This window comes from Aliterella sp. E5.1 (assembly GCF_057473825.1).
Genome location: NZ_JBYCCV010000002.1, coordinates 113,909 through 164,377, shown reverse-complemented (window position 1 = coordinate 164,377; position 50,469 = coordinate 113,909). Strand labels below are relative to the sequence as shown.

50 protein-coding genes, 2 tRNA genes and 5 pseudogenes (1 of these 57 running past the window's edge) are annotated in these 50,469 nt (G+C 42.5%); 30 read left to right on the top strand and 27 right to left on the bottom strand.

The window, feature by feature from the left end:
• Positions 1 to 305: 305 nt before the first annotated feature.
• From AC2VE5_RS01775 to AC2VE5_RS01765, 3 genes are all read right to left on the bottom strand, one after another.
• Positions 306 to 833 carry a hypothetical protein gene (locus tag AC2VE5_RS01775; protein ID WP_486886058.1) on the bottom strand — a complete coding sequence of 176 codons (528 nt, stop codon included), beginning with the start codon at positions 831 to 833 and terminating at the stop codon, positions 306 to 308.
• 71 nt (positions 834 to 904) lie between these two features.
• A complete protein-coding gene (locus tag AC2VE5_RS01770; protein WP_486886057.1) occupies positions 905 to 1,330 on the bottom strand; it encodes a hypothetical protein in 426 nt (141 codons plus the stop codon).
• A gap of 135 nt (positions 1,331 to 1,465) precedes the next feature.
• Complete coding sequence (locus tag AC2VE5_RS01765; protein WP_486886056.1) at positions 1,466 to 1,648, bottom strand: CsbD family protein; 183 nt, start codon at positions 1,646 to 1,648, stop codon at positions 1,466 to 1,468.
• Positions 1,649 to 1,873: 225 nt separating this feature from the next.
• Here AC2VE5_RS01765 and uvrB point away from each other — a divergent pair, with 225 nt between their 5' ends.
• Positions 1,874 to 3,880 (top strand): excinuclease ABC subunit UvrB, encoded by a 2,007-nt coding sequence (gene uvrB / locus AC2VE5_RS01760; protein ID WP_486886055.1) that lies wholly within the window; start codon positions 1,874 to 1,876, stop codon positions 3,878 to 3,880.
• A gap of 20 nt (positions 3,881 to 3,900) precedes the next feature.
• Positions 3,901 to 4,479: pseudogene (locus tag AC2VE5_RS01755) on the top strand (Uma2 family endonuclease).
• Positions 4,480 to 4,524: 45 nt separating this feature from the next.
• On the opposite strand, the gene ppc reads toward AC2VE5_RS01755, so the two are convergent.
• Together ppc and AC2VE5_RS01745 are read right to left on the bottom strand one after the other, a co-directional pair.
• Entirely contained in the window at positions 4,525 to 7,536 is a 3,012-nt protein-coding gene (gene ppc, locus AC2VE5_RS01750) for a phosphoenolpyruvate carboxylase (protein ID WP_486886054.1), read from the bottom strand.
• 113 nt (positions 7,537 to 7,649) lie between these two features.
• Entirely contained in the window at positions 7,650 to 7,874 is a 225-nt protein-coding gene (locus AC2VE5_RS01745) for a hypothetical protein (protein ID WP_486886053.1), read from the bottom strand.
• Positions 7,875 to 8,088: 214 nt separating this feature from the next.
• On the opposite strand from AC2VE5_RS01745, the gene AC2VE5_RS01740 reads away from it, so the two are divergent.
• From AC2VE5_RS01740 to AC2VE5_RS01725, 4 genes are all read left to right on the top strand, one after another.
• A complete protein-coding gene (locus AC2VE5_RS01740) occupies positions 8,089 to 8,505 on the top strand; it encodes an STAS domain-containing protein (RefSeq protein ID WP_486886070.1) in 417 nt (138 codons plus the stop codon).
• Positions 8,506 to 8,769: 264 nt separating this feature from the next.
• Positions 8,770 to 9,195 carry a Mini-ribonuclease 3 gene (locus tag AC2VE5_RS01735; RefSeq protein ID WP_486886069.1) on the top strand — a complete coding sequence of 142 codons (426 nt, stop codon included), beginning with the start codon at positions 8,770 to 8,772 and terminating at the stop codon, positions 9,193 to 9,195.
• 205 nt (positions 9,196 to 9,400) lie between these two features.
• Entirely contained in the window at positions 9,401 to 10,468 is a 1,068-nt protein-coding gene (gene rlmB / locus AC2VE5_RS01730) for a 23S rRNA (guanosine(2251)-2'-O)-methyltransferase RlmB (RefSeq protein ID WP_486886052.1), read from the top strand.
• Positions 10,469 to 10,542: 74 nt separating this feature from the next.
• On the top strand, positions 10,543 to 10,839 hold the full coding sequence (locus AC2VE5_RS01725) for a DUF1816 domain-containing protein (RefSeq protein WP_486886051.1): 297 nt from the start codon (positions 10,543 to 10,545) through the stop codon (positions 10,837 to 10,839).
• 29 nt (positions 10,840 to 10,868) lie between these two features.
• Here AC2VE5_RS01725 and AC2VE5_RS01720 read toward each other — a convergent pair whose 3' ends face one another.
• The gene (locus AC2VE5_RS01720; RefSeq protein WP_486886050.1) at positions 10,869 to 11,699 is read right to left on the bottom strand and encodes an alpha/beta fold hydrolase; all 831 of its coding nucleotides are present in this window, start codon (positions 11,697 to 11,699) and stop codon (positions 10,869 to 10,871) included.
• Between the two features lie 29 nt (positions 11,700 to 11,728).
• On the bottom strand, positions 11,729 to 12,307 hold the full coding sequence (locus AC2VE5_RS01715) for a Uma2 family endonuclease (RefSeq protein WP_486886049.1): 579 nt from the start codon (positions 12,305 to 12,307) through the stop codon (positions 11,729 to 11,731).
• Positions 12,308 to 12,408: 101 nt separating this feature from the next.
• Between AC2VE5_RS01715 and gatA the strand changes: the two genes are divergently transcribed.
• The 3 genes from gatA (at position 12,409) to AC2VE5_RS01700 (ending at position 18,457) form a co-directional block, all read left to right on the top strand.
• On the top strand, positions 12,409 to 13,860 hold the full coding sequence (gatA, locus tag AC2VE5_RS01710; RefSeq protein WP_486886048.1) for an Asp-tRNA(Asn)/Glu-tRNA(Gln) amidotransferase subunit GatA: 1,452 nt from the start codon (positions 12,409 to 12,411) through the stop codon (positions 13,858 to 13,860).
• Positions 13,861 to 13,918: 58 nt separating this feature from the next.
• On the top strand, positions 13,919 to 14,782 hold the full coding sequence (locus tag AC2VE5_RS01705; protein WP_486886047.1) for an alpha/beta hydrolase: 864 nt from the start codon (positions 13,919 to 13,921) through the stop codon (positions 14,780 to 14,782).
• Between the two features lie 108 nt (positions 14,783 to 14,890).
• Complete coding sequence (locus AC2VE5_RS01700) at positions 14,891 to 18,457, top strand: DNA polymerase III subunit alpha (protein WP_486886046.1); 3,567 nt, start codon at positions 14,891 to 14,893, stop codon at positions 18,455 to 18,457.
• On the opposite strand, the gene AC2VE5_RS01695 is transcribed toward AC2VE5_RS01700, so the two are convergent.
• The 4 genes from AC2VE5_RS01695 to glpX all read right to left on the bottom strand — a co-directional run bounded on the left by AC2VE5_RS01695 (position 18,454) and on the right by glpX (position 21,526).
• Positions 18,454 to 18,771 carry a hypothetical protein gene (locus AC2VE5_RS01695; protein WP_486886045.1) on the bottom strand — a complete coding sequence of 106 codons (318 nt, stop codon included), beginning with the start codon at positions 18,769 to 18,771 and terminating at the stop codon, positions 18,454 to 18,456. The two genes, AC2VE5_RS01700 and AC2VE5_RS01695, sit on opposite strands and share 4 nt — an antisense overlap.
• Positions 18,772 to 18,778: 7 nt before the next feature.
• On the bottom strand, positions 18,779 to 18,985 hold the full coding sequence (locus tag AC2VE5_RS01690) for a hypothetical protein (RefSeq protein WP_486886044.1): 207 nt from the start codon (positions 18,983 to 18,985) through the stop codon (positions 18,779 to 18,781).
• A gap of 160 nt (positions 18,986 to 19,145) precedes the next feature.
• Entirely contained in the window at positions 19,146 to 20,429 is a 1,284-nt protein-coding gene (locus AC2VE5_RS01685; RefSeq protein WP_486886043.1) for a glutamyl-tRNA reductase, read from the bottom strand.
• Positions 20,430 to 20,488: 59 nt separating this feature from the next.
• On the bottom strand, positions 20,489 to 21,526 hold the full coding sequence (gene glpX / locus AC2VE5_RS01680) for a class II fructose-bisphosphatase (RefSeq protein ID WP_486886042.1): 1,038 nt from the start codon (positions 21,524 to 21,526) through the stop codon (positions 20,489 to 20,491).
• A 188-nt stretch (positions 21,527 to 21,714) separates the two neighbouring features.
• Between glpX and grxC the strand changes: the two genes are divergently transcribed.
• The 6 genes from grxC (at position 21,715) to grxD (ending at position 24,827) form a co-directional block, all read left to right on the top strand.
• A complete protein-coding gene (gene grxC, locus AC2VE5_RS01675) occupies positions 21,715 to 22,026 on the top strand; it encodes a glutaredoxin 3 (RefSeq protein WP_486886041.1) in 312 nt (103 codons plus the stop codon).
• Between the two features lie 17 nt (positions 22,027 to 22,043).
• On the top strand, positions 22,044 to 22,520 hold the full coding sequence (gene tadA / locus AC2VE5_RS01670) for a tRNA adenosine(34) deaminase TadA (RefSeq protein ID WP_486886068.1): 477 nt from the start codon (positions 22,044 to 22,046) through the stop codon (positions 22,518 to 22,520).
• A gap of 110 nt (positions 22,521 to 22,630) precedes the next feature.
• Positions 22,631 to 23,347, top strand: coding sequence for a lysophospholipid acyltransferase family protein (locus AC2VE5_RS01665; protein WP_486886040.1), 717 nt, complete (start codon positions 22,631 to 22,633; stop codon positions 23,345 to 23,347).
• Between the two features lie 157 nt (positions 23,348 to 23,504).
• Positions 23,505 to 24,173, top strand: coding sequence for a hypothetical protein (locus AC2VE5_RS01660; RefSeq protein ID WP_486886039.1), 669 nt, complete (start codon positions 23,505 to 23,507; stop codon positions 24,171 to 24,173).
• 44 nt (positions 24,174 to 24,217) lie between these two features.
• Positions 24,218 to 24,457 (top strand): BolA family protein, encoded by a 240-nt coding sequence (locus AC2VE5_RS01655; RefSeq protein ID WP_486886038.1) that lies wholly within the window; start codon positions 24,218 to 24,220, stop codon positions 24,455 to 24,457.
• Between the two features lie 46 nt (positions 24,458 to 24,503).
• Positions 24,504 to 24,827 carry a Grx4 family monothiol glutaredoxin gene (gene grxD, locus AC2VE5_RS01650; protein WP_486886037.1) on the top strand — a complete coding sequence of 108 codons (324 nt, stop codon included), beginning with the start codon at positions 24,504 to 24,506 and terminating at the stop codon, positions 24,825 to 24,827.
• Between the two features lie 100 nt (positions 24,828 to 24,927).
• Here grxD and AC2VE5_RS01645 read toward each other — a convergent pair whose 3' ends face one another.
• The gene (locus AC2VE5_RS01645; RefSeq protein WP_486886036.1) at positions 24,928 to 25,182 is read right to left on the bottom strand and encodes a DUF6761 family protein; all 255 of its coding nucleotides are present in this window, start codon (positions 25,180 to 25,182) and stop codon (positions 24,928 to 24,930) included.
• Between the two features lie 720 nt (positions 25,183 to 25,902).
• Here AC2VE5_RS01645 and AC2VE5_RS01640 point away from each other — a divergent pair.
• Together AC2VE5_RS01640 and AC2VE5_RS01635 are read left to right on the top strand one after the other, a co-directional pair.
• The gene (locus AC2VE5_RS01640; protein WP_486886035.1) at positions 25,903 to 26,682 is read left to right on the top strand and encodes a response regulator transcription factor; all 780 of its coding nucleotides are present in this window, start codon (positions 25,903 to 25,905) and stop codon (positions 26,680 to 26,682) included.
• Between the two features lie 62 nt (positions 26,683 to 26,744).
• Entirely contained in the window at positions 26,745 to 27,848 is a 1,104-nt protein-coding gene (locus AC2VE5_RS01635; RefSeq protein ID WP_486886067.1) for a Gfo/Idh/MocA family protein, read from the top strand.
• Here AC2VE5_RS01635 and AC2VE5_RS01630 read toward each other — a convergent pair.
• From AC2VE5_RS01630 to AC2VE5_RS01615, 4 genes are all read right to left on the bottom strand, one after another.
• Positions 27,838 to 28,203 (bottom strand): ferredoxin thioredoxin reductase catalytic beta subunit, encoded by a 366-nt coding sequence (locus tag AC2VE5_RS01630; protein ID WP_486886034.1) that lies wholly within the window; start codon positions 28,201 to 28,203, stop codon positions 27,838 to 27,840. The genes AC2VE5_RS01635 and AC2VE5_RS01630 overlap by 11 nt on opposite strands.
• Positions 28,204 to 28,423: 220 nt before the next feature.
• Positions 28,424 to 29,572 carry a DUF58 domain-containing protein gene (locus AC2VE5_RS01625; RefSeq protein WP_486886033.1) on the bottom strand — a complete coding sequence of 383 codons (1,149 nt, stop codon included), beginning with the start codon at positions 29,570 to 29,572 and terminating at the stop codon, positions 28,424 to 28,426.
• Between the two features lie 72 nt (positions 29,573 to 29,644).
• The gene (typA, locus tag AC2VE5_RS01620; RefSeq protein WP_486886032.1) at positions 29,645 to 31,435 is read right to left on the bottom strand and encodes a translational GTPase TypA; all 1,791 of its coding nucleotides are present in this window, start codon (positions 31,433 to 31,435) and stop codon (positions 29,645 to 29,647) included.
• Between the two features lie 199 nt (positions 31,436 to 31,634).
• On the bottom strand, positions 31,635 to 32,213 hold the full coding sequence (locus AC2VE5_RS01615; protein WP_486886031.1) for a Uma2 family endonuclease: 579 nt from the start codon (positions 32,211 to 32,213) through the stop codon (positions 31,635 to 31,637).
• Between the two features lie 179 nt (positions 32,214 to 32,392).
• On the opposite strand from AC2VE5_RS01615, the pseudogene AC2VE5_RS01610 reads away from it, so the two are divergent.
• Both AC2VE5_RS01610 and AC2VE5_RS01605 read left to right on the top strand, forming a co-directional pair.
• A pseudogene (locus AC2VE5_RS01610) lies at positions 32,393 to 32,977 on the top strand (HD domain-containing protein).
• A 19-nt stretch (positions 32,978 to 32,996) separates the two neighbouring features.
• The gene (locus tag AC2VE5_RS01605) at positions 32,997 to 34,073 is read left to right on the top strand and encodes an ABC transporter ATP-binding protein (protein WP_486886030.1); all 1,077 of its coding nucleotides are present in this window, start codon (positions 32,997 to 32,999) and stop codon (positions 34,071 to 34,073) included.
• Here the strand turns inward: AC2VE5_RS01605 and AC2VE5_RS01600 are convergent.
• Together AC2VE5_RS01600 and mtnA are read right to left on the bottom strand one after the other, a co-directional pair.
• On the bottom strand, positions 34,070 to 34,576 hold the full coding sequence (locus tag AC2VE5_RS01600) for a GNAT family N-acetyltransferase (RefSeq protein ID WP_486886029.1): 507 nt from the start codon (positions 34,574 to 34,576) through the stop codon (positions 34,070 to 34,072). The two genes, AC2VE5_RS01605 and AC2VE5_RS01600, sit on opposite strands and share 4 nt — an antisense overlap.
• A gap of 9 nt (positions 34,577 to 34,585) precedes the next feature.
• Positions 34,586 to 35,647, bottom strand: coding sequence for an S-methyl-5-thioribose-1-phosphate isomerase (mtnA, locus tag AC2VE5_RS01595; RefSeq protein WP_486886028.1), 1,062 nt, complete (start codon positions 35,645 to 35,647; stop codon positions 34,586 to 34,588).
• Positions 35,648 to 35,687: 40 nt separating this feature from the next.
• Between mtnA and AC2VE5_RS01590 the strand changes: the two are divergent.
• A pseudogene (locus AC2VE5_RS01590) lies at positions 35,688 to 36,068 on the top strand (VOC family protein).
• 38 nt (positions 36,069 to 36,106) lie between these two features.
• Here AC2VE5_RS01590 and dxs read toward each other — a convergent pair.
• On the bottom strand, positions 36,107 to 38,011 hold the full coding sequence (dxs, locus tag AC2VE5_RS01585) for a 1-deoxy-D-xylulose-5-phosphate synthase (protein ID WP_486886066.1): 1,905 nt from the start codon (positions 38,009 to 38,011) through the stop codon (positions 36,107 to 36,109).
• A 337-nt stretch (positions 38,012 to 38,348) separates the two neighbouring features.
• Here dxs and rpsP point away from each other — a divergent pair, with 337 nt between their 5' ends.
• The 8 genes and pseudogenes from rpsP to AC2VE5_RS01545 all read left to right on the top strand — a co-directional run bounded on the left by rpsP (position 38,349) and on the right by AC2VE5_RS01545 (position 43,487).
• Positions 38,349 to 38,609: a 30S ribosomal protein S16 gene (gene rpsP / locus AC2VE5_RS01580; RefSeq protein ID WP_486886027.1), complete on the top strand. Its 261-nt coding sequence runs from the start codon at positions 38,349 to 38,351 to the stop codon at positions 38,607 to 38,609.
• Positions 38,610 to 38,622: 13 nt separating this feature from the next.
• Positions 38,623 to 39,045, top strand: a complete 423-nt coding sequence (locus tag AC2VE5_RS01575) for a KH domain-containing protein (RefSeq protein WP_486886026.1) — start codon at positions 38,623 to 38,625, stop codon at positions 39,043 to 39,045.
• Between the two features lie 108 nt (positions 39,046 to 39,153).
• Positions 39,154 to 40,107 (top strand): PhoH family protein, encoded by a 954-nt coding sequence (locus AC2VE5_RS01570; protein ID WP_486886025.1) that lies wholly within the window; start codon positions 39,154 to 39,156, stop codon positions 40,105 to 40,107.
• A 3-nt stretch (positions 40,108 to 40,110) separates the two neighbouring features.
• Positions 40,111 to 40,518, top strand: coding sequence for a ChuX/HutX family heme-like substrate-binding protein (locus AC2VE5_RS01565; protein ID WP_486886024.1), 408 nt, complete (start codon positions 40,111 to 40,113; stop codon positions 40,516 to 40,518).
• Between the two features lie 16 nt (positions 40,519 to 40,534).
• Positions 40,535 to 41,247: pseudogene (locus AC2VE5_RS01560) on the top strand (DUF6816 family protein).
• Between the two features lie 132 nt (positions 41,248 to 41,379).
• The gene (locus AC2VE5_RS01555; protein WP_486886023.1) at positions 41,380 to 43,197 is read left to right on the top strand and encodes an ABC transporter ATP-binding protein; all 1,818 of its coding nucleotides are present in this window, start codon (positions 41,380 to 41,382) and stop codon (positions 43,195 to 43,197) included.
• 90 nt (positions 43,198 to 43,287) lie between these two features.
• Positions 43,288 to 43,368: transfer RNA gene (locus AC2VE5_RS01550), tRNA-Tyr, on the top strand.
• A gap of 47 nt (positions 43,369 to 43,415) precedes the next feature.
• Positions 43,416 to 43,487, top strand: a tRNA-Thr gene (locus tag AC2VE5_RS01545).
• Positions 43,488 to 43,675: 188 nt separating this feature from the next.
• On the opposite strand, the gene AC2VE5_RS01540 is transcribed toward AC2VE5_RS01545, so the two are convergent.
• From AC2VE5_RS01540 to AC2VE5_RS01525, 4 genes and pseudogenes are all read right to left on the bottom strand, one after another.
• Positions 43,676 to 43,801 carry a hypothetical protein gene (locus AC2VE5_RS01540; RefSeq protein WP_486886022.1) on the bottom strand — a complete coding sequence of 42 codons (126 nt, stop codon included), beginning with the start codon at positions 43,799 to 43,801 and terminating at the stop codon, positions 43,676 to 43,678.
• Between the two features lie 162 nt (positions 43,802 to 43,963).
• Positions 43,964 to 44,128: pseudogene (locus AC2VE5_RS01535) on the bottom strand (CHAT domain-containing protein); the annotation flags it as partial.
• Positions 44,129 to 44,132: 4 nt separating this feature from the next.
• Positions 44,133 to 44,906, bottom strand: coding sequence for a CHAT domain-containing protein (locus tag AC2VE5_RS01530; RefSeq protein WP_486886021.1), 774 nt, complete (start codon positions 44,904 to 44,906; stop codon positions 44,133 to 44,135).
• Entirely contained in the window at positions 44,812 to 45,084 is a 273-nt protein-coding gene (locus AC2VE5_RS01525; RefSeq protein WP_486886020.1) for a hypothetical protein, read from the bottom strand. Before AC2VE5_RS01525 ends, AC2VE5_RS01530 begins: the two co-directional genes overlap by 95 nt.
• On the opposite strand from AC2VE5_RS01525, the gene AC2VE5_RS01520 reads away from it, so the two are divergent.
• Positions 45,083 to 45,211 carry a hypothetical protein gene (locus AC2VE5_RS01520; RefSeq protein WP_486886019.1) on the top strand — a complete coding sequence of 43 codons (129 nt, stop codon included), beginning with the start codon at positions 45,083 to 45,085 and terminating at the stop codon, positions 45,209 to 45,211. The two genes, AC2VE5_RS01525 and AC2VE5_RS01520, sit on opposite strands and share 2 nt — an antisense overlap.
• A gap of 439 nt (positions 45,212 to 45,650) precedes the next feature.
• Here the strand turns inward: AC2VE5_RS01520 and ychF are convergent, their stop codons facing one another.
• Together ychF and AC2VE5_RS01510 are read right to left on the bottom strand one after the other, a co-directional pair.
• Complete coding sequence (gene ychF / locus AC2VE5_RS01515; RefSeq protein WP_486886018.1) at positions 45,651 to 46,742, bottom strand: redox-regulated ATPase YchF; 1,092 nt, start codon at positions 46,740 to 46,742, stop codon at positions 45,651 to 45,653.
• 107 nt (positions 46,743 to 46,849) lie between these two features.
• Positions 46,850 to 47,050, bottom strand: coding sequence for a hypothetical protein (locus AC2VE5_RS01510; RefSeq protein WP_486886017.1), 201 nt, complete (start codon positions 47,048 to 47,050; stop codon positions 46,850 to 46,852).
• 141 nt (positions 47,051 to 47,191) lie between these two features.
• Between AC2VE5_RS01510 and AC2VE5_RS01505 the strand changes: the two genes are divergently transcribed.
• Positions 47,192 to 48,649, top strand: a complete 1,458-nt coding sequence (locus AC2VE5_RS01505) for an aminotransferase class I/II-fold pyridoxal phosphate-dependent enzyme (RefSeq protein WP_486886065.1) — start codon at positions 47,192 to 47,194, stop codon at positions 48,647 to 48,649.
• Here AC2VE5_RS01505 and dusB read toward each other — a convergent pair.
• A complete protein-coding gene (dusB, locus tag AC2VE5_RS01500; RefSeq protein WP_486886016.1) occupies positions 48,635 to 49,684 on the bottom strand; it encodes a tRNA dihydrouridine synthase DusB in 1,050 nt (349 codons plus the stop codon). The two genes, AC2VE5_RS01505 and dusB, sit on opposite strands and share 15 nt — an antisense overlap.
• A gap of 52 nt (positions 49,685 to 49,736) precedes the next feature.
• Positions 49,737 to 50,469: the 3' portion of an alpha-amylase gene (locus tag AC2VE5_RS01495; protein ID WP_486886015.1), read on the bottom strand. It continues 734 nt past the right edge of the window; only the last 733 of its 1,467 coding nucleotides appear in the window; its start codon lies off the right edge, out of view; its stop codon occupies positions 49,737 to 49,739.

Below are 50,469 nucleotides of genomic sequence, written 5' to 3'. Positions count from 1 at the left end.
CATATTTGAGTGCTTTCTCCAACATTTCTTTGCTTTCAGATATCTCCACTTGGAACGGACGACTCATAACTTTTCCTTTCCCCTTACACTTATGCTAATTTAGCGCACCTTCATTCAGAATTGGTATTACTTATTCAGGATTAGCAAAGAAACTTTTGACTTGTCTTCTTAGCACTTAAAAATTCATAGCATAAGTCCGTCAAGAGCTAAGTTCTTGACGGACTTATTTATTGTTAATTTAACTTGCTAGACTTCTCAAAAAATGAGTCGGAAAACCTGGTTCAACTGATGATTTTTGGAGATGTCTATTGATGACGGCGATCGCCTAACCATTTTGCTGCCGCAATTCCTACTACCGCCGCTACTAGGGGGTTGCTCAGGAATTTAATTACTCCAGGCTTTTCTGCTAGTACCTCTTGGAAAATATCAGGATGACTATGGTAAGCAAAGGATGCCAGCTTAGTTACGTCATCTACATTCATTTTACTAGCATGATGAGTTGTAAGACCTAGCTGCTGTTGTAAGTCGCGCTCTTTTAGTCCTCTTTTTTCCAAATGCTTGAAGAATGCCCGTGCTACGTCGTCGCGCTCATTTGGCTTGATTTGAGCGATCGCTTTTTGTAGTTCTGGCTCTAATTGACCGGGGGGAATGCGATCGTGATGCAAAGATTGTCCAAATAATTGACGGCGTTCTTCATGAGACGAACGGTTGGCAAAGTCGTCAAAGTTTTCGTATTGTAGATCCGAACCCATGTCTGCATCGCTTAAACTTTCTTTATTTCCTTGCGCCAAATCATTCATAATTTGACGCTTATATTGATCGCTACTACTCATTTAATTTATTCTCCTCATTTACAATCAATAACTGCGGTTTTTTGTCCGGTTTATAATAAACCTTTGACAAATTATTTGTATTCAATCTGATTAGATTGAACATCATACTTTGCAGTCAAAATCAATTTTTTATCTGGGGCATACATCAAAACTGTCAAGTCTTGATTGGGGAAATTTTTGTGAAACCCTTGAGCTAATGATTTCGCTAAAGGCTTTACTTCTGTGGGGCTTACTTGGGGTGTAACGACAACTCCCAGTTTGTTGTTATCACGTACATAGGCATCTTTGACTAGCCCTTTACTTTTGCTGACAACCCAGTTGCCAAAGTCTTGCCCGCCTGCGCTATTTCCTCTTTCTATTTGCCCGTAATTGTTGGGACTACTAACTGAGGGTAAGGTTGGCTGCTTTGCTTGTACTGCACCGTTACAAGCTACAGTTGTTGTTAGCACCAATACTAAAGCTAATGCTGTAAAAATTCGGCGTAGTTGCTTAATCATGCGGAATTTATTTATTTTCAATTTTGACAAATTTTGAGCGGATTATTGCAGTAATATTCCGCTCTTTGACGTTTTCTTTTACTTAAAAAGCCTTAGATTTTTGTTAGAATATAGCCAAGGCTTAATAGCTATTAATTAGTCAAGCTTTTCTTTCACTTTATCTTTTGCGTCTTCTACACCGTGACGTACTTCACTTTCAGCTTGCTTTGCTTGACCTTCTGCTTTATCTGCTGGATCGCCTGTGACATTACCCCAAGCTTCTTGGGCTTTGCCTTCGACATTTTTAGCAGTAGCTTTAGCCTTATCATCTAAACCCATAATATTCTCCTTGATTAGCGATTAAATAACTTCAAAATCAAAGATTTGCTTTTGAAGTTGAGTTGTTATCTGTGTACAATCTACCTGCTTTTTGAAGTGGTAGACTTCTGCCAGAAGACATATTAGTTCTCTATGCTAAAAGAGGGAAAAGATCGATGATAGTTACAGTTATTAAGCTGAAAGTAATATTAATAAAAGTAAACTTTAAAATCAAAAAAAGTAATTATGGCAAATAATAGCTCATTTCAACTCCAAGCACCTTTTCAACCAACCGGGGATCAGCCAAAAGCGATCGCCCAGCTAATAGCAAATATTCAATCTGGAGAGCGCTATCAAACCTTATTAGGGGCAACAGGTACGGGTAAAACTTTTTCTGTAGCTTCTGTAATTGAAAAAATTGGCAAACCTACTTTAGTTCTCGCTCACAACAAAACTTTAGCCGCCCAGCTATGTAACGAGTTGCGAGAATTTTTTCCTGAAAACGCCGTAGAGTATTTTGTCAGCTATTACGACTACTATCAACCAGAAGCATACATTCCCGTTACTGACACCTACATCGAGAAAACTGCCTCAATTAACGATGAAATTGATATGCTACGCCACTCCGCAACACGGAGTCTTTTTGAGCGCCGAGATGCGATCGTTGTGGCTTCCATTAGCTGCATCTACGGTTTGGGTACGCCAAGAGAATATCTAAAAGCCGCTATTCCCTTGCAGATAGGAAAAGAAGTTAATCATAGAGAACTTTTACGCGACTTAGTAACAGTACAGTACCGCCGCAACGATTTAGAAATGAGTCGCGGACGCTTCCGGGTGCGGGGTGATGTATTAGAAATTGTCCCTGCGTATGACGATCGCATTGTGCGTGTAGAATTTTTTGGCGATGTAGTAGAGGCAATTCGCTATGTCGATCCGGTAACGGGAGAAATTCTTAAAAGTATTGAAGCAATAAATATCTACCCAGCAAGACACTTTGTCACTCCAGAAGAACGGTTAGAAGGCGCTTGCGAAGCAATCGAGCAAGAATTGAAGCAAAGGCGAAGTCAATTAGAAGCTGAGGGCAAACTATTAGAAGCCCAACGCATCGACCAGCGCACCCGCTACGACTTAGAAATGCTCAGAGAAGTTGGTTACTGCAACGGCGTAGAGAACTACTCGCGTCATTTAGCCGGACGCAGCCCTGGAGAGCCGCCGGAGTGCTTGGTTGATTACTTTCCTGATGATTGGCTGCTAGTAGTCGATGAGTCTCACGTCACCATCCCGCAAACACGCGCTATGTACAATGGCGATCGCGCCCGCAAGAATGTATTAATCGAACATGGCTTTCGTTTGCCTAGCGCCGCCGACAATCGCCCCCTCAAAGCTGATGAATTTTGGCAAAAGGTCAATCAATGTATCTTTGTATCCGCAACTCCTGGAGAATGGGAAATCGAGCTATCAGAAGATCGAGTTGTGCAACAAATAATTCGCCCAACTGGAGTTATCGATCCAGAAATTTTTGTGCGTCCAACGGAGGGACAAGTAGACGACTTACTCGGAGAAATCAAAGATCGCATCGACAAACGCGAACGAGTGCTAGTAACTACTTTGACTAAGCGCATGGCAGAAGACTTGACCGAATATCTGCAAGATCGGGGTGTGAGAGTACGGTATCTGCACTCAGAAATCAATTCAATTCAAAGGATCGAAATCTTGCAGGAATTGCGCGAAGGGGTCTTTGATGTATTGGTGGGCGTGAACTTATTGCGGGAAGGTTTGGACTTGCCAGAAGTGTCTCTTGTAGCAATTTTAGATGCGGATAAAGAAGGCTTTTTGCGCGCCACGCGATCGCTAATTCAAACTATTGGGCGAGCGGCGCGTCACGTCAACGGACAGGCAATTATGTACGCAGACAACCTCACCGATAGCATGGCAAAAGCAATTGAGGAAACGGAGCGGCGTAGAGAAATCCAAACTGCCTACAACGAACAGCATAATATTACGCCCAAGTCGATTATCAAAAGATCCGCTAACTCAATTTTGTCTTTCTTGGAAGTATCGCGGCGACTAAATGCCCAAGAATTAGCCATCGTTGACGAACAGGTAGACGATTTGCCTTTAGACGCACTACCCGACCTCATCGTGCAACTAGAAGCGCAGATGAAAGAATCTGCAAAAAACTTAGAATTTGAAGAAGCAGCAAAATTTCGCGATCGCATTAAGCGTTTGCGAGACAGATTATTAGGGCATTAGATATTAAGTGGGTAATTCCTATGCAATCGACGAATGCTATTATGCTCAATATTCCCAATTTGACAGCAAAAGAATTTATAGAGCTTTGTAAAGCCAATCGGGATTTGCGTTTAGAACTTGCTGCTAGTGGAGAGGTAATTATTTTGCCTCCAACTTTTTCTGGGACAGGAAAACAAAATTCTGGGTTAGTGGCTCAACTTTGGAATTGAAACGATCAAACGGGTAGAGGTATAGTTTTTGACTCCTCTACAGGCTTTACATTGCCCAATGGTGCAGTTATTTCTCCTGATGCCTCTTGGATAGCTAAAGAGCGATGGGACACATTAACCCAAAGTCAACAGCAAGAAGAATTTTCTCCTTTAGTGCCAGATTTTGTCATTGAACTACGATCTTTTAGCGATACGCTCAAAAAGTTACACGAAAAGATGCAGGATTATCTAGATAATGGCGTTTGTTTGGGTTGGCTGCTAGATTCTTCAACCAAGCAAGTAGAAATTTATCGCCTAGGGCAAAATGTGGAAGTAATAAACGCACCAAATACTTTAAGTGGTGAGGATGTTTTGCCGGGGTTTGTTCTAGATTTACAGAAAGTATGGTAATGCGATCGCAAGTAGAGACGTGGCGCTGCAACGTCTCTATTTGTTTCAACCTGTATTTCGCATTCCGGCAGCAATTCCATTAATCGTTAGTAACGCACCTCTAAGCAATTCTCCTTTACTGTACCGGGAATGAATTACGCCAGAAGTTGTACTACCAGATTGACGCAACCGTTTAAGCAGAGATACTTGTAAAAAGCCCAAGGGGACAATTGTGCCATTTCGCAACTGTACAGATCTTTGCAGCACCGGATCGCCATCTAGAAGTTGTTTGTGCGCTGTAATTGTCAAAACTAAGTCGCGAGTCAGGTAATATTCATTAGCAATTTGCTCAAATACCCTTTCCAAACGCGCTTTATCTTCTGGGTGTGACAACTCATCTACATAATGCTGCGCCATTTGGATATCTACTTTAGCTAGAGTCATTTCTACTTTAGAAATCACCATTTTAAAAAATGGCCATTTCATATAGAAACACCGCAGCAGCTTAATGTGATCTTCTGGCTTTTCTTGCACAAATTCTTGCAAAGCTGTACCCACGCCATACCAAGAAGGTAATAAAAAGCGAGTTTGCGTCCAGCTAAATACCCAAGGAATCGCCCTTAAACCACTTATATCTTTGTTTCCCGACTGACGACGAGCGGGGCGAGAACTAATTTGCAGTTGGCTGATTTCGCCAATGGGAGTTACTTGATGGAAAAAGTCGATAAAGTCTGGCTGTTCGTAAATCAAATTGCGATAATGAGAACGCGATCGCGCTGATAACTCCTCCAATATCTCATTCCACGGCTGAATATTATCAAACCCAGTCCGCAATAAACTTGCTTGAATTACGGCAGTAGCGACCGTTTCCAAATTATAAAGTGCCAATTGCGGCAGCGAGTATTTAGAAGCTAATACTTCCCCTTGTTCGGTAATTTTGATCCGTCCATTGATACTGTTACCCGGCTGCGCCAAAATCGCCTCATAAGCAGGTCCTCCACCCCGTCCCACAGAACCACCGCGTCCGTGAAAAATCCGCAAGTGTACTCCATACTCCTCTGCGATGGTTTGCAGGGCTTTTTGGGCTTTATGAATTTCCCAGTTGCTACTCAAAAAGCCTGAATCTTTGTTGCTATCGGAGTAACCGAGCATTACTTCTTGTAAGTCAAAACTATGTTCCCCTTTTGAGTCATAACCCCCAGCTAATAAAGCCCGATACAATGGCATCTCAAACAGGTTTTTCATTACTGAAGGAGCGCGTTGCAAGTCTTCTACGGTTTCAAATAACGGCACTACTTGCAGTGTTCCTGTCGCTGTACCAGGGTCAAATAGCCCGGCTTCTTTAGCTAGTAACAATACTTCTAGTAGGTCGCTCAATTCACGACTCATACTGATGATATAAGTTTGACAAAGATTAATGCCAAACTCCTGTTGCAAACTTCGCACTACCCGAAAGGTTTGAATCAATTCGTTCGTTGCGGGGGAAAAAGGCAACTCTGAAGGTATCAAGGGGCGACGAGTTTGTAGTTCGCCCGATAGCCAACTAACCCGCTCGGCTTCGGATAGTTCGTGGTAAGGTCGGGGTAATATTTGCAGATACTCTAAAATTTCATTGAGAGCATCAGCATGACGAGAGGATTCTTGACGAATATCTAAATGAGCAAGGGTAAAATCGTAAATTTCAACTTGAATAATTAAGTTTTCTAGTTCTCGGCAAGTAATGCCTGTTTCCTGAAGATTGCTTTGAATTAAACGCAAATCTGCTAAAAAATCTGCGGCAGATTCATAAATTCCTTTAACATCAACAGCGATTACTTTTTGACTTAAGTCTGTGCTAGACAACCTAGCATTGCGATCGCGTGTATTTTCTAACCTTTTCAGGATATAGCATAGTTTTAACCTGTAAGGTTCTTGCCGATAACGCAACGCTTGCGCCTCGTACACCTCGTTCATCTGCGATTGTTCTTGTTCTAGCGATTCCAATAAGTCGGGCAATACATCGCTTAAATGCAACGATAAGCTTAATAAATCCGTTAGGCGCTTAACAGACTTGATATATTTTTCTAGTACCATCTGCCTTTGATAACAGGCAGTTTGCCAGGTAACTTCTGGGGTTACTGAGGGGTTGCCATCGCGATCGGAACCTACCCACGAACCAAACTTACAGAAATTCTTGCTAGGCGGATTTAGGTGGGGAAAGCTTTGATTGATGGAGTGTTTGAGGCTGTGATACAGTTTCGGAATTTCGTCAAACAAAACTTCCTGAAAGTAGTGCAAGGCGTATTCTACTTCATCTAAAACTGCTGGCTTAAACTGATGTAACTCATCGGTGCGCCACCACAGCCGGATTTCTTCAGTCAACTGCTCTTTTAATTCTGCCGCTTCCCAGGAACTTGCTTCATCGACAATTGCTTTACCTTCTTCTAATTGATCGAGTTGTTGTAACAACTTAGCCATGCGGCGTTGCTTGTCGCGAATTGTATGACGGACAATCTCTGTCGGGTGCGCCGTAAACACCAGTTGAATATCAAGTTGGTCAATTAGTTGCTGAATATGCTGGGGTGGCACATTCATATCGCGCAAGTAAGGAAATAAAGTATGAAATGTACGCTGATTTTGGGGTTCGTTATGAATAGCTTGCCAATTTTTTTCTAATAAATCTGCTCCTACCCCGCCATTAACAAACTGCGGTTCTTCGGATATAGAGTCAAGTAGAACTTGTTGAGACTTTTGGGGAAAACGACTGAGGAGTTGCTGGCGCTGTTCGTAGTGCTGCTCGACAATGTTAATTAGCTGGAAGTACAAAGCAAAAGCACGCGCAGCGCGGATTGCTTCGTTAAAATCCAATTGAGCGATTAACTGACTCACCACCGAAGCCCCATCGTTGGTTGTTTGACCTTCTGGGGAACACAAGTCGCGCAGTTGTCCTAAAAGATTGACTAATTCTTGACCGCATTCTTGCCGAATTACCGACTCCCACAAGTCCTCTACTACTTGAAGGCGATCGCGCAAAAACAGATCGATGGGAGAAACAGTAATACCTAATACTTCATCAGAGGAGTGGAGGAGCGATCTCATAAGTATTTGTTCGGGTAAAGCCGGGAATGATCTAATAATTTTAGGGTTTAATTCCGATTAAAGTCGTTCACAATCAACAAAACTTTGTTCGCACTTGTGAAATTAGGTTAGTTTTATTCATTTTTTTCTGGAAAAGGGAGAATCGGCAGGCGATCGCCTCTAAAAACTTCTACACTAGCATCAGAAATCGCATTTAGAGCCGGAGTTAAAGCTTTACTTGCTACCAGCAATCCTAATACAGGCACAGTACCCAGTTGCAGCAATGTGCTAGTTGCGATCGTAAACAATCCCAAGTCTAAGCCGTCCTTGGGTGACGGTTGGTAAGGCGAATTAGACATCGTTAATTTTAGTTAATTATATTAGCAACTTATTGTGGCTCAAAAGCCCCAATAATTTTGTTTTCCTCTTAAAGTTTAGTTTAGCGTTCCTAACAGGCACAGAACTTACAAAGTTTGAATCTATCTGTTATTTGTTTAGAGGTTAGGCGTAAAGTAATCGAGTGACATCTTTTGTCTTTCTTTTAGCTGTAGACAACATCTCAGAAAAAAACTTATACTTAATCCTCAACTTTATGAACTACACCGCGAGGAGAGTATTATCGCCGAACCACTAAACCTAACCGTTAGCCTAAGAGGTACTCGTGAAGTCAAGGATAACTACCAGCTATTCCGCCTCACAGGTTTGTTAGATGCTTTTTCCGAACCAACATTTCGCAAGGTTATTGGCAAATATATAGAAGAAGGACCAATACATATCATTTTGGATCTTTCTCAAATTGATTTTGTTGATAGCTCTGGCTTAGGCGCTTTAGTGCAGCTTGCCAAACTTGCTCAAAGTGCTGAAGGAGGTACATTGCAAATTGTCACTAATGCCCGTGTCACGCAAACAGTGAAGCTGGTACGCTTAGAACAATTTTTGTCCCTACGCCCAAGCGTCGAGATAGCGCTAGAAAATACTAAGCAGTCTTAAAACTTCGACGTAGAGAACTTACTACCCGCTATCCGATTGCCAAATCTGGATAGCTTAATTTTTGTGTTTTTATTGCAAAGTTAACTGCCGAAATTGGGGGATCGAGCATAATAGTCAAGACAGCTATTATCTTCCCCACCACTTATGTGGAGTTAAGACACCAATAAATAACTAAACCTTTAGTAAAGTTACTAGACCAATTAATAAGAGGATAAATAATTTGTGACTGAGGAGAATAAGTGCTTAGTTCAAGAGTCAAAAGAATTGGCAGCCCAATCTTTACAGTTGATGAACTCGACACCAATGAACCCAGCACAAATACAACAAGTTTCACCTGCGGCTTTAGCCTATATAGGTGATGCGGTATACGAGCTTTATATCAGAACAAGCTACTTGTTACCTCCAAAGACAGCTTATGCCTATCATCAATTAGTAGTTGCCCAGGTACGTGCTGAAGCTCAGGCGTTACAACTAATCTCTCTAACTGCTTATTTGACTCCTATAGAATTAGAAATTGTCCGCCGGGGGCGTAATGCGGCTAACCGTCCCCCAAAACGAGTAGATGCCGAAATCTACGGGCGGGCTACTAGCTTGGAAACTCTAATTGGTTATCTTTATTTGACAAATTTTCCTCGTTTGAGTCAGTTATTGCAAAAGCTAAATTTACTTGAAGCAGAAGCAAGCAAATAAAAGGGATATTGAAGCTTTAAAACCTAGTTGCTCTCAGCACTTCAAGGCTATTGAAAAATGCTGCTAAGGAGGTTAAGCACATATTAAAATACATTAGTATACATTTAAAGATTCCGAAAATCAATCTTTCGATACTGAAATAACTTTTAGATTTCTATAAACTACTATCGATTCGGCTCGCCAGAATCTAATTTAACAAAAGCAAATGGCTGATAAACCTCATAAAAAGATAGTCTCTGGTAAACCATATCAAGGTAAACCAAGAAATACAACCAACAACGGTTCTAAACCCGTTTTAAAAAAATCAATAAATAATGGCTACGATCGCGAACAGTCAAGGCAGTCACTCAAAAACGTTAGAGTGAGCTTGCCCAAAGTTTCATCAGCGAACAGTAATCGCTACAATGACGATCGCTTCAAACCTGCTGCGCCGAGGAGCGATCGCGACGAAGATCGTTATAAACCTTCCCCATCTCTAGAACCTCCTAGTAGCACCGAAGACAGCGACTTGCTTTATGGTCGTCACACTGTACTAACAGCTTTAGAAAATCAACGTTCTCTCAATCGGTTGTGGATTACGTCGCGCCTGCGTTACGATCCCCGATTCCACACCTTAATTGCTCAAGCAAAGGACAATGGCACAGTTGTTGATGAAGTTGAACCCAAACGATTGGATCAAATTACCAATCGCGCTAATCATCAAGGCATAGCTGCTCAAATTGCTCCATATAGTTACAGTGAACTTAGCGAACTAATTGAAAAAGCCAAATCTAGTTCCGAGCAGCCAGTAATTATTGTTGCTGACAGCATCAACGATCCGCATAATTTAGGAGCAATTATTCGTACCGCCGAAGCAATTGGCGCGCAAGGCTTAGTTATTCCGCAAAGAAGGGCAGTAGGAATCACCTCTACAGTTATGAAAGTAGCGGCTGGAGCCTTGGAAACCTTTGGAGTTGCTAGGGTCGTAAACCTCAGCCGGGCGTTAGAAGAATTAAAAACTGCGGGCTTTTGGATTTATGGTACGGCAGCTAATGGCAGTCAGCCCCTACATACCGTGCAATTTAGCGGTGCGGTAGTATTGGTAGTCGGCTCCGAAGGAGAAGGATTGAGCTTGCTAACTCAGCGCTGTTGCGATGTCTTGGTATCAATTCCTTTGGCTGGAAATACTCCTAGCTTGAATGCCTCGGTAGCTACAGGCATGGCTCTATATGAAATCTATCGCCAAAGATGGGGAACTATACTTCACTTAGAAAACTCGAAAAGCCAAGCGTAAAGAGTTATAACAGGTTGTAAATTATGTTGACAGAGATTTAAACCACACTTTGTAAACAATAGGAGAGCAAGAAAATGAAAAGTATTTGGCACGATCTCAAAGAAATTTTGACTAACTTTTTTCAAGGGTTAGGCTGGGCATGGTGGGTTGAAATTATTACCCAAAATCCTCGTTGTACTTATTACTTTGGACCCTTTTTGAGTACAAAAGAAGCAACTACTGCCCTCAATGGGTATGTAGAAGACTTAGAACAAGAAGGAGCGATCGGCATAGAAGTGCAAGTCAAACGCTGCAAACCCCAAGCCTTAACAATTGCTGAGGATGTGGGAGAAAAAAGAGAAAACTACGTTAAGCCAGCTTTTAGTAATTAAAGTGTCTATTGTTAGGGGCATATTTGCCCCTAGTTCATCACTTCGGGATGGGTAGCAAGCCAAGCATTAATATCGCTATTTACTTGCTGGGGTATTTCCCAAGGAAATAAATGGGCGGTATCGGGGTAGCATTGCCATTGACAATTTTTGAGATATTGGGCAGTTTCTAAACTCGATGAAGCCGTAATATGTCGATCTTCCGCCCCCGCCAGCATTAAGCACGGAACTTGAATTTGCTCCAAAGCTTCTAAACGGTTATAGCCAGCTTTGAGAGCAGTATTGAGAGCGCCATTAGCCGCCGCAGAAGTTTGCAAAAAAGCCGACATGGCATCGGAGGCAAGATAGCGGTAGGTAGCAGGTGTGTGTTGTTGAACGAGGTAGCGGTAAAGGGACTTTTTGCCAAAGTTGTCAATATTCCACTGCCAACTAGGTTGAATTTGATTAATGATTGAAGCAACCCCAGTAAATAAATTATCTTGCCAGCTAACCTGTGGATGATTGGCCCTAGGACGTGCTGCTGTAGCAATTAAAATCAATCCCGTAACTCGTTCGGGTAACTTTAATGCTAGTTCCATTGCTAAGATACCACCCAAAGACCAGCCAAGGATAAGGCATTTTTCAATTTTTAAGCTGTCTAACAGCGCCTCTAGGTCAGTTAAATGGTCTTGCATGAGGAAATTGCCCTGAAAGCGACTTTTTCCATAGCCGCGCAAATCGGGCGCGATCGCCTTAAATTGTTGCGACAAGGGTTGAGTAAATACTGACATACTACTTCCCGAACCTGGATGCCCGTGCAAGCAAAGAATCGGGAACCCTTGCCCTTGGATGTAAGTATTAAGTTGATGAGGTTTAGAAGTCACAGAATTTGTAGGGTGTGCTACGTCGAAAATCAAGCCCAAATATCTTGTAAATCTAGCTCAAAACCAGGTAAAACATCTTCCCCAAATAGAGAGGTAGGCGCATTTTGAACTTCTACTGTTTGATTTGGAAGGTAAATTTCTACTTGGCGAGTTTCGGGATCGATTAACCAACCTAAGCGAGCGCCATTATCTAAGTATTCTTGCATTTTGGTTTGTACATCAATTAAGCGATCGCTCGGCGAACATAATTCCAGCACAAAATCAGGACAAATAGGCGCAAATTTACGCTTTTGAAACGCATTCAGAGCATTCCAGCGTTCTTGTTCGATCCAAGAAAGATCGGGAGAACGAATCGCGCCGTTAGGTAGCGTAAAACCTGCCGAAGAATCAAAACCCACACCAAGACGAGCTTGCTGATTCCACCGCCACAACTGACCAGCTAACCCCCAATTTTGCCTTCCTGTCTCGCTTCCGGCTGGTGACATGATAACTAATTCTCCTGTGGAAGTGCGTTCAAATCTTAAATCTCGATTGGAGTGACAAATCTGCTCAAATCGTTCATCGGTAAGTTCTATAGCAGCGTGGAGATTTAGAGTTAGGGCAGTCATAGCATTTATAGGGTTGACTTACTATTAAAGCTAACAATTTTTAAGGACGCTGGAAGAAGCGATCGCCTATACTAAATTGACTTATTGAGGAACGCGCTTATATGGCATCTATCCGCGAGTTGCACCATCAGCTAGTTAACAAAGAACGTTCGGCTGTAGAAATTACCCAAGAAGCTCTAAATCGCATTGAAGCCTTGGAACCCAAAATACATAGCTTTTTGTGTGTTACGGCGGAGCAAGCATTATCTCAGGCAAAAGCCGTTGATGCCAAAATTGCCGCCAATGAAGACATTGGCTTATTAGCCGGAATCCCCATCGGCATTAAAGACAATATGTGTACTAAAGGCATTCCCACAACTTGCGCCTCAAAGATGCTAGAGCATTTTGTCCCGCCCTACGAGTCAACAGTGACGCAACTCCTTGCTCAAGCGGGGGCGGTGATGGTTGGTAAAACTAACCTTGACGAGTTTGCAATGGGAAGTTCTACCGAAAACTCTGCTTATCAAGTTACTGCCAATCCATGGGATCTAACGCGAGTTCCTGGCGGCTCCTCTGGAGGTTCTGCCGCCGCCGTAGCCGCCGATGAATGTACCGTGTCTATTGGATCGGATACGGGGGGTTCTATTCGCCTACCTGCCTCTTTTTGTGGGGTTGTAGGGATGAAACCAACTTACGGCTTAGTTTCGCGGTTTGGATTGGTGGCTTTTGGTTCATCTTTGGATCAAATTGGACCTTTTGGACGCAGTGTAGAAGATACGGCAATATTGTTAAATGCGATCGCCGGATACGATCCCAAAGACTCCACTAGCCTTAAAGTCGAAATTCCCGACTATACCCAAGCTTTAAAAACTGACCTCAAAAACCTAAAAATCGGCATTATTACGGAAACTTTTGGCGAAGGTTTAGATCCGGTAGTTGCAGCAGCGGTAAATAAAGCTATTGAACAACTTAAACAGTTAGGTGCAGAAATAAAAGAGATTTCCTGTCCTCGCTTTCGCTACGGCTTACCTAGCTACTACATTATTGCCCCTTCGGAAGTATCGGCAAACTTGGCTCGGTACGATGGGGTTAAATACGGCTTGCGTACTTCCGATCCCGAAAACTTGCTATCAATGTACACTCGCACTCGTGCGGAGGGATTTGGTGCGGAAGTCAAACGGCGGATAATGATCGGGACTTATACCTTATCGGCGGGGTATTACGACGCTTACTATCTCAAAGCTCAAAAAGTCCGTACTTTAATTAAGCAAGACTTTGAAGAAGCTTTTGAGCAAGTGGATGTATTAGTATCGCCCACCGCGCCAACTACCGCCTTTAAAGCTGGTGAAAAAAATGCCGACCCTATTAGTATGTATTTGACTGATTTGATGACTATTCCGGTAAATTTGGCAGGTTTGCCAGGTTTAAGCTTACCTTGTGGCTTTGATGATAATGGTTTACCAATTGGCTTGCAGCTAATTAGCAACGTTTTGCGTGAAGATCAATTATTTCAAGTTGCTTACGCCTACGAGCAATCGACTGAGTGGAAAGATCGTATACCACCATTGAATTAAGGTGTGTTATCTAGGGGTGATAAGTCCAAACTTTTCATCCCTCCTCTAAAAAACAATTATGCTGAAGAAGCCTTTATTTAAGTTGCTATTAAGTACGGGGATTGTAGTTGCGATCGCTTATTTAGCTATTTGTACTTACTTATTTCGCCAGCAAGGGCGTTTTATCTTCTTTCCTTCCTCGGTCATTGAAACTACACCCAAGGCTTTTAACGTTGACTTTCAAGAAGTCTGGCTCCCTGTAAACACGGCTTCCGGTAAGGTAGAAAAAATACACGGTTGGTCGATTCCTGCCCCTAAAGCCAATGCTAAAACCTTACTATATTTGCATGGTAATGGCATAAATATCGGTGCGAATACCGCTCACGCTCATCGCTTTCACCAGATGGGTTTTGCCGTACTAATAATAGATTATCGGGGCTACGGGCGCAGCGAAGGTAGTTTTCCGAGGGAAGAAACTGTTTATCAAGATGCTGCGACGGCTTGGAATTACTTAGTCAAACAGCGACAAATTCAGCCTAGTAATATTGTTCTCTACGGGCATTCTTTAGGAGGTGCGATCGCAATTGATTTAGCCACCCAGCACCCCGAAGCCGCCGGATTAATTGTCGATAGTTCGTTTACTTCTATTGCCGAAATTGTCAATACTCGCGGTCAATTTAGATTATTTCCTGTTGATTTAATTCTCAATCAACGCTTTGAATCTATTCAGAAAGTAAAGCTTCTACAAATGCCCGTTTTATTTATTCATGGCGCAGATGACGCGGTAGTTCCTAGTAGCATGAGTAAACAATTGTATGCGGCTGCGCCTAAGCCTAAGCAGCTATTTATAGTTCCTAATGCTGGACACAATAACACTGCGGAGGTTGCAGGTTTAAAATACTTTGAAATAGTAAAAAAGTTTGTTAGGCAACTAATAAAGTAGAAAAATGCGCTCGTGTCAATTATTGCTTATAATGTATATACAGCAGCATTTATAAGCGCGAAAAATTACATAAATTAAGTCAATCAACTCTAACTATTTAATAAACCTATGTCTTTTGTTGGTTTACACATTCACAGCGATTACAGCTTGCTTGATGGTGCAAGTCAACTACCTGCACTGGTAGATCGAGCCATTGAATTAGACATGAAAGCGATCGCGCTTACCGATCACGGGGTAATGTATGGAGCGATCGAACTAATTAAAGTTTGTCGGAGTAGAAATGTTAAGCCAATAATTGGCAATGAAATGTATGTCATGAACGGCGATATTGAAAACAAAGCTCGTCGTAGAGTACCTAAATATCATCAAGTTGTTTTAGCTAAAAATACTAAAGGGTACAAAAACTTAGTCAAACTAACTACTATTTCCCACCTTAAAGGTATGCAAGGTAGCGGTATTTTTGCTCGTCCTTGTATCAATAAAGAATTACTTACCCAATATCATGAAGGGTTAATAGTCACCAGTGCTTGTTTAGGCGGCGAAATACCTCAAGCTATCCTTGCTGGAAGACTAGATGTAGCGCGAAAAGTAGCAAAAGAATATAAAGCTATATTTGCTGATGATTACTATTTAGAGATTCAAGATCATGGAATGCAAGAAGACCGAATTGTTAATGTGGAAATCATTAAAATTGCCCGCGAGTTAGATATTAAATTTATTGCTACCAATGACTCGCATTTTGTGTCTTGCTACGATGTAGAAGCTCACGACGCATTACTATGTATTCAAACTAAAAAGCTAATTAGTGAAGACAAGCGGATGCGCTATAGCGGTACAGAATATCTCAAATCCGCTCAAGAGATGAAACAATTGTTTCGAGATCATCTCCCAGAAGACGTAATAGATGAAGCGATCGCAACTACCTTAGAAGTTGCAGAAAAAGTTGAGCCTTATCATCTCATGGGTGAGTCTCGCATTCCTAATTATGAAGTGCCTGCGGGACATACGGCGGATACTTATTTAGAATACGTTACTTGGCAAGGATTACTACAAAGATTTAATCGTAAGTCTCCCAACGAAATTGAGCCAGTTTACAGAGAAAGGCTAGATTACGAACTAAAAATGATGCAGCAAATGGGTTTTGCTACTTATTTTTTAGTTGTATGGGATTACATCAAATATGCTAGAGATAATAGCATTCCTGTAGGACCAGGACGTGGATCTGCAGCAGGTTCTTTAGTTGCTTACGCGCTGCAAATTACTAATATCGATCCCGTACATCATGGCTTATTATTCGAGCGATTCTTAAACCCAGAACGTAAGTCAATGCCAGATATTGATACAGATTTTTGTATTGAAAAACGCGGCAAAGTGATTGAATATGTGACAGAAAGGTATGGTGCAGATAAAGTTGCTCAAATTATTACTTTTAACCGCTTAACGTCAAAATCTGTACTCAAAGATGTGGCAAGAGTGTTAGATATTCCTTATGGAGAATCTGACCGCATGGCGAAGCTAATTCCTGTAGTTAGAGGTAAGCCAACTAAGTTAGCTGTAATGATTTCTGCTGCTACACCAGCACCAGAATTTAAAGAAAAATACGACAACGATCCAACGGTACATCATTGGATTGATATGGCGATGCGCGTAGAAGGAACTAATAAAACCTACGGAGTTCACGCCGCCGGGGTAGTAATTTCATCGGAACCTCTAGATGAAATTGTACCTTTGCAAAAGAATAATGATGGCTCAGTGATTACTCAATACTTCATGGAAGATTTGGAATCGCTGGGGTTATTAAAAATGGACTTTTTGGGATTAAGAAACTTAACTTTAATTCAAAAAACTGTCGATTTAATTCAGCAAAATCGTCATATTACTATCGATCCTGATGCTTTACCTCTAGAAGAAAGGAGAGTACAAAAAATCCTTGCTAAAGGCGAAGTAAAAAAAATGCCTAAAGATGTAGAGAAAACCTACAAAATATTAGAAGCAGGTGAATTAGAAGGTATTTTTCAACTTGAATCTTCAGGAATGCGGCAAATAGTTAGAGATTTGCGACCTTCTTGTATAGAAGATATTTCTTCAATTCTGGCATTATATCGACCAGGACCATTAGATGCGGGTTTGATACCTGAATTTATTGATCGCAAACATGGTAGAGAAAAAATAGAATATAAAACTCCATTACAAGAGCCAATTTTAGAAGAAACCTACGGAGTTTTAGTCTATCAAGAGCAAATTATGAAACAAGCTCAAGACTTGGCTGGGTATTCTTTAGGACAAGCCGACTTACTCCGGCGAGCAATGGGTAAAAAGAAAGCATCAGAGATGCAGAAACATCGAGAAACCTTTGTAGATGGAGCCGCAAAAAATGGCGTAAGAAAACAAGTAGCTGAGTTTTTATTCGAGCAAATGGTCAAATTCGCGGAATATTGCTTTAACAAATCCCATTCTACAGCTTACGGATATGTAACTTATCAAACGGCTTACTTGAAAGCAAACTATCCCGTTGAGTATATGGCGGCGCTACTAACTTCAAATAGCGGCGATACAGACAAGGTGCAAAAATATATTGCTACTTGTTTGACGATGAATATTCCTATAGAACAAGTAGATATCAATCGTTCGGTTATAGATTTTGCTCCGCTTGAAAGTTCAATTTTGTTTGGATTTAGTGCAGTGCGAAATCTTGGACTTGGTGCAAGCGAATGTATTTTAGAAGCAAGAAATAGTGGTGGCGAATTTAAGTCTTTAGCCGATTTGTGCGATCGCGTAGATTTGCGTACAGTTAGCCGTCGCGCCTTGGAAACCTTAATCTTATGCGGTGGTTTTGACAAAATTGAGCCTAATCGCAATCAGTTAATTCACGACTTGGATATAGTTTTAGATTGGTCGCAATCTCGTCTCAAAGAACGCGCAAGCGGACAAGTAAACCTCTTTGATTGGAGTGGTTTAACAAATAACGAGCAAGCTACTAACAAGTTTGACTCGGTTCCCAAAGCTGCAAAAGTAGCTGATTTCTCGCAACAAGAAAAGCTATCCAAAGAAAAAGAACTACTTGGCTTCTACGTTTCCGATCATCCCCTAAAATCTATCCGTTCCGCCGCGCAAGTTTTAGCACCAATTAATTTAAGTGAATTAGAAGCGCAAAGCAAAAAAGCCTTACTGTGTGCGGTAGTAATGATTAGCAGCATTAAACCAATTACTACCAAAAAAGGCGATCGCATGGCGATTGTGAAACTTGAAGATTTGACAGGACAAACGGAAGCAGTGGTATTCCCTAGAGTATTCGAGCAAATTGGCTCGTTGCTAATTCCTGATGCGCGGCTAATTGTCTGGGGTAAAATCGATCGCAAAGATGACGACGGGCTTCAGTTAATTATTGAAAATGCTCAACTAATCGACAAAGTGCAGATGGTGATGGTAGAATTAACTATCGAGCAAGCCGTAGACTCTCAGCAGCAAAATCATTTAAGAAGCATTCTTCAAGAGCAATCTGGTGACAAAGAAAAAGCCAATACTCCCGTACTTGCGATCGTTACAGCCATAAATCAGCGTCAATTAGTCCGTTTTGGTCGTCAGTATTGGGTACAAAACTGCAATAGTGCGGTGGAGTCGCTTAAAGCAGCAAGATTTTTGGCTTATGCTCAACCTCTAGCCAATTTTAACTAAGCTAATCGGCATTTAAGCTGCATAATACAAAGGTAAAACGACTGAAAAGCAACTATGCCACCACCAGCCAAGAACTTTTTAAATCGCTCATTTAACGTCGAAAATAATAGTATTTTTGCTCTCAAGGGGTTAACATTTCTGCTAATTTCCGATCTAATTTTGTAGGAATCGTAAGGCTTAGTGGTTTCTTCTCGCTCAAATATTTCTTGAGGCAATAACTCCTCTTGAAACTGAGCCAAACAAGCTTGAGTTACATTTTCTTCGACAAAATATAATGTTTCTAACTGAGAAGCAAGTAGATTTGCTACTAACAAATACTTTTTAGATATACTTTTTTAAGCTGGCGAAAGTCTTTTTTTTGCTAACTAATTCTTGAGTCAAACTATGCCAGTCTGCATTGTTTATTTTTGCTTGCTCGTTTTCCCAAACTTGCTGACAAAGATAGAGTAATAGCTTTTTTAGCCGTAGAGAATCTTCGTGTTGCTCTAGCTCTTGAATAACTTGAGGTAATAAAGATAAGTTTTCCATGATATTAGGGCCTTATTTATTACCTCGATTGTATTAACGATCCCTCGATATTATATGTAGAAAGTATAAAGATTGAAGATTATATGCGATCGCACGATAAAAAATCCGTGCGGCTACTAACTGCACGGATTAAATTAGAAACTAAGATAAATTTATAGTGCTATATAGCTTCTCGGACATCTAAGTTAAACAGCATTTGTAGCGACTGCATACAACGCCGTCTAGCTTCAATATCTTGTTCCGCCCTTAGTTGCACCATCGGATCGTGAAGAATTTTATTGACAATTCCTCTCGCCAAAGCTTCAACTACTTCTTGGTGCTTCTCAGCAAACTCCGATCCTAGGCGAGACAAGGCTTTTTCCAATTCTTGTTCGCGAATAGCCTCCGCTTTATCCCACAAGCACCTAATTGTCGAAACTGTCTCTAGACTGCGCCACCAATTATCAAAAATTGCCACTTCTTCCTCTAACAACTTCTCCGCTTCCATTGCCATCTTGCGACGGCTGGCGTGATTTTGGGCGACTACAGCCTTCAAATCGTCTACGTTGAACGCTTGGACGTTTTCTAGCTTCTTTGCGTCTCCGTGGACGTTACGCGGCACAGAAATGTCAAATAACATTAACGGATGATTTGGTTCTAAAGCTGCTTCTAATTTGGCACGATCTACCAAAGGCTCGGTTGCTGCCGTACTTGTAAATACCAAGTCTGACATTGCTACCACTGCCATCATTTCGGAAATTGGTTGAATTTGTAAAGTTACTTGACTAAATTGCTTAGCTAATTCTTCCGCACGCTGACGCGATCGATTCAAAATTGTAATTTGTACCGCACCTTTTGCTAACAAATGCTGTACCAGTAGCCGCGACATTTTCCCCGCACCAATAATTGTCACTCGACAAGCTGCCAAGTTTTGGACTTTCATCTGTGCTAGTTCCACCGCCGCCGAACTGATAGAAACCGCACCCGTACCAATATTGGTTTCTGTTCGGACGCGCTTACCCGCCGTGATTGCTTGTTTAAATAGCTTATTAAGAATAGATTTGATGCCGTTGTATTGTTGCCCTAACTTATGGGTTTGCTTGATTTGAGAAAGAATTTGCCCCTCGCCCAATACCAAGCTATCCAATCCCGCCGCCACTCGCATCAAGTGCATAACTGCATCTTGATGAAGCAGAACAAATAAGTGTTGTCGCAACGCCAACATTGGCAATTTGCTGTGTTCTGATAAAAACTGATTGACTTCTCTGATGCCTTGCTCGGTTTCGTGAGTAACGATATATATCTCTAAACGATTGCAAGTGCTAAGTATTGCAACTTCCTCGATATGAGGATAACTACAAAGGTGCGCCATAACGCTTTCCATCTGTGGTTCTGGAATACTTAACTTTTCTCGAACTTCCACCGGGGCAGTCTTGTGACTTAGCCCCACAACCGCAATGTTCATGTCTCCTCCAAGTATCGGCTAGGAGAACATAGGTGTCCGTCCTCCTAGCCTTGTGCCTCTTATCGTAGTTGCAGCGACTTGACATTATCGAATAGATGAATCGTATCGACAAAGCGTGCTGTCTGGGATTGGTTGGAAATGACTAGGCTTTGAGTTCTAGCGCCGCCACCAAAAAAGCGAACGCCTTCCATCAAACTACCAGGAGTAATACCGCAAGCGGCGAACAATATAGTATTGCCCGACGCTAGTTCATTAGCGTCATATACTCTATCCGCGTCATGAATATTCATTTCCCGTAATCGAGCAAGGTTGCCTTCCCTGCTTTCACCAATCAAACCTGTTTGTACTACTTCTGGATCGTAGATCAATTGACCCTGAAAGTGTCCGCCCAAACAACGCATTGCTGCGGCAGAAATTACTCCTTCAGGGGCGGCTCCAATACCCATAAGGGCATGAATATTAGTCCCAGAGAAGGCGCAGCAGATGGCAGCAGAAACGTCACCATCGCTAATTAGCCTAACTCTAGCTCCAGCCGTGCGGATTTCTTGAATTAAATCTTTATGGCGGGGGCGATCCATCACTACCACCACTAACTCTTCTACGGCACGGTTCAAACATTCAGAAAGAATTTTGAGGTTATCAGTGGCGGATTTGTTGATATCTACATGACCTTTAGCGGCTGGAGGGGCAGCCAATTTTCGCATATAAAAATCTGGCGCGGCAAATAAGCCACCTTTTTCGGCAATAGCTAAAACTGCCATTGAACCATTTTGACCGTAGGCAACTAAATTAGTACCTTCGCAGGGATCAACGGCAATGTCAATTTCAATTAATTCATCTGGGTTGCAGTATGCTTTGGCATCTTCGCGGGTACAAATACCCACTTCCTCACCGATGTACAACATGGGAGCCTCATCGCGTTCGCCTTCACCAATAACAATGCGACCCCGCATATAAATTTTGTTCATCCGCTCGCGCATGGCTTCTACAGCCACTTGGTCGGCAATATTTTTCTCACCCTTACCCATCCATCGAGCGCTAGCGATCGCTGCTTGCTCTACTACCTCGATAATCTCTAGCCCTAATGTATTTTCCACGAAGTCTGTCCTCTAAACTGCCGATGAAGTTTGGCGATTTCAGTTCTCAAGTCTACCAAAGCGCGGATACCACTAATAAAAAGTATTAACTCAAGGAGTGTTAAGTTTTACTGCTAAATTAATTTGCTTCTAGTAAAAGGCGATCGCTTTTAAAATCTAGATATGTGTATTATTCACTAATTAAAACAATGTTAGATTTTCTTAACCCAGTCCTCAACCGCCATCCCGAACGCATCAAAGCCAATGTAGAAATCTATACTTGGCAAACTTGCCCTTACTGTATCCGAGCAAAATTGCTGCTGTGGTGGAAGGGTGTCAACTTCACTGAGTACAAAATTGATGGCGATGAGTCTGCTAGAACCTCCATGGCAGAACGTGCCAACGGCAAGCGCAGCGTCCCGCAGATATTTATTAATAACCAACACACAGGAGGCTGTGACGATCTCCATAAGCTAGACAAACAAGGTCAGTTAGATCTAATGCTTGCTCAAAGCGCTTAAAAAAAGTGGATAGTCAAATTGCCCCGCCTTACGAGCAACATAAATATTGGATGCAACGGGCGGTTTTGCTAGCACAACAGGCAGGCGATGCCGGAGAGGTCCCTGTCGGGGCGATCGTCGTCGATCGCCACAACGAGTTGATATCTGAGGCACAAAACTATCGAGAGCGCCACAATGACCCCACAGCCCACGCAGAAGTTGTTGCTTTGCGCTTGGCTGGTCAATGTTTGCAAACTTGGCATCTCAACGATTGCACGCTTTATGTCACGTTAGAGCCATGCCCAATGTGTGCGGGTGCTATTATCCAGGCACGGGTTAAATTGCTAGTCTATGGTGCTGACGATCCCAAAACTGGCGCTGTCCGTACGGTTAGCAATATTCCCGATAGCCCTTGCTCTTATCATCGACTGGCGGTGTTGGGGGGCATTTTAGAATCTAATTGTCGCCAGCAATTGCAAGCATGGTTTGCTCAAAAAAGAATAAGTAATAGGTAACAATTCTCAATTTTTCTAGGATGACGCTAGTGAAAGTGTCCTCATCGAACAAGACAATTACTATTAGAAAATTTACGTTTGGATTAATCTAGTTTAAGCCCGCAGCCATCATGATGACGCAAATGGAACCACAATCTATTGACACTCCCAACCTTAGCAATGAAGAAGTTGCTCTTTCTGCGCCAATTAGTTCCAGAGTTTCGCCTTGGCTAGCACCATTAGCGTATTTTTTGGGGTGTCGAATTGTTTTACCGTTGCATTTTGGCAAAATTGTGACTTCTGGACAAGAAAATTTGCCAATGACAGGTCCTGTTATTCTTGCGCCTACTCATCGTTCTCGCTGGGATGCGATGATGATCCCGGCGGTAACTGGTCGCACCGTAACCGGGCGAGATTTAACTTTTATGGTGTCGGAGAACGAAGCATCAGGTCTTCAAGGTTGGTTTGTCCGCCGCTTGGGTGGTTTTCCTGTCAACACTAACCGTCCATCAATTCGCACTTTGCGTCATGGCGTTGAGGTACTTCTACAACAAGAAATGCTGGTCATGTTTCCTGAAGGTAATATTTTCCGCGATGGCTCCGTTCATCCCCTCAAGCCAGGACTTGCTCGTTTAGCTTTGAGTGCAGAAACTACTCATCCTGGCTTAGGGGTGCAAATTGTCCCAATTGGAATTAAATACAGTCAAGAGTATCCTCAATGGGGTTGTGATGTGTGGATTCGCATCGGCGCTCCCCTCAAAGTGGCAAATTACGATCGCGGTTCGGTCAAGCAAAGTGCTAAACAATTAACTATTGATTTGGAAAATACACTCAAAACTTTGATTTGAGGTTATGCGCCAATCTAAAAGGAACCAATTACTCATTCATTAAGTCTACGTCTTGGAAACTTTGAACGGGGAAAGCAAATTTGGTAAAAACACCAATGAGAGTTAAGATACCCAAAGTTTTAATTAGTTCGATGTTCTCTTTGTACCCAGTTACGCCATGATATTTGCTGGAACTATTCGCTTTTTGCCTCGCTACACCTATCTAACGTTTTTATCGTCGGTATTAGTTTTGATTACTCTAGTACCAGCTAACGCTCAAAGTGCGAAACCACAGCAACCGAACAACCCTAATCAAACCCAACCAATCGATCCTGCTAGCCCAAATGTTCTTAGTCCCGATACTCAAAATAACAGCGTATTGAGCGTACAAGGAGGACAGCGTTTGATGAACGAAGCTAGTAGTGCGGTTTCTGCTCAAAATTATACTTTGGCTACCAAAAAACTCCAAGATGCTCGTCAGGTTTTCAATCAAGTATCAAATTTTTATCAAGAATTAGCTACTAGCTTTTCTGGTATTGATAATCGTCTTGCTGACAGCCAGCGCAAAAAAGCCTTAGATACTGCCCAAATGCGGGATGATGCAACCTATCAACTAGCTTTAGTGCATCGGGCGCAAAATCAGCCTGAACTCGCTGTACCTTTATTAGTTCAAATTATCCGCAGTCAAAACCCTACAAGAGACTTAGGTAAAAAAGCTTATCAACAGTTATTTGAGCTAGGGTTTGTAGATGCTCCTTTTCCCACCAGTGGCGGTGCTGGCACTCAAGGTACAAGTGGTGGTGCTAGCGGTCAAGGTAGCAGCCCTGCAAATCCACCCAAGAAGTAGTTAAATTAGAAAGTAATTGAGCAGCAATATATTAAGGAACCGTGATGATTAGCCCGCAGCAAGTTGAGGAAATGATTAAGGTAAGTCTTTCCGATGCTCAAGTACAAGTACAAGACTTGAAAGGCAGTGGCGATCACTATCAAGTTACTGTTGTTTCATCCCAATTTGTGGGTAAAGGGCTTGTGCAACAACACCAGCTAATTTATCAGGCTTTGGATCGGGCAATGTCCTCTGAAGCTATCCACGCTTTGGCAATAAAAACTTCTATCCCCCAAGCTTCATAGCTTAGAATTGAACTAATTTAGCCCTCTACAGCATAACAACAAAATTATGACTCCAGAATTGCAAACAAAAATTGATAATTTGGTCAAGCAAAACAAAATTGTAGTCTTCATGAAAGGCTCTAAATTGATGCCCCAATGTGGATTCTCCAACAATGTCGTACAAATTTTGAGTACGCTAGGAGTACCGTTTGAAACAGTTGATATTTTGGCAGATAACGAAATACGCCAGGGCATTAAAGAATACTCCAACTGGCCTACAATTCCCCAAGTTTATGTCAGTGGTGAATTTATCGGCGGCTCGGATATTTTAATTGAGATGTACCAAAAAGGTGATTTGCAGCAGATGGTAGAAGTTGCTCTAGCTTCTTAAAGGATATATCTACTGCATTTTAAAAATCCCCAAGACTATTTGAGTCTTGGGGATTTTCTGTTAGTTAAAAATTTATTATGAATTTTGCCTAAGTGACCCTTTAATAATAATCCGACTCCGCTTCAGTTTGTGGTAGAGGTGTTTCAAAATTAAATGGATCGTAAAGAAAGCGGGTAGCATCTTCTTCTAAACGATGAATTAGATAAGGTTCAATTGCTTGAGTTTGGCGCAAAGCTGCTAAATATCCGTCTAAAAATAGGCGCAAATCGTCAGAGCGATAACCTCTTTGCCATAATTCAACTAAGGCATCGGTTAATCTTTGATAAAAGCGAATAGTTTGAGTATCTTGTAACATAACTAAAAACTAAATAAGGGGATATTGATTGGTACATAAGTGGAGGTAAAAATCCGATCGTTTCTAGATTTGATTTTTCTATATTAATGGCAATTGATACTATTAATTAACCATTAAATTGGTTTATGGGTAAAGCAACCAACCAACAAAAGTAAAAACATTAATCGCAGGGATTAAACAGGAACTAGCGCGATCCCCAGCTACTTAATTACATTGTAATCAAATAAATCTACTTATAAAATATATCTATGGAGCTAGTCTTAGCTTAATTAGAAGCTACTCCTAAGAAATACAAATTTTGGAAAAAACAATTAAGACGAGTGGATCAGACAGTAGAAGCGGCGCTCGGCTACTCCTCTCAAGCCAAATATAACTGATTTGATAGCTTATACTGGTGTTCTCGTTGGGTTTTTGCTGCTAATAACAAAAAACTCTTACAAAGCATAGTCGTTATGACTGTGCTTTGCAAAACATCCTTATTTGCCCATAAATGCATAAATTATTAGCTATGTTCTCTTTTGGGTAGGTAGAAAATACCTACCTGAAAAAAATACAGTGCTTTGGTTAAGTGCGGCTTAAATTACCAAAGCTGAAATATTTTTAATAACGTTGTTAGTTATTTGCTTTTATAATCCAGCATTACCCAGAGTAGCAATGGTTACAAAACCCAGCTATTAGCTTTGTTATGTTGATTAATGAAAGCGCAAAGGAATATTAACAGTGGGTTTGGTTGCAATTGAAATTGTTGAAGGTAATCCGCATCTGCGAAGTCTTTTGAGTTGGCACTTGCAACAAGTAGGCTACCGAATGTATCAAGCGGCCAACCTCGCACAAGGTAGAGAAATATTTTTAACTCAGCAACCAACTTTAGTAATTCTTGATTCCGATCTGCCGGATGGCGACGGTGTAGAATTTTGTCGCTGGTTGCAGTTACAGCAACAACCATTAGTTTTGATGCTGTCAGCGCGAAATACTGAACCTGATATAGTTACAGGTTTGCAAGCAGGCGCTGATGACTACTTAACCAAACCTTTTGGAATGCAAGAGTTTATGGCAAGAGTGGACGCAATACTACGGCGCAAGCGTACTCCTGTCGCTCCAGCTTATCTAGATTATGGTGCTTTGCAAATCGATTTAATCCAGCGTCGCGTCCGCTTTCAAGGCGAATTTATAGATTTAACGCCTCAAGAATTTAGCTTATTGTATGTATTAGCGCAAGCTAGTGGTGAAGCCCTAAGTCGTTCAGAATTACTCCGCCGCGCTTGGCCCGATGCGATCGATAACCCGCGTACTATTGATACCCATGTTTTATCTCTACGCAAAAAGATTGAAGTTGATGCTAGAGCGCCAAGTCTAGTTCAAACTGTGCGGAATGTCGGCTATCGCTTCAATATAGAAATGATTGATAATAAAAGTCCTTCCCCCTCCGAAGTGAAATATCAACTTACAACTACTCACTTTAGAAATCTTCAACCTGCGGCGGTAAGAAATCAGCGCTAAACTTGTGTTTTTGAGGTGTCGGCAGTTCAAAATATAGATTGTCCTTATACTCACGTCAATCTATGCGATCGCCAATTAATGTAGCTGTAGTCGGTACGGGATTTGGTCAAAAAGTTCATATTCCTGGCTTGCAAGCACACCCACGCACTCAAGTTGTAGCAGTTTACAATCAAGATGGGGCTAAAGCTCGATCAATTGCCCAAACTTACAACATTCCTTATCCCTGCACCAGTTTGGATGAAATTTTTGCCCGCAAAGAAGTCCAAGCTGTTAGCATTTCTACGCCGCCATTTTTGCACTATGAAATGGCGAAAACTGTATTGCAAGCTGGAAAACATTTATTACTAGAAAAACCGACCGCATTATCTGCTTTTGAAGCACGAGAATTATATAACATCGCCTCAAAACAAAATGTTGTTGCTGCGTTAGATTTTGAATTTCGGTTTGTCCCTGCGTGGCAGTATTTAGCCGAACTTCTCGCCGCAGGTTACACCGGACAACAGCGTTTAATTAAAATAGATTGGTTAGTTCCAAGCCGCGCCGATGCTACAAAGCCTTGGAATTGGTACGCTCGTAAAGATTTGGGGGGAGGTGCGTTGGGGGCGTTGGGTTCCCATACTTTTGATTATATTAGTTGGCTATTTGGGGATGTAGAGCGATTGTGCGCCCATTTAAGCACCGCCGTGAATCTGCGCCCCGATAGCAATGGGGAAATGAAACCTGTAGATGCTGACGATAGCTGTATGCTGATGCTAGAACTAGCTAACGGCAATCCTTGCCAAGTAAATATTAGTGCCTGTACTTATCAAGGGCGGGGACATTGGGTGGAAGTATATGGCGATCGCGGTACGTTAGTATTAGGCAGCAATAATCAAAAAGATTACGTGCATGGTTTTCATGTGTGGGCAAGCTTAGCTGGAGAACCCTTAACGGAAATGGAAATTCCCCAGCGTCTAGCTTTTGAGCAAACCTATACCGATGGGCGAATTGCCCCTTTTATTCGAGTAGTAGACAACTGGGTGCAAGGAATCGATCGTGGTATTGCCCTAACGCCCTCGTTAAGAGAAGGAGTTTACAGCCAGCTATTGATGGATCTTGCTCATCAATCCCACCAGACTCGCCGTTGGGTAGACGTACCAAAATTGGCTGATTTTCTTAGCCCATAGTTTCTCTAACAGTTTTGATTTCCTCTAAGGGTATGTCTTGCTTCTCGCCCGCAAAGTCATTATCTGGAGTGAGAAATAGCATACAATGACACTCTTTGCGCTCTCTCATAGGTACACAAGGGCAATTCCAAAAGGTTGCGTGTACTTCAGCTTCTTTATCTTCATAATGACGACAAGGACATAAAGGTGCGCCCAAATCGTTTTTGTGTTTGGCAAGTCCTTCTATAACTACCGCCGTTACTGAAGGTTCGGCACAAAAATAAGTTCCTGTACGTTTGGCGTAGGTTTGGGAAAACTGCCACATTGCTTCTAAGTTTTTATCGGTAGATAGTTTTGAGTTTTCTTGAGAATCCATAGTAAAGACGCTTAGGAGATAAGATTTGCTATTTTTGCATTTTAGCTTAGAGGCTGTTTGAAAAGGTATGGTCTATAAATTGCTATACTGTACAAATCCCTCTTAGCTTCGCTAAAAAAGGGAGAGGAAGGCTTAAGCCCTTCTTCTTAAAGGGAAGCCAATTATTACCAATTAACCAAACTACTTTCTAAACATTCTTTAAGAAACAAACCCAAGCTAGTCAAATTAAGGGTTTTTGTAGCTGTAGTTGTAGCGATTGCTCTGCTTGAATTGTTAGCCCTGGCAATTGCCGATTTTCTAAGTTAGAAGTTTTAGAGCTATTTTGCCATAATACCCAGCGACTACCAGGAGGCAGCGCCTTCAATGTCTGTGGGTTTTCACTCAACCAAATTAGAGCATGGCGTGGCAAATTGTTGCCTGTAGCTTCTTCTTGGGCGTTTGTTGCGGCTAAAGTTTCTAAAACAAGGCGATCGCCTGTAATTAAGCCTGTACTCGCCGTCCACAATTTTACATTCAACTGTTGCCTGACTGCATAAAAATACAAAGAAGCCGCCGTCGTTACCGCTTGTTCAAAATTATCAATTTGCCAAGCCGCCGCACTATCTAAGCAAATAATTATTTCTTGTCCGCTCGTAATTACTTCTAATTCCCGGACTCTAAGTTCGCCATAACGGGCGCTTGTTCGCCAATGAATCAAACGAGTCGGATCGCCCATGCGGTAAGGGCGCAAACTGCGGGTAATGCCAGAAGTGGATGACTGGAAACGCTTTTGACTATCTGCTTGCAACTTGTCTTCAAGCCCAATTTCATCGATTAAGGGACAATGAGTTAGGGTAAATACCGATGGATAGACGATCGCTTTAGCTACAGAAATGCGATCGCGACGACACCAAAATAATCCCAGAGGTGCAGCAGTCCGAAGCAGCACTGTTTGCCATTGATACACACCCCGGCGCGTTGTTGGCAAGTCGTAAACCCAACGATAGGAAGTTTTAGGGGCAATTTCTTCTATGGCTATTTTGACGGGCTTTCCGAGAACAAAAGGTAAAATATCTTGGACTTGCAATAAAGTCTTTGGTTGAGATGTTTGATTATGTATTTCTAGTTCAATAGTTAAGTTATTCCCTGCACTTACAGGTTGAATAGACTGACGGCTAATATTAATGCCGTTTAGAGAGCGTTTTGGTAAGGCGATCGCTATCCCCAAAATCGCAAAACTCAAGCCACTAATTACATACAGCCACCCTGCCATAGTATTAATTGCTGCACCAAAAAAGCATATTGCTACCCCCGCCAATACCCAACCACTATAATCCGGTTTGACAGCGTGAGTTTCTAACCAGTTAGTGCAACGATTGGCAATACTCATGCGCAATTATAATTACATACTACAAAGGTGGGCGTTGACCCACCTTTTATAGACTACCAGCTTACTTAGAATTTATCTTCTAACTAGCTTTTTACTTACCTTCCGCAAACGAATAGATTTAGGGGTTACTTCCACTAATTCTTCCGGTCCAATGTACTCTAAAGCTCTTTCTAGGCTCATATCCAAGGGTGCTTGTAACTGTACCAATTCATCACTACCCGCCGCGCGATGGTTAGTTAACTGTTTAGTTTTGCAAATGTTTAGTTCTAAGTCTTGAGGACGATTGTGTTCGCCGACAATCATTCCTTTGTAGACTTTTGTACTAGGGTGAATAAAAAACATTCCTCGATCTTCAGCATTTTTCATTGCATAGAAAGTCGAAACACCTTCTTCAAAGGAAATCAACACGCCGTTGCGTCGAGCTTCAATATCGCCAGACAGGGGACGATAATCTAGAAAGCTGTGGTTCATGATTCCATCACCGCGAGTTAGGCGCATAAATTCGCCTCTAAAACCAACTAAACCACGAGCGGGAATTACAAATTCTAGCTGAGTACGTCCGTTACCACCTACTTGCATATCTTGCATTTCGCCTTTACGCTGTCCTAGGCGTTCGATGCAACTACCTACTCCGTCTTCTGGTACGTCTAATACCAAGCATTCGTAAGGTTCGCAAGGTTGTCCATTAACTTCGCGGTAAATAACTTGTGGCTGAGATACTTGAAACTCATAACCTTCACGGCGCATGGTTTCAATAAGAATGCCTAAGTGCAATTCTCCTCTACCGCAGACAAGAAACTTGTCTGGGGAATCAGTTTCTTCCACGCGCAAAGCAACGTTTGTTTCTAATTCTCTAAATAAGCGATCGCGTACTTGTCTTGAAGTGACTAACTTGCCTTCTTGTCCAGCAAAGGGCGAATCGTTGACAGAGAAGGTCATCTGTAACGTTGGCTCATCCACTTTAATTAAAGGTAAAGCTTGGGGTTCGTTGGGACAAGTAATGGTTTCGCCAATATTTGCTTCAGCAAAACCTGCTACAGCAACAATATTTCCAGCGCTGGCTTCTTCTAAATCAATACGCTTTAATCCTTCAAAGCCCATCAATTTGCTGATTTTGCCTTTAACAATTGCTCCAGATTCCACAATTAATGCTGCTTGCTGTCCAGAGCGAATTGTGCCATTGTGAATTTTGCCAATCACAATTCGTCCTAGATAGTCAGAATAATCTAGAGTTGTTACTTGCAACTGCAAAGGCTTATTTACATCGCCGACGGGTGGCGGTACGTGGCGCAAAATTGCCTCAAATAGCGGCTGCATATCCACTGATTCATGTTCTAAATCGTCTTTGGCGTAGCCTGCAAGTCCCGACGCGAATAAGTAAGGAAAATCGCATTGGTCGTCATCTGCGCCTAGTTCCAAGAATAAATCTAATACTTTATCAACAGAGCCGTGGGGGTTGGCTTGGGGTCTATCGATTTTGTTGACTACTACAATCGGGCGTAGTCCTTTCTCTAGAGCTTTTTTCAGTACAAAGCGAGTTTGAGGCATGGGACCTTCGTTGGCATCTACAATCAAGATGCAACCATCTACCATACCCAATACGCGCTCGACTTCTCCACCAAAATCAGCGTGTCCGGGGGTATCAACAATATTAACTAAAGTTTCTTTGTAGCGAACGGCGGTATTTTTAGACAAAATTGTAATGCCCCGCTCTCTTTCTAGGGCGTTGGAGTCCATGACGCAATCAGGGACTTCTTCCCCTTCTCGAAATATGCCAGACTGTCGTAGCAAAGCATCAACGAGTGTCGTTTTGCCGTGATCGACGTGAGCGATAATAGCAACGTTGCGAATGGGGAGCGTCATAAAATAAGGACTAAGAACTTAGTTTCTATAAGGGCTGGTGTTCTTTAACAGAGTTCCTACCAAAATCATCTATCTGTAAAGAATCCTTAATGATTGTAGCTTGTTTACTCGCAAAACAGCCATTTTATTTAGTGATCGCCTTCTAACCCAAGCCGCCGTCAGTAATAAACTTTCTAATTTTGCTTTAGCAGCGCTTCATTTAAAGTAAAGACTTCAACGGTAGAGTAAAGCCAGGTACAACATCTTCACCACTCAATATTGCTGTAGCTGGGTACTGAGTAATTGATAAGTCACTTTTGCGATAGACAAAGGCTTGCTGATTTTGGCGATCTATTAACCAGCCAAGTTTTACACCATTTGCAATATATTCCTGCATTTTGGCTTGAAGCTGGGACAAGCTATCAGTTTTAGAACGAATCTCAATAGCTAAATCGGGAGCTAAGTCCAAAAAGCGATCTTCTCCTTCATCCCAACCTGGCGGTAAACGATCTTTGGCAACAAAAGCTGCATCAGGCGATCGTACGGCACTATTTGCTAACCTAAAACCCGCACTAGAACTAAAAACTTCACCTAGATTGTTACTTTCTACCCAAGCTAGGAGATAAGCGCCTGCTTTTAATTCTCTATTACTAGAAATTCCACCAGTTGGGGGCATAGTTACGAGTGTACCATCAGCATTACGTTCAAATCGCAGTTCTGGATTTGCTGAACTCATCAGCATCAGTTCGTCATCGGTAATAACAGATATTGGCTGTAACTCTACCTGTGCGCTATTCATAACGATGCTTCAGTAATGATACACCTTCAATTATAAGAGCGTGTCAGTTTTATCTTACATTTTTAAATATGTCAGTTTTATCTTACATCCTAAGAGGATTAAGTGTGGTCGTAGCGGTGAGAAATCCTCAATTATAAATTGCTCTGCTATGTTGAGTTTATTTAGGACAACTGCCAACAATGCTTTCAGAACGCTTTACCGAAGCTTTAACTTATGCAACGCATCTCCACGCCAAGCAAATTCGTAAAGGTTCGGGAGTTCCTTACATTGCTCACTTATTGGGTGTTGCTAGTATTGCTTTAGAATATGGAGCTAATGAGGAGGAAGCGATCGCAGCTTTGCTTCATGATGCGATAGAAGACCAAGGGGGAGACGTTAAGCGCCAAGAAATTCGCCGCCCTTTTGGAGACACAATTACAGATATTGTTAATGGTTGTACAGATAGCAAAACTATCCCAAAACCACCTTGGAGAGAACGCAAAGAAGCTTATATTGCTCATATTTCTAGCGCTTCCCCATCTGTAATTATTAGTTTCATCCGCAGATAAGTTGTACAATGCGCGTTCAATTTTGCAAGATTACCGCGTAGTCGGCGAAGAAATTTGGCAACGATTTACAGGCGGAAAAATCGGCACTCTTTGGTACTATCGAGTGCTAGTTGAGGCATTTCGCCGAGTAAAATAACGCCATTAGTTGCAGAATTAGAACGGGTGGTTGTAGAGCTAGAACAGTTGGTAGCCGTAGCAAACCAAGTAAAATCTTGATACTTTACAATATTGCAAAATGGCAAACGTGCGACTGGAAGGGATTAAGCGCAGATTTAACAACGTTACGGCAATTGAAGACATTACGTTTACAGTTCCCGACGGGCAATTTTGGGTATTAGTTGGACCATCGGGTTGCGGTAAGTCTACAGTATTAAGGACGATCGCGGGATTAGAATCTGCTACCGAGGGAAATCTATATATTGGCGATACTTTAGTTAATAATATTCCGGCAAGAGCGCGGGATGTAGCAATGGTTTTTCAAAACTACGCTTTGTATCCGCACATGACGGTAGCCGAAAATATTGGCTTTGGTTTGCAGATGCGAAAAGCCGATCCTAAAACGATTCGCGAGCGCGTGAAGGTAGTAGCAAAAAGTCTTTCTTTAGAACACTTGCTAGAACGTAAGCCAAAACAACTTTCTGGCGGACAACAACAAAGAGTAGCATTAGGGAGAGCGATCGCACGTCAACCCCAGGTATTTTTATTAGATGAACCTTTATCTAATTTAGATGCTCAGTTAAGAGACGATACGCGGGTAGAACTGAAGCAGTTGCATCAACAGCTAGGGATTACAACTATTTATGTTACCCACGATCAAACCGAGGCGATGACATTAGGAGATCGCATTGTGGTACTAAATAACGGCAAAATTCAGCAAATTGGCGCACCACAAAGTATTTATGCAAAACCTGCAAACCGAATGGTGGCGACTTTTTTAGGCAATCCACCTATGAACATTATTCCAGCAATTTATACAAATAATAGTTTTAAAGTTGGCAGTCAATTTTTAGCTTGTCCAACGAGTATTAGAGCAACATTACACCCTGTTGAGGGACAAGGATTTGATTTGGGGATTCGTCCTGAAAGTATTAATATCAAACAATCGGCTGAAGATGGATTAATTGTAGAGGTAAAGGTAGTAGAACCTTTGGGGAGAGAGACATTAATTCGTTCTGAGATAGCAGGGGTGCAAATAAATGTCCAAGTGGGTAAAGATATGCGATCGCAACCGGGCGATCGCATATCTTTAGAATTGGACCTAGACCAATTATTTGTATTCGATCCAACTACGGGTAATTCGTTATATCCTTAAACTCCCAGAAAAGCTGGTGGATAAATAACTTTGCCTTTCTGAGTATCGTAATAGCTATTTAGTGTCTTAACCATAAAAAACTCCTCTGGTACTGGAAAGGGAGACTCGATACCGTAGCAAACCGATGGTTTAAAGCCAAAGCGGGTATAAAACTGAGGGTGTCCCAAAATGATCGCTATAAATTCTCCCATTGCATCTGCTCTTGCCAAACCTTCTCGTACTAAAGCGCTACCGATACCTTGTTTTTGAAACTGCGATCGCACTGCTAGAGGAGCTAAACCAAGAACTTTGTAAGTCACTTCATTTACTAAGTCTATATAGCTAAATAAAATGTAACCGATAATAAAGCCATCAACTTCGGCGACTAGGGAAAGATTGGGAATATAGCGATCGCTCTTACGAATTTCCTGCACTAGACGAACTTCATTATCCTGCTCAAATGCTTGCAGAATGGTTTCAGAAATCGCTGGATAGTCTGATGGCTGTTCGGAGCGGATTTTCATTGATCTTCGTTAAACCATTTGTTTTTGATGTAGCTGTGCGTGTAACTGACTGGGAGCAAAGGCTCCGTGTTCGGTAATAATGGCTGTAATTAAGTCAGCAGGAGTAACATCAAAGGCGGGATTGTAAAAGTCTGCGCCTTCGGGGGTAATAATTGTTTCTCCTATTTGATAAATTTCTACAGGATCGCGTTCTTCAATGGGGATTTCGCTTCCGGTCGCTAGTTGAAAATCAATCGTAGACAAAGGTGCAGCCACAAAAAAAGGTACGTTGTGAGCTTTAGCAATTAAAGCCAGACTGTAAGTACCGATTTTATTTGCCGTATCTCCATTAGCTGCAATGCGATCGGCTCCTACTACGACCGCATCAATCATTTTGCGCTGCATACAGTGCGCTGCCATACCATCCGTTATCACTGTGACGGGGATACCTTCAGTTACACATTCCCAAGCGGTGAGCTTTGCTCCTTGGAGACGAGGGCGGGTTTCGTCGGCGTATAATCTTGTCAAACGTCCTTCACGCCAAGCAGAACGCACTACACCTAATGCTGTACCGTAACCAGCCGTTGCCAAAGCTCCAGCATTGCAATGAGTAAGCAAATTTAATTTATCGGGGTTAGCGGGTAAAGCCTCTAAACCATAGTCGCCGATCGCATTACAAGTTTGCAAGTCTTCGGAATTTATTATCTGAGCGGTTTTGAGGAGAATTTGTTTAATTTCTTCTACAGAGCCAATGCTTTCGTAGGCTGTTCTCAGCATTCGGGAGATCGCCCAAAATAAGTTTACCGCCGTCGGACGAGTGGAACGCAATAATTGAGCAACTTCTTCTAACCGCGTCAAAAAGTAATCTCGATCTTGGGTGTTAATTTTCCTTGCTCCCAAATACATCCCATAAGCCGCCGCCACTCCAATTGCTGGCGCACCTCGGACAATCATAGTTTTAATAGCCTGCGCCATATCATCGCTGCGATGAATTTCTACTAGGGAGTATTCGTTAGGAAGGCGAGTTTGATCGATGAGCCATACCGCGTCTTCAGACCAAATAACCGGATAAACTTGTGTATTTTGAGTCATTATAAAATTATTTGTAATGTGCTGAGTAACATGAACGTTCATGCAGGTTAATAGAATTGACCATCCTGTGCTTACTGTTCGCAATATTGATACTACTTGTGATTTTTACTCGCGTGTTCTTGGGATGCAAGTAGTGACTTTTGGTAGCGATCGCAAAGCATGACAATTTGGCAATCAGAAAATCAACCTTCATCCAGTAGAAAAAGAATTTGAGCCAAAAGCTCTCAATCCTATCCCTGGTTCGGCAGACATTTGTTTTATAACAGAAATTCCGCTCTATTGAGTAATAGATTGGATTAAATTTTGTGGCATTGAATTGGTAGAAAACACCGTACAAAGAACAGGAGCCGTAGGTGTTACTAAATCTATTTCCATCCGCGATCCTGATGGTAATTTGCTCGAAATCGCTAATTATATTTAATTATAGGGCAAGCAATGCTCGCCCTACACTTTTAAGAATTAAACAACCGATGGCTGCTTGCTGAAAAAAGCATTTAGTATCTGTTCTGCCATTTGCGGAGTTGTTAAACTCAAAGCTGCTTTAGATTCGTCTGGCTCGGCATGATCGACTAATATATCAGGCACTCCCAACCGCTTGACTGGGACAACTACATCCGCATCTAGCAATGCTTCTGCCACCGCTGTACCAAAACCGCCAATTAGACAGCCTTCTTCTAACGTAACCACGCGCCCAATTTGTTTAGCTAAGGGTAGAATCAATTCGGTATCCAATGGTTTAGCAAACCTCGCATTTACTACCGTTGCTTCAATACCGTGTTCGCTCAAGATTTCAGCTACCTGCATTGCGGGGTAAACCATCGACCCAAAACCAACCAGCAAAACATCATCGCCATGCCGCAGAAGTTCGCCCTTTCCTATAGGTAATGCTTCCCAGCCTTCTTCCATCAAAGGTACGCCATAGCCGTTACCTCTGGGATAACGCATAGCAATGGGTCCCTCGGTATGCTCTATGCCTGTAACAATCATCTTCTGAAGCTCCGCTTCGTCTTTAGGAGCCATCAATACCATATTAGGCAAGCAACGCAAGTAAGCAATATCGTACATTCCTTGATGGGTAGGACCATCCGCGCCGACAATTCCGGCTCTATCTAAGCAGAAAAAGACTGGCAAGTTTTGAATGCAAACATCGTGAACAATTTGGTCGTAGCCGCGTTGCAAGAAAGTAGAATAGATCGCTACCACTGGGCGCATTCCTTCGCAAGCCAAACCCGCCGCTAAGGTGACGGCGTGTTGTTCGGCAATACCCACATCGATGTATTGATTGGGTAACTTGGCTTGTAACTTATCTAAGCCCGTACCTGTCGCCATCGCCGCAGTGATACCGATAATTTTGGGGTTATCTTCCGCTAGTTTGACTAAGGCGTGAGCAAATACTTTTGAGTAGCCGGGGGGTTTTGGTTTGCCAGACGGGTTAGCTTTGCCACTGGTAAGATTAAACGGCGACTGAGCATGGTAGCCTACTTGATCTTGCTCGGCGATCGCATATCCTTTACCTTTGACTGTAGATACATGAACAATTACAGGTCCCGTATGCTGGTGTGCTTGCTGGAATGTCGCAATTAATTCTTCTAAATTGTGACCGTCCACGGGTCCCATGTAAGTAAAGCCAAGTTCTTCAAAAACTGCGCCTACTTTGGGTACAGCTAAACGCTTCATGCCTTCTCTAAGTCGTCCTAGTTCTGGAGAGAGCGAATCGCCAACAAAAGGCAGTTGCTTGACTTGTTCTTTGATATTGTCAGAAATAAACTGCACCGGAGGGCTGAGGCGCATTTTATTGAGGTGACGAGAAATTGCCCCGACGTTGGGAGAAATTGACATTTCATTGTCATTTAACACTACAAGCAAATTAGTTTTGGGCAAGTGTCCCGCATGGTTAATTGCTTCTAATGCCATCCCGCCAGTTAGCGCGCCATCGCCAATTACAGCAACCGTTTTAAACTTTTCGCCCTTCGCGTCTCTCGCTAGTGCCATACCTAGAGCGGCAGAAATGCTTGTAGAGGCGTGTCCTGCCCCAAAATGGTCAAATTTGCTTTCACCGCGCTTGAGGTAGCCTGCAACCCCGTCTTTTTGTCGGAGCGTGTCAAAGCGATCGTAGCGCCCGGTAATTAGTTTGTGTGGATAGGCTTGATGACCAACATCCCAAATGACTTTATCGCAATCTAGATCCAATGTCTGGTAAAGCGCCAGCGTCAGTTCTACCACACCCAAACCCGGACCGAGATGTCCACCGCTTGTTGCTACAGTTTGCAAATGCTTTTCTCTAATTTCACTAGCAATTTGCTGCAATTGGCGGATGGATAAACCGTGCAACTGGTTTGGATGGGTGATGTCACTCAGGTGCATATGGGGGGTACTCTCGCTGATTTTATCTGTTGCGATCGCGCCATTGAACTTTATCCACAAAAATTTGGATAAGGTCGCCGGGGCGATTGTATTTCCACCTTTCACTCTAGACCTTTTTGAATCTGGCAAGCAACTCTCAATTACCCGAAATAACCATCTATACCGCTCTGCGATTAGTAAAATGCTTTTTACAAAATTTTATTAATATTCAGTAACGACTCTAGGTTGCCCAAGGGCGACATTTTAGAGCAGTCCAGAACAGATGTCGGATAAATCCGACAAAGTAGTGATAAAATAGGAAGTTCATTAAATAAATCCAGCAAAATTACCCCCGAACATGGTCAAACTGCGATTAAAGCGCTTTGGGAAGAAACGCGAAGCAAGCTACCGCATAGTAGCAATAAATAGCCGCGATCGCCGAGATGGTCGTCCTTTAGAAGAACTAGGCTTTTATAATCCCCGCACTGATGAAGTAAAATTAGACGTTCCGGGAATTATTCGTCGTCTCCAACAAGGCGCTCAACCATCGGAAACCGTGCGTAGTATCTTACGCAAAGCTAATGTTTTTGAACAAATCAGTGCTACAACCGCTCAATAATATTTCAACAACAATGCCCGACTATCCTGGCTTGGTGCGCTTCCTCATCGAGCCATTTTTAGAATCCGCCGACTCTTTGAGTATCGATTGCGAAACTTCAGAAACTGCTGCCAAAGTCTGGATTCGCGTCGCCTTTGAAGGAGAAGACAAGGGGCGAGTTTTTGGTCGCGGCGGACGCAATATTCAAGCAATTAAAGCTGTAGTAGCGGCGGCGGCGACTTATGCTGGGCATTCGGCGTATTTAGACGTTTATGGTAGCCAAAGCTCTAATTCTTTTGACGGAGAGCAAATAGATCGGGAAGCTCCTCCAAGAGCTAGAGAAGCACAGCGCGAACCTCGCCAGGGGGAGGATTACCTCAAGCAGACTCCGCGTGAAAATGTCCCCAAACCTGCACTTAAGCTGCGCCCCCGCTTAAATTTGGATAGCGACAGCTAAACAAAAAAGATTAGCGGTTAGCTTGAACCTTCTTCAAAATTTGGCAGCTAATCGCTAATAGCCCTTAAGCTGATTAGCAAGTAAAACTTCTTTATAATAAAAATATTTATGGCAGAAGCATCGACGATTCAACTGCCGACTAAGGAAAGTGCGATCGCCTTATCTGGAGAACGGGAAGAAAATCTGAAAGCGATCGCCCAGCAAACCGGAGCAATACTGGTACTGCACGGGCAAGAATTGTATATTTCAGGAACCGAGCAGCAAGTTGAATTGAGTCGGAAATTGGTGCGGAGTCTAGAATACTTATGGATTAAAGGTAAAAGTATCTCCCAAACAGATATATCGACAGCTAAGCAAGCTTTGGATACTGAGCGTCAAGACGAATTACAAGACTTGCAGCGCGATATTGTCGCAAAAACCCGCAAGGGTGAAGAAATCCGAGCTAAAACTTTTCGCCAAAGGCAATATATCCGCGCTCTCAACCATAACGATTTAATTTTTTGCTCTGGTCCTGCGGGTACGGGTAAAACTTTTCTAGCTGTAGTTGTTGCCGTGCAAGCACTTCTTGCCAACAAGTACGAACGAATTATTTTAACTCGTCCGGCGGTGGAGGCGGGAGAAAAACTCGGCTTTTTGCCTGGAGACTTGCAACAAAAAGTTAACCCCTATCTGCGTCCGCTTTACGATGCGATCAATGAATTCATCGACCCTGAGAAAGTCCCAAGTTTGATGGAACGGGGCGTAATTGAGGTTGCACCTTTAGCTTATATGCGCGGTCGTACTCTCAATAATGCTTTTGTAATTGTAGACGAAGCCCAAAATACTACACCCGCACAAATGAAAATGGTGCTGACTCGTTTAGGTTATCGTTCGCGGATGGTAGTGACGGGAGATATGACGCAGACAGATTTACCTTTAAATCAACAGTCAGGATTAGCAGTGTCTTTAAAAATCTTACAAAATGTCGAAGGGATTGCCTTTTGTGAATTTTCCCAAAAAGATGTTGTCCGTCATCCTTTAGTACAAAAAATCGTCGCTGCTTACGAACTATACGAGAAATAATTTATGAGTGCTACTTTAAAAGAATTTTTGGAACAGTGCGAAAGGCTCTCAACTTTGCGACTAATTGTAACTAGCAGCGCGGCGGTGTTAGAAGCTCGCGGGAAGCTTGCGAAGCTTTTTTATGCAGAATTGCCCAAGGGTAAGTATGCAAATATGCACACTGAAGGTTTTGAATTTCATTTGAATATGGACGAAATTGTGCAGGTGAAGTTTGAGACGGGTGAGGCGAAGCGGGGGAACTTTACTACTTACGCGATTCGGCTATTGGATAAAGAAGGAAAATCGGCACTCAGTCTGTTTCTGCAATGGGGCAAGCCTGGGGAGTACGAAAACGGTCAGGTAGAGGCTTGGCAGGCTCTTAGACAGAAGTATGGGGATGTGTGGGAACCCGAACCTGTAGGCGAACTATAACGAGGCGTAGAGGTAATTGAGAGGCTTTTGGTGTTTGGTTTTGGTGGTGTTTTTTTGGAGTGGAGTAGCGCAGGCGGGACAGTTAGGCGATCGCCTTGCTAGTTTTCCGCGTTGGCAAAAGCTTACAGTACAGCCGCCTTCGGGGGATCTTATTTATCCTGGATGGCGGGTACTTGGAATGTAACGAGTACGTTAGTCGATGTAGCTGCGCCTTTAGCGCCTGATGTCGTTACCCCTGGTTTTGAAAGCAATCGCCGTAGTCTAAATGTACCTATAAGCTTTACGGTGCGATTTGTCCAGGACGCTTCGCAAAAATTAGTTGCAGATAGAGCTTTTAATGGCTTGAATCTAGCACGAGCTTATTTGGGTAACTCTGTTATGGCTGTTAAAGTCGATCCAACGTTTCCAAATAAGCAAATTACGCTGCTAAAGAGCGATCGCACTCTCATTTCTCTGGTGACTGGACGCGCTACGGAATCTTCGCAGAATAACGAATTTATAACTACTGAGGTATTTCAGCAGCTATTTAAAGGTGGTTCGCGACCTTACTTTAATGAGGTCGAAAGCACTACGGCTTATCAGTATTTAGATAATTCGACTATTGAAGCCGATCAAGTTACGGCGGTTTATCTGTCTCCTCAAGATCCGGATTACTTTAAGGCAAATTCTCAACCTGTAGCTTTGTACCGCTACCGTTTAGAATTTGCGCCTATCAATGTCTCCCCATAGTAGGATGCTTATTTTGAGTACTTATTTCTAGAATCCTTCTTGTCGCATTGCTGCAAAGAGCAAAATTATATGTTACATTTGTAGTGTATCCACTACAAATGCAGCCACGCTCAAAGTGTCGGCTTAGAAACCATGGCGACGTTTAAAGATATTGTTAATTACTATAAGCCGTATCATGCGATCGCAATTTTTAGTATTACGGCAGCTAGTATCTTTGAAATTGTCGATCTAGTTGTACCTTACGCAATTGGGCAGATTTTAAACGTATTGTCGCGCCAGAGGTTGGACAAACCCGTCCAAAGTGCGATCGCGTTTTTATCACAAATTACCCAACTACCGCAAAACCAGTTACTAAGTTTAGGATTTTTATTAGGCGTAATCTTTCTAGTTACAGTAGTTAGAGCGCCAATACAAGTTTGGACTACTTTGTGGTTTCATTGGGATATTGCTTTGCGAAGTCGTCAAAATCAAGCGCTGAAAACTGTAGAGAAAATCCTAACTTTACCTTTAGAATTTTACGATGAAAATAACCCCGGACGCATCGCCGGAAGAATTGCCAGAGGCTTAGAAAATCATACTTATACTTATCCAGAAATTGCCGGACAACTAATACCCAAGCTATTTAGAGTCTTGGGTATTTTTATCATGATTTTGTTGATTGAGTGGCGAATTGCTTTATTGTTTTTCATTTCATTTATCGTTATTCTTAGCATTAGTCTAAGAGACTTGAAGCAATTGATGGAACAAGAACGGCATTTAGATAGGTATATGGAAAATACTCAAAGCCGGACTTCGGAAATTGTCACCAACATCAAAACAGTTAAAGCCTTTGCTACAGAAGCTTTGGAACTCAAACGCCAACGCCAGCGATTAGATCGGGAATTTAAAGTAGTTGACTACCGCATTCATTTGGGATACATCAAGCTATCTACTTGGCAAAAAACAATTATTCAGTTCTGCGTGTTTGCAGTCCTAGGTTTAACACTGGCGGCGACTTTCCAGGGTGAAATTTCCCTTGGGCATTTTGTAACTACTTTAACTATCTCTAGCATGGCTTATGCAGAGATGGAACCCATTAACAACTTAGCGGAAATTTTCGCCCGTCGTTATGCTTCAATGCTGCGATTTCATGAATTTATGCAGCAGCCAACGGGGGTTGATGCGGCGAGTCTAATTGTATCTTCTGCAACCGATAAGGTGTATCGCTTTACTGGCAAGTTGGAGTTAGCTAATGTTAGTTTTGGCTACGATGCGGAAAGACCTGTTTTACAAAACATCAATCTATTAATTGAACCCAATCAAACAGTAGCTTTGGTTGGGCGTTCGGGTTCGGGTAAATCTACGCTAGTAAAGCTGCTATTTCGCTATTTTGAGCCAAATAGCGGTCAAATATTGATTGATGGTCAAGATATTCGTAACTTAGATGTTGCCAATTATCGCCGCAGACTAGCAATTGTGCATCAAGAAGTAGATGTTTTTAACGGTACTTTGCTCGATAATCTTACTTATGGCGATCGCAATGCTAGTTTTGAGCAGGTACAAGAAGCTTGTAGAATTGCTAGAGTTGATGAAGTTATTGCCCAGTTACCTGAAGGCTACTACACCGTTGTGGGCGAACGCGGTGTAAGGCTGTCGGGAGGGCAAAGGCAAAGATTAGGCATTGCGCGGAGTTTATTAGTTAATCCAGATATTTTAATATTTGATGAAGCGACATCTAGTTTAGATTACGAGTCTGAGCGCTCGATTCAGTTAGCTATGCGCTCAATTTTGGGTACGCGCACTACAATTATCATTGCTCACCGTCTCAGTACCGTGCGGGAGGCAGATAAGATTGTTGTTTTAGATCGCGGTAAAATTGCTGAAGTTGGTACTCATGCTCAGTTATTGCGCCATCAAGGTATTTACCGCCGCTTGCACGCGCTGCAAGAAACGGGCGAACTTTTGACTTAATAATGAGCGGCAAGATCGTTTGCCGCTTATGTTTAAAAATACTTGTAGCATTTAAAAAAACGTGCTATGATTATAAATCGTGGATCACATGGGTCGATGTCCGAGTGGTTAATGGAGACGGACTGTAAATCCGTTGCGAAAGCTACGCTGGTTCAAATCCAGCTCGGCCCATTTAAAAAAATCTAGATTTGCGATCGCCAAATCATTAAATTTGATTTGCCCGTGTAGCTCAGTGGTAGAGCACTTCATTGGTAATGAAGAGGTCATGAGTTCAACTCTCATCATGGGCTTAGTAAAAAAAACCAGTATATAGCAAGCTTTTGAGGCTTAAGAAGCAAACCTTAAACTTGTATAATGAATCTCTTGCTCACTGCTTTTTGTTTTTTTGATGATCGTTTGATGATCAAAAACTATCCAATTTTAGGGTAGAGTAGAGCAACTAAGTTTGTTAATCAAAATATACAGCAGCTTAAAAGCTCTAAGGGAAGTGTTGTTTTAGATTCGTTACGGGGTCGGTTGCGGCTGCGGTTGCCTCGTCACTTGTTTGATGGCAAGCAAACTTACTTAAGCCATTGAATACCGGAAACCCTACCAAACCCGTCATACTTTTGTAACTATGGCACTAGAAGCCGATGTCAGCATTCCCCAAATTGCTCGATGGGTTGGTAACTCCCCTCAAGTAATTATGGATTGCTACGCAGGTAAGATTAGAAAAGTTGCAGTACCTGAGTTGTAAGTAAGTTCAACACTTATCATCGGCTTAAGGTCAATTCCAATTGCCGACTAAAGTATAAGCAGACCAAAAGTAAGGATGGGTGAGTTTAAGGTTAGTGCTACCTAAGTTCGGCGGTAATGCTACACTTTGCCCATTGGATAATAAAATGCGATCGCCTTCTAGCTTCACTAAACCTTGCAGCAAAGAAAGCTGGGCTTGTCTAAGAGCTTCGCTGCGAGTGAGAGCAGTTTTTAGTTGGGAATAAAATTCGGCCGTAGCGTTGCGCTTGAGTTAAAGATTTAAGTTTGTTGAGTGTAAATTCTTCATCTAAAAATTCCGTGCCTTGCGACCAAAGTTTTTGAGCTACTTTCGAGATTTCTACTGCTACGGCGGGTAAAGGTACTTGCCCAGAGGTACTTTTAGAAATACCCATTGCCAGCAAAGTTGTTTGGCGCAAATCGCTGTAGCTAGTATCGGTCATACCAAAACTGGGTATTAGAGCAATACTATACTTTTCAATCAAAAACTGCTTGCCATCGTGGAGAGCGGCAAGGGGAATTAAGCGCAAATGATTGTCGGCGGAGATAATTAGAGTTTGGACTTTATTTGCCTGCAATTCTGGTTCCAAAGGAGCAATCAGCAACTGGTGCAATTTTTGGGCAGACGGCAAGTAGCTAGTAGTGCCAGTTTTGCGCGGATTTGTGACTTCAGTACGAAATTCTTGGGCTAATTTTTGAATGTCCTCCGCATTGGCGCGTAAAGTGATGCGGCGCACGGGTAAAGGATCGGAGTTTTTAGTGGCATTTTTACGCGGTAGCACTAGCACTAAATCCAACTGATCTTTGAGGGTGACACAATAACTTAGAGCAGGTTTTTCTTTGGTTTTTTGGGAAATAATATTATATAACTCTTGAGAAACTTCTCTTATGGTAGGGGTTTTCGGCGGCGGTAAATCTAGTTGTTGGGCAGTAAGCTTTTGTCTGTCGTTCTTCAAATAACGTAGCAGCTTGCTCAGTAGGGGCGGTGCGAAAGGTTTTTTCAAAGGTAGAGCGATCAATTAGGGTTAGATTGCTGGTTTGATTGGGACTAGCGGCGGTTTGCCGAACTAGGATAAACGCCCCCGCAATTTGACAAATGCGATCGCCAGAGCGGTAATAAGTAGTTGTAACCATGCCTGCAAATACGCCATCCGATTGCAAAGAACCATTAAAAGTATCTGTAATTGTGCCTACTTGGTTAGCATCAGATGGGGCAGGTTCGCCAGAAGTGCGATCGCTTACAGTAAATCCTTCCCCTTGAAGCTTGCTATCTTGAATACTAAATTGCGAGACGTTTTGCCCCGTACCATCACGCAGAATACCACCATCTTGATACAGGGGACGTTGGATATCTTCAAAGGAACCATTAACTACACAGCGCCCGCCAGTGTAAGCAAAGTTAGGTCTTTTTAGTATTTAAGCAATGCCTTTGTATTTGAGAGTCTGTGCGATCGCAATTTGTGGTACAAACCCCAAAATATTAACAAGATAGCTGCACTCAACCTACCCAACTTCAGCATATAAAAACCTTGCAAGTGCGATCGCATAAATCAAAATTTCTCTCAAGAGGCTTAGCCCTGCTACATCTCTATACCACCTTCCATTTTTATGTAGCTAACAAACTTAGGGGTAACAACACTCCTTTTACAGAGTGTCGAAGACTATGAATTATTCAGTAGTTTAGGCGATAAAGGCTAATTTTAAACATTGAATCTAAATAGCAATACATCGCCTTCTTGGACAACATACTCTTTGCCTTCACTGCGAACTAAACCTTTTTCTTTTGCTGCACCCATCGATTTAGTTGCTACTAAATCTTTGTAAGCTACAGTTTCCGCCCGAATAAAACCCCGCTCAAAATCCGAGTGTATTACTCCGGCAGCTTGGGGTGCAAACATCCCCGCGTTGATAGTCCAAGCGCGAGTTTCTTTTGGTCCGGCGGTAAAATAGGTACGCAGTCCTAGAAGCTCGTAAGTTGCCCGAATTAAAGATTTTAAACCGCCTTCTTCTACACCTAATGAGTTAAGGAAATCTGTTCTGTCTTCGGCGGGTAATTCGACTAATTCTGCTTCTACTTGCGCCGAAACTATCACTACTTGAGCATTTTCTTGAGCAGCAATTTTTCTTACTTCTTCTACCCACTTATTACCCGTTGCTAGTTCTTCCTCTGATACATTAGCGGCGTATACAATCGGTTTATTAGTTAGCAATCCTAAGTCTTTAATTGCTTCTAATTCTTCCTCAGTTAAGCCGATTTGACGCGCGGGTTTGCCTTCATTTAAAGCGGCGCTCACTTTTTCTAATACTACTAATTCTGCCTGTGCATCTTTACTTGATCGCGCTTGCTTGCGAGTGCGATCACTTTTACGCTCAATTTGGTCTAAATCTGCTAAAGACAACTCTAAATTGATGATTTCAATGTCTCTGTTTGGATCTACCGAGCCTGCAACGTGAATAATATCATCGTTATCAAAACACCGCACTACATGAACGATCGCATCTACTTCGCGGATATGGGACAAAAATTTATTACCCAATCCCTCACCTTGACTTGCGCCTTTGACTAACCCTGCAATATCAACAAACTCTATCCGTGTCGGGACAATTTGCTCGGATTTGGAGATATCTGCTAAAACTTGTAATCGCTCATCTGGCACAGATACAACCCCTACATTTGGTTCGATTGTGCAGAATGGGAAGTTGGCAGCTTCCGCCTTGGCATTGGCAACCAATGCGTTAAATAAGGTAGATTTTCCGACGTTAGGTAGTCCAACAATTCCGGCTCTGAGCATAATACTTTTTCTTTGGCTTTACTATTGCCAGGATATCAAAAGTACAAGCTACTATTATTTTGCGCGATCGCACTATGCCGAAAACTAAGAAGTGCGATCGCGCAGTTTTAAACTGGTGTAGGAATTGTTTGGGGAATTGGCGCGGGTACTGGTTGCGGAATTGGCGCGGGTACGGGTTCAGGTACTGGTGAGGGCATGGGTTGCGGAACAGGACTCGGTACGGGTTCGGGAGATGGTTGGGGGATGGGTTCTGGTAGGGGTGGCTGGGGGTTTGGTTCGGGTAATGGACCAGGATTTGGATAAATCATAATTAACCTAATAAGTTATTCCACTTCAATTTAGGTTAAGTATTTAACGAAAAATTTTCATCCTTCAAAGTAGTTACAACCTGAGATAAAAATTAGACAGTGCAATGGGATAGGATTGTAGTTCATTCTTTTACTGGAATAGTGTTAGATCCAGATAAAACCCCCCTTCTAGACGCGCTTAAAAAGTACGCCAACAGCAACCATGCGGCTTTCTATACGCCAGGACATAAGCGGGGACAAGGCATTTTACCTAAACTAAATGATTGCTTTGGTTCTAGAGTCTTCAAAGCCGACTTGCCAGAATTGCCAGAAATAGGCAGTTTATTCGATTCCCAAGGTGTAATTCAATCGGCGCAAGATTTAGCCGCCGAAGCGTTTGGAGCATCGCATACTTGGTTTTTGGTCAATGGTTCTACTTGTGGGATTGTAGCGGCAATTTTAGCTACTTGCGGCACGGGCGATAAAATAATTTTGCCGCGTAATGTGCATCAATCAGCGATCGCTGGATTGATTCTTTCTGGCGCTACTCCTATATTTGTTAATCCCGAATACGATCCGACACTAGATATTGCTCACAGCATCACTGGAGAAGGGATAGAAGCGGCTTTAAAGCAACACCCTGATGTGAAAGCGGTGATGATGGTTTACCCCACTTATTTCGGCGTTTGTGGAGACATAAAAAAAATCGCTCATCTCACCCATAAGTACAATATTCCGCTACTGGTAGACGAAGCCCACGCCTCACATTTTGCTTTTCACCCTGACTTCCCTATCCCGGCTTTAAAAGCAGGTGCAGACTTAAGTATCCAGTCAATTCACAAAACTCTGGGAGCGCTGACTCAAGCCTCTATGCTGCACGTCCAAGGTGACAGAATTAATATTAATAGATTAGCTAAATCCTTAGAATTAGTTCAATCTAGCAGCCCTAGTAATTTACTTTTAGCTTCTTTAGATGCCGCACGTCAGCAAATGGCTGTGGAGGGAAAACAACTAATGTCTCGCACTTTACAACTAGCCAAAAGTGCAAGAACTCAAGTTAGTCAAATTCCCGGTTTATCGGTTTTGGAACTAACACATCCTAAACCTGGATTTATGGCGTTAGACAAAACTCGCTTGACTGTGAACGTTTCCGGTTTGGGAATAACAGGATTTGCCGCCGATGAAATATTAGTTGCTTATGGTGTAATTGCTGAATTGCCTTCTTTGCAAAATCTGACGTTTATTATTAGTTTGGGCAATACCGCAGCAGATATAGAGAAATTAGTGCAAGCCTTGAAAACACTTGCTACTACTCATAAACAGAGATGTGAGACAGACAAAAGACTTCGCACGTACAATTTAGAATCAAAATTAGCACTCACGCCACGTCAGGCATTTTATGCAAGTGCAGAAACTTTACCTATAGAACAAATAAGCGATCACATTTGTGCGGAATTAGTTTGTCCTTATCCTCCAGGAATCCCGGTTTTAATCCCTGGAGAAATAGTTACGACCGAAGCAATTGCTTACTTGCAAAAAATTCAACTTTTGGGTGGATATATTAGTGGGTGTGACGATCCTAGCCTCCAAACCCTCAAAGTAATCTTAGGCAAAAGCTAACAGATCTTCGTCAATTAAAACACTTTCTTGAGCTAAATGTGCGATCGCGCGATCAATAATATCCAACCCTTCAGTCACGGTATTAATGACACTCAACTGTCCTCGCAAATCTGCTGCACCGCTAAAACCTTTGGCGTACCAAGTCATGTGTTTTCGGGCTTGACGTACACCGCGATCGCCTTTATATTCCCATAAAGCTTGCAAGTGTTCTCGCGCGCATTCCAATCGCTGCACGGGGTTAGGAGCCGCCAGCAACTCGCCAGTTTTGAGAAAATGGTCAACTTCCCCGACCAAAAAAGGATAGCCTAAAGTCCCCCGCGAACACATTACCCCATCGGCTCCAGTTTCTTCTAAACACCTTACCGCCGCTTCTACAGTGAAAATATCGCCATTGCCAATTACTGGGATAGAAAGTATTTCTTTAACTTTACGAATCCACTCCCATTTTGCCGAACCATTATAGCCTTGAGCGCGAGTACGACCGTGAACGGTAATCATTTGCGCTCCCGCGTCTTCCATGCGTTTGGCAAAATCCAAAATCGTGATTTCTTTGTCACTCCAGCCAATGCGAGTTTTGACTGTAACCGGGACATTTACAGCTTTGACTACTGATCGCACAATTTCCTCTGCTATTTCTGGCTGACGCAGTAGCGAAGAACCACCGCCATTTTTAGTAATTTTATTGACCGGACAACCCATATTAATATCTACTGTATCTGCCCCTTCTACTACTGCCATTTGCGCCGCTTCTGCCAAGAAATCGGGACGACAATCAAATAGCTGAATGCTAATTGGGCGTTCGCTTGGGTCAATCTCCATGATTTTCGGCAACTCTTTGACGTAGTGCAACCCGGTCGCGTTCACCATTTCGGTGTACATCATCGAATCGGGAGCATAGCGCCGTACCAAACGCCGAAATACTAAATCGGTCACGCCCGATAAAGGCGACTGGAGGACGCGGCTTTTGACTTCTACAGTACCGATTTTGAGCGGAGTAGAGAGCCGAGACTGAAGCAGGGGAGACAGAGTAAACATAAAAATTAAGAGAGAAAATAGCAATCTACTAGACTTTCTACTTTAAGGATAATCATTGTTGCAACCATACAGATACCGAACCTCCTTGACAGGGAAATTGCCCCCAACCGTCGCTGTTGGTGTAAATAGAGTCTTGAAAGTGGTTTGTACAATCGTAAAAAGCTACGTTAGGTCGAAACATATTCATCCATTTGTAGCCCTCTCCACCATTGCTGAGAACTACAGCCATTGCGCCGGGATGCTCTTGGTTTCCCAACCGCGTCCACCCGATTGTATTTGGATGATCGAAGTAATCGTACTGTTCGCCAAAATTGTAAGCTTGACGAGCAAATAAAAATTTGTCAATCAAAAAATGATGAGAGTAAAGAATAACTGGAATATCACCCCGACAATTTGGATACTCCGCGCCATAATAATCAGCATGAAAAATACAGGGGTAGCCTTCCCGCCGCAATAAAATCAACGCATAAGCTAGAGGCTTAAACCAAGGCTCTACTGTAGATTCTAAAGATTGGCAAGGCTGAGTATCGTGGTTGTCAACAAAAGTAGCCGCTTTATCTGGTTGCTCTTTGACTAACGTACGATCGAAAATCGTTCGCAAATCAAAATTACTACTAGATTGGCTTGCTTGATGAAACTTATAGTGGAGAGGCACATCAAACAATGATAGAGTACCTGCGCTTGCAGAGATATACCCGTGCAAATCGTCAACATTGCCTGACCAATATTCTCCCACACTGAAAAGTTCGCGATCGCCAAAATGTACTCTTAGATGGTTAAGCCAA

Bases quoted from the DNA above. Each gene is read 5' to 3' on its own strand.
- AC2VE5_RS01775 (WP_486886058.1), bottom strand. From the start codon at position 833: ATGAGTAGTAGCGATCAATATAAGCGTCAAATTATGAATGATTTGGCG.
- AC2VE5_RS01770 (WP_486886057.1), bottom strand. From the start codon at position 1,330: ATGATTAAGCAACTACGCCGAATTTTTACAGCATTAGCTTTAGTATTG.
- AC2VE5_RS01765 (WP_486886056.1), bottom strand. From the start codon at position 1,648: ATGGGTTTAGATGATAAGGCTAAAGCTACTGCTAAAAATGTCGAAGGC.
- uvrB (WP_486886055.1), top strand. From the start codon at position 1,874: ATGGCAAATAATAGCTCATTTCAACTCCAAGCACCTTTTCAACCAACC.
- ppc (WP_486886054.1), bottom strand. From the start codon at position 7,536: ATGAGATCGCTCCTCCACTCCTCTGATGAAGTATTAGGTATTACTGTT.
- AC2VE5_RS01745 (WP_486886053.1), bottom strand. From the start codon at position 7,874: ATGTCTAATTCGCCTTACCAACCGTCACCCAAGGACGGCTTAGACTTG.
- rlmB (WP_486886052.1), top strand. From the start codon at position 9,401: ATGGCTGATAAACCTCATAAAAAGATAGTCTCTGGTAAACCATATCAA.
- AC2VE5_RS01725 (WP_486886051.1), top strand. From the start codon at position 10,543: ATGAAAAGTATTTGGCACGATCTCAAAGAAATTTTGACTAACTTTTTT.
- AC2VE5_RS01715 (WP_486886049.1), bottom strand. From the start codon at position 12,307: ATGACTGCCCTAACTCTAAATCTCCACGCTGCTATAGAACTTACCGAT.
- gatA (WP_486886048.1), top strand. From the start codon at position 12,409: ATGGCATCTATCCGCGAGTTGCACCATCAGCTAGTTAACAAAGAACGT.
- AC2VE5_RS01705 (WP_486886047.1), top strand. From the start codon at position 13,919: ATGCTGAAGAAGCCTTTATTTAAGTTGCTATTAAGTACGGGGATTGTA.
- AC2VE5_RS01700 (WP_486886046.1), top strand. From the start codon at position 14,891: ATGTCTTTTGTTGGTTTACACATTCACAGCGATTACAGCTTGCTTGAT.
- AC2VE5_RS01690 (WP_486886044.1), bottom strand. From the start codon at position 18,985: ATGGAAAACTTATCTTTATTACCTCAAGTTATTCAAGAGCTAGAGCAA.
- AC2VE5_RS01685 (WP_486886043.1), bottom strand. From the start codon at position 20,429: ATGAACATTGCGGTTGTGGGGCTAAGTCACAAGACTGCCCCGGTGGAA.
- grxC (WP_486886041.1), top strand. From the start codon at position 21,715: ATGTTAGATTTTCTTAACCCAGTCCTCAACCGCCATCCCGAACGCATC.
- AC2VE5_RS01665 (WP_486886040.1), top strand. From the start codon at position 22,631: ATGATGACGCAAATGGAACCACAATCTATTGACACTCCCAACCTTAGC.
- AC2VE5_RS01660 (WP_486886039.1), top strand. From the start codon at position 23,505: ATGATATTTGCTGGAACTATTCGCTTTTTGCCTCGCTACACCTATCTA.
- AC2VE5_RS01655 (WP_486886038.1), top strand. From the start codon at position 24,218: ATGATTAGCCCGCAGCAAGTTGAGGAAATGATTAAGGTAAGTCTTTCC.
- grxD (WP_486886037.1), top strand. From the start codon at position 24,504: ATGACTCCAGAATTGCAAACAAAAATTGATAATTTGGTCAAGCAAAAC.
- AC2VE5_RS01645 (WP_486886036.1), bottom strand. From the start codon at position 25,182: ATGTTACAAGATACTCAAACTATTCGCTTTTATCAAAGATTAACCGAT.
- AC2VE5_RS01635 (WP_486886067.1), top strand. From the start codon at position 26,745: ATGCGATCGCCAATTAATGTAGCTGTAGTCGGTACGGGATTTGGTCAA.
- AC2VE5_RS01630 (WP_486886034.1), bottom strand. From the start codon at position 28,203: ATGGATTCTCAAGAAAACTCAAAACTATCTACCGATAAAAACTTAGAA.
- AC2VE5_RS01625 (WP_486886033.1), bottom strand. From the start codon at position 29,572: ATGAGTATTGCCAATCGTTGCACTAACTGGTTAGAAACTCACGCTGTC.
- typA (WP_486886032.1), bottom strand. From the start codon at position 31,435: ATGACGCTCCCCATTCGCAACGTTGCTATTATCGCTCACGTCGATCAC.
- AC2VE5_RS01615 (WP_486886031.1), bottom strand. From the start codon at position 32,213: ATGAATAGCGCACAGGTAGAGTTACAGCCAATATCTGTTATTACCGAT.
- AC2VE5_RS01605 (WP_486886030.1), top strand. From the start codon at position 32,997: ATGGCAAACGTGCGACTGGAAGGGATTAAGCGCAGATTTAACAACGTT.
- AC2VE5_RS01600 (WP_486886029.1), bottom strand. From the start codon at position 34,576: ATGAAAATCCGCTCCGAACAGCCATCAGACTATCCAGCGATTTCTGAA.
- mtnA (WP_486886028.1), bottom strand. From the start codon at position 35,647: ATGACTCAAAATACACAAGTTTATCCGGTTATTTGGTCTGAAGACGCG.
- dxs (WP_486886066.1), bottom strand. From the start codon at position 38,011: ATGCACCTGAGTGACATCACCCATCCAAACCAGTTGCACGGTTTATCC.
- rpsP (WP_486886027.1), top strand. From the start codon at position 38,349: ATGGTCAAACTGCGATTAAAGCGCTTTGGGAAGAAACGCGAAGCAAGC.
- AC2VE5_RS01575 (WP_486886026.1), top strand. From the start codon at position 38,623: ATGCCCGACTATCCTGGCTTGGTGCGCTTCCTCATCGAGCCATTTTTA.
- AC2VE5_RS01570 (WP_486886025.1), top strand. From the start codon at position 39,154: ATGGCAGAAGCATCGACGATTCAACTGCCGACTAAGGAAAGTGCGATC.
- AC2VE5_RS01565 (WP_486886024.1), top strand. From the start codon at position 40,111: ATGAGTGCTACTTTAAAAGAATTTTTGGAACAGTGCGAAAGGCTCTCA.
- AC2VE5_RS01555 (WP_486886023.1), top strand. From the start codon at position 41,380: ATGGCGACGTTTAAAGATATTGTTAATTACTATAAGCCGTATCATGCG.
- AC2VE5_RS01540 (WP_486886022.1), bottom strand. From the start codon at position 43,801: ATGACGGGTTTGGTAGGGTTTCCGGTATTCAATGGCTTAAGTAAGTTT.
- AC2VE5_RS01520 (WP_486886019.1), top strand. From the start codon at position 45,083: ATGCCTGCAAATACGCCATCCGATTGCAAAGAACCATTAAAAGTATCT.
- AC2VE5_RS01525 (WP_486886020.1), bottom strand. From the start codon at position 45,084: ATGGTTACAACTACTTATTACCGCTCTGGCGATCGCATTTGTCAAATT.
- ychF (WP_486886018.1), bottom strand. From the start codon at position 46,742: ATGCTCAGAGCCGGAATTGTTGGACTACCTAACGTCGGAAAATCTACC.
- AC2VE5_RS01510 (WP_486886017.1), bottom strand. From the start codon at position 47,050: ATGATTTATCCAAATCCTGGTCCATTACCCGAACCAAACCCCCAGCCA.
- dusB (WP_486886016.1), bottom strand. From the start codon at position 49,684: ATGTTTACTCTGTCTCCCCTGCTTCAGTCTCGGCTCTCTACTCCGCTC.